Origin of the sequence: Stenotrophomonas sp. NPDC077420 (genome assembly GCF_044543385.1) — a bacterium.
GTDB lineage: Bacteria > Pseudomonadota > Gammaproteobacteria > Xanthomonadales > Xanthomonadaceae > Stenotrophomonas.
Genome location: NZ_JBITVZ010000019.1, coordinates 18,665 through 76,335, shown reverse-complemented (window position 1 = coordinate 76,335; position 57,671 = coordinate 18,665). Strand labels below are relative to the sequence as shown.

The 57,671-nt window shown below is 67.9% G+C and carries 47 protein-coding genes and 1 tRNA gene (1 of these 48 cut by a window edge); 19 read left to right on the top strand and 29 right to left on the bottom strand.

Annotation, left to right across the window (positions count from 1 at the left end; translation table 11 throughout):
- Positions 1-4,065: the 5' portion of an ATP-dependent RNA helicase HrpA gene (gene hrpA, locus ACIGII_RS16665; protein ID WP_399640076.1), read on the bottom strand. The gene continues 36 nt to the left of window position 1, outside the view; the window shows 4,065 of its 4,101 coding nt (coding positions 1-4,065); its start codon is at positions 4,063-4,065; its stop codon lies off the left edge, out of view.
- A gap of 89 nt (positions 4,066-4,154) precedes the next feature.
- Here hrpA and ACIGII_RS16660 point away from each other — a divergent pair, with 89 nt between their 5' ends.
- The 5 genes from ACIGII_RS16660 (at position 4,155) to ACIGII_RS16640 (ending at position 9,989) form a co-directional block, all read left to right on the top strand.
- Positions 4,155-4,721 carry a Dps family protein gene (locus ACIGII_RS16660; protein WP_399640075.1) on the top strand — a complete coding sequence of 189 codons (567 nt, stop codon included), beginning with the start codon at positions 4,155-4,157 and terminating at the stop codon, positions 4,719-4,721.
- A gap of 133 nt (positions 4,722-4,854) precedes the next feature.
- On the top strand, positions 4,855-6,657 hold the full coding sequence (recQ, locus tag ACIGII_RS16655; RefSeq protein ID WP_399640072.1) for a DNA helicase RecQ: 1,803 nt from the start codon (positions 4,855-4,857) through the stop codon (positions 6,655-6,657).
- 92 nt (positions 6,658-6,749) lie between these two features.
- The gene (locus ACIGII_RS16650; RefSeq protein WP_399640069.1) at positions 6,750-7,133 is read left to right on the top strand and encodes a CopL family metal-binding regulatory protein; all 384 of its coding nucleotides are present in this window, start codon (positions 6,750-6,752) and stop codon (positions 7,131-7,133) included.
- Between the two features lie 115 nt (positions 7,134-7,248).
- Positions 7,249-9,024, top strand: a complete 1,776-nt coding sequence (locus ACIGII_RS16645; RefSeq protein ID WP_399640067.1) for a copper resistance system multicopper oxidase — start codon at positions 7,249-7,251, stop codon at positions 9,022-9,024.
- Positions 9,021-9,989 carry a copper resistance protein B gene (locus tag ACIGII_RS16640; RefSeq protein WP_399640064.1) on the top strand — a complete coding sequence of 323 codons (969 nt, stop codon included), beginning with the start codon at positions 9,021-9,023 and terminating at the stop codon, positions 9,987-9,989. Before ACIGII_RS16645 ends, ACIGII_RS16640 begins: the two co-directional genes overlap by 4 nt.
- A 44-nt stretch (positions 9,990-10,033) precedes the next feature.
- On the opposite strand, the gene ACIGII_RS16635 is transcribed toward ACIGII_RS16640, so the two are convergent.
- A complete protein-coding gene (locus tag ACIGII_RS16635) occupies positions 10,034-10,348 on the bottom strand; it encodes a zf-TFIIB domain-containing protein (protein WP_399640061.1) in 315 nt (104 codons plus the stop codon).
- Between the two features lie 158 nt (positions 10,349-10,506).
- Here ACIGII_RS16635 and ACIGII_RS16630 point away from each other — a divergent pair, with 158 nt between their 5' ends.
- Together ACIGII_RS16630 and ACIGII_RS16625 are read left to right on the top strand one after the other, a co-directional pair.
- Positions 10,507-10,908, top strand: a complete 402-nt coding sequence (locus ACIGII_RS16630) for a response regulator (protein WP_399640059.1) — start codon at positions 10,507-10,509, stop codon at positions 10,906-10,908.
- A 469-nt stretch (positions 10,909-11,377) separates the two neighbouring features.
- A complete protein-coding gene (locus ACIGII_RS16625; RefSeq protein WP_399640058.1) occupies positions 11,378-12,040 on the top strand; it encodes a DUF3011 domain-containing protein in 663 nt (220 codons plus the stop codon).
- Positions 12,041-12,077: 37 nt separating this feature from the next.
- On the opposite strand, the gene ACIGII_RS16620 is transcribed toward ACIGII_RS16625, so the two are convergent.
- Positions 12,078-12,746, bottom strand: coding sequence for an MliC family protein (locus ACIGII_RS16620; protein WP_399640055.1), 669 nt, complete (start codon positions 12,744-12,746; stop codon positions 12,078-12,080).
- Positions 12,747-12,820: 74 nt separating this feature from the next.
- On the bottom strand, positions 12,821-13,723 hold the full coding sequence (locus tag ACIGII_RS16615; protein ID WP_399640053.1) for an NAD-dependent epimerase/dehydratase family protein: 903 nt from the start codon (positions 13,721-13,723) through the stop codon (positions 12,821-12,823).
- A 458-nt stretch (positions 13,724-14,181) separates the two neighbouring features.
- Here ACIGII_RS16615 and ACIGII_RS16610 point away from each other — a divergent pair, with 458 nt between their 5' ends.
- Complete coding sequence (locus ACIGII_RS16610) at positions 14,182-15,006, top strand: 2OG-Fe(II) oxygenase (RefSeq protein WP_399640051.1); 825 nt, start codon at positions 14,182-14,184, stop codon at positions 15,004-15,006.
- Between the two features lie 61 nt (positions 15,007-15,067).
- On the opposite strand, the gene ACIGII_RS16605 is transcribed toward ACIGII_RS16610, so the two are convergent.
- The 19 genes from ACIGII_RS16605 to aspS form a co-directional block, all read right to left on the bottom strand.
- Positions 15,068-15,143, bottom strand: a tRNA-Lys gene (locus ACIGII_RS16605).
- A gap of 73 nt (positions 15,144-15,216) precedes the next feature.
- Positions 15,217-15,882: a 7-cyano-7-deazaguanine synthase QueC gene (gene queC / locus ACIGII_RS16600; RefSeq protein WP_102945263.1), complete on the bottom strand. Its 666-nt coding sequence runs from the start codon at positions 15,880-15,882 to the stop codon at positions 15,217-15,219.
- Between the two features lie 75 nt (positions 15,883-15,957).
- On the bottom strand, positions 15,958-16,659 hold the full coding sequence (queE, locus tag ACIGII_RS16595; RefSeq protein WP_399640049.1) for a 7-carboxy-7-deazaguanine synthase QueE: 702 nt from the start codon (positions 16,657-16,659) through the stop codon (positions 15,958-15,960).
- A gap of 114 nt (positions 16,660-16,773) precedes the next feature.
- Positions 16,774-17,586 (bottom strand): tol-pal system protein YbgF, encoded by an 813-nt coding sequence (ybgF, locus tag ACIGII_RS16590; protein WP_399640097.1) that lies wholly within the window; start codon positions 17,584-17,586, stop codon positions 16,774-16,776.
- Between the two features lie 9 nt (positions 17,587-17,595).
- Entirely contained in the window at positions 17,596-18,111 is a 516-nt protein-coding gene (gene pal, locus ACIGII_RS16585) for a peptidoglycan-associated lipoprotein Pal (protein ID WP_399640046.1), read from the bottom strand.
- A 64-nt stretch (positions 18,112-18,175) separates the two neighbouring features.
- Positions 18,176-19,498, bottom strand: coding sequence for a Tol-Pal system beta propeller repeat protein TolB (gene tolB / locus ACIGII_RS16580; protein WP_399640045.1), 1,323 nt, complete (start codon positions 19,496-19,498; stop codon positions 18,176-18,178).
- Between the two features lie 151 nt (positions 19,499-19,649).
- Positions 19,650-20,711, bottom strand: coding sequence for a cell envelope integrity protein TolA (gene tolA, locus ACIGII_RS16575; protein WP_399640042.1), 1,062 nt, complete (start codon positions 20,709-20,711; stop codon positions 19,650-19,652).
- A complete protein-coding gene (gene tolR / locus ACIGII_RS16570; protein ID WP_399640040.1) occupies positions 20,701-21,129 on the bottom strand; it encodes a protein TolR in 429 nt (142 codons plus the stop codon). The genes tolA and tolR overlap by 11 nt, the downstream gene beginning before the upstream one ends.
- A 23-nt stretch (positions 21,130-21,152) precedes the next feature.
- A complete protein-coding gene (tolQ, locus tag ACIGII_RS16565; RefSeq protein ID WP_399640038.1) occupies positions 21,153-21,929 on the bottom strand; it encodes a protein TolQ in 777 nt (258 codons plus the stop codon).
- A 10-nt stretch (positions 21,930-21,939) separates the two neighbouring features.
- On the bottom strand, positions 21,940-22,371 hold the full coding sequence (gene ybgC, locus ACIGII_RS16560) for a tol-pal system-associated acyl-CoA thioesterase (RefSeq protein ID WP_399640035.1): 432 nt from the start codon (positions 22,369-22,371) through the stop codon (positions 21,940-21,942).
- Entirely contained in the window at positions 22,361-23,401 is a 1,041-nt protein-coding gene (gene ruvB, locus ACIGII_RS16555; RefSeq protein WP_399640033.1) for a Holliday junction branch migration DNA helicase RuvB, read from the bottom strand. Before ruvB ends, ybgC begins: the two co-directional genes overlap by 11 nt.
- Before the next feature lie 99 nt (positions 23,402-23,500).
- Positions 23,501-25,423 (bottom strand): potassium transporter Kup, encoded by a 1,923-nt coding sequence (locus ACIGII_RS16550; RefSeq protein WP_399640030.1) that lies wholly within the window; start codon positions 25,421-25,423, stop codon positions 23,501-23,503.
- 47 nt (positions 25,424-25,470) lie between these two features.
- A complete protein-coding gene (gene ruvA, locus ACIGII_RS16545) occupies positions 25,471-26,061 on the bottom strand; it encodes a Holliday junction branch migration protein RuvA (protein WP_399640027.1) in 591 nt (196 codons plus the stop codon).
- A gap of 10 nt (positions 26,062-26,071) precedes the next feature.
- The gene (gene ruvC, locus ACIGII_RS16540; protein WP_399640025.1) at positions 26,072-26,593 is read right to left on the bottom strand and encodes a crossover junction endodeoxyribonuclease RuvC; all 522 of its coding nucleotides are present in this window, start codon (positions 26,591-26,593) and stop codon (positions 26,072-26,074) included.
- A gap of 14 nt (positions 26,594-26,607) precedes the next feature.
- Positions 26,608-27,339, bottom strand: coding sequence for a YebC/PmpR family DNA-binding transcriptional regulator (locus ACIGII_RS16535; RefSeq protein WP_399640022.1), 732 nt, complete (start codon positions 27,337-27,339; stop codon positions 26,608-26,610).
- 77 nt (positions 27,340-27,416) lie between these two features.
- Positions 27,417-28,049, bottom strand: a complete 633-nt coding sequence (locus ACIGII_RS16530; protein WP_399640020.1) for an esterase/lipase family protein — start codon at positions 28,047-28,049, stop codon at positions 27,417-27,419.
- 119 nt (positions 28,050-28,168) lie between these two features.
- A complete protein-coding gene (locus tag ACIGII_RS16525) occupies positions 28,169-28,690 on the bottom strand; it encodes a GNAT family N-acetyltransferase (RefSeq protein WP_399640017.1) in 522 nt (173 codons plus the stop codon).
- A 14-nt stretch (positions 28,691-28,704) separates the two neighbouring features.
- Entirely contained in the window at positions 28,705-29,031 is a 327-nt protein-coding gene (locus tag ACIGII_RS16520) for a DNA primase (RefSeq protein WP_399640014.1), read from the bottom strand.
- Between the two features lie 85 nt (positions 29,032-29,116).
- Positions 29,117-30,883 carry an aspartate--tRNA ligase gene (aspS, locus tag ACIGII_RS16515; protein ID WP_399640011.1) on the bottom strand — a complete coding sequence of 589 codons (1,767 nt, stop codon included), beginning with the start codon at positions 30,881-30,883 and terminating at the stop codon, positions 29,117-29,119.
- Positions 30,884-31,041: 158 nt separating this feature from the next.
- On the opposite strand from aspS, the gene ACIGII_RS16510 reads away from it, so the two are divergent.
- Positions 31,042-31,773 (top strand): DUF3011 domain-containing protein, encoded by a 732-nt coding sequence (locus ACIGII_RS16510; RefSeq protein ID WP_399640008.1) that lies wholly within the window; start codon positions 31,042-31,044, stop codon positions 31,771-31,773.
- Positions 31,774-31,801: 28 nt separating this feature from the next.
- Here the strand turns inward: ACIGII_RS16510 and ACIGII_RS16505 are convergent, their stop codons facing one another.
- Entirely contained in the window at positions 31,802-32,422 is a 621-nt protein-coding gene (locus ACIGII_RS16505; RefSeq protein ID WP_399640005.1) for a hypothetical protein, read from the bottom strand.
- A gap of 128 nt (positions 32,423-32,550) precedes the next feature.
- Between ACIGII_RS16505 and ACIGII_RS16500 the strand changes: the two genes are divergently transcribed.
- Positions 32,551-33,858: an MFS transporter gene (locus tag ACIGII_RS16500; RefSeq protein ID WP_399640003.1), complete on the top strand. Its 1,308-nt coding sequence runs from the start codon at positions 32,551-32,553 to the stop codon at positions 33,856-33,858.
- 62 nt (positions 33,859-33,920) lie between these two features.
- A complete protein-coding gene (gene ggpS / locus ACIGII_RS16495) occupies positions 33,921-36,164 on the top strand; it encodes a glucosylglycerol-phosphate synthase (protein ID WP_399640095.1) in 2,244 nt (747 codons plus the stop codon).
- A gap of 31 nt (positions 36,165-36,195) precedes the next feature.
- Here ggpS and blaL2 read toward each other — a convergent pair whose 3' ends face one another.
- Positions 36,196-37,095 (bottom strand): L2 family extended-spectrum class A beta-lactamase, encoded by a 900-nt coding sequence (gene blaL2 / locus ACIGII_RS16490; RefSeq protein ID WP_399640000.1) that lies wholly within the window; start codon positions 37,093-37,095, stop codon positions 36,196-36,198.
- Between the two features lie 329 nt (positions 37,096-37,424).
- On the opposite strand from blaL2, the gene ACIGII_RS16485 reads away from it, so the two are divergent.
- Positions 37,425-38,288 (top strand): LysR family transcriptional regulator, encoded by an 864-nt coding sequence (locus ACIGII_RS16485; protein ID WP_399639998.1) that lies wholly within the window; start codon positions 37,425-37,427, stop codon positions 38,286-38,288.
- A gap of 499 nt (positions 38,289-38,787) precedes the next feature.
- On the opposite strand, the gene ACIGII_RS16480 is transcribed toward ACIGII_RS16485, so the two are convergent.
- Positions 38,788-40,641 carry an ABC-F family ATP-binding cassette domain-containing protein gene (locus ACIGII_RS16480; RefSeq protein WP_399639995.1) on the bottom strand — a complete coding sequence of 618 codons (1,854 nt, stop codon included), beginning with the start codon at positions 40,639-40,641 and terminating at the stop codon, positions 38,788-38,790.
- Positions 40,642-40,974: 333 nt separating this feature from the next.
- Between ACIGII_RS16480 and ACIGII_RS16475 the strand changes: the two genes are divergently transcribed.
- Both ACIGII_RS16475 and ybaL read left to right on the top strand, forming a co-directional pair.
- Positions 40,975-43,368, top strand: a complete 2,394-nt coding sequence (locus tag ACIGII_RS16475) for a TonB-dependent receptor plug domain-containing protein (protein ID WP_399639992.1) — start codon at positions 40,975-40,977, stop codon at positions 43,366-43,368.
- A 146-nt stretch (positions 43,369-43,514) separates the two neighbouring features.
- The gene (ybaL, locus tag ACIGII_RS16470) at positions 43,515-45,215 is read left to right on the top strand and encodes a YbaL family putative K(+) efflux transporter (protein WP_399639989.1); all 1,701 of its coding nucleotides are present in this window, start codon (positions 43,515-43,517) and stop codon (positions 45,213-45,215) included.
- On the opposite strand, the gene ACIGII_RS16465 is transcribed toward ybaL, so the two are convergent.
- Positions 45,212-46,096 (bottom strand): GyrI-like domain-containing protein, encoded by an 885-nt coding sequence (locus tag ACIGII_RS16465; RefSeq protein WP_399639986.1) that lies wholly within the window; start codon positions 46,094-46,096, stop codon positions 45,212-45,214. The genes ybaL and ACIGII_RS16465 overlap by 4 nt on opposite strands.
- A 279-nt stretch (positions 46,097-46,375) precedes the next feature.
- Here ACIGII_RS16465 and ACIGII_RS16460 point away from each other — a divergent pair, with 279 nt between their 5' ends.
- From ACIGII_RS16460 to ACIGII_RS16445, 4 genes are all read left to right on the top strand, one after another.
- On the top strand, positions 46,376-48,262 hold the full coding sequence (locus tag ACIGII_RS16460) for a M28 family peptidase (RefSeq protein WP_399639983.1): 1,887 nt from the start codon (positions 46,376-46,378) through the stop codon (positions 48,260-48,262).
- Positions 48,263-48,371: 109 nt separating this feature from the next.
- On the top strand, positions 48,372-50,852 hold the full coding sequence (locus tag ACIGII_RS16455; RefSeq protein ID WP_399639981.1) for a M13 family metallopeptidase: 2,481 nt from the start codon (positions 48,372-48,374) through the stop codon (positions 50,850-50,852).
- Positions 50,853-50,991: 139 nt separating this feature from the next.
- On the top strand, positions 50,992-51,606 hold the full coding sequence (locus tag ACIGII_RS16450; protein ID WP_399639978.1) for a hypothetical protein: 615 nt from the start codon (positions 50,992-50,994) through the stop codon (positions 51,604-51,606).
- Between the two features lie 13 nt (positions 51,607-51,619).
- A complete protein-coding gene (locus ACIGII_RS16445) occupies positions 51,620-52,243 on the top strand; it encodes a hypothetical protein (RefSeq protein ID WP_399639975.1) in 624 nt (207 codons plus the stop codon).
- 56 nt (positions 52,244-52,299) lie between these two features.
- Here ACIGII_RS16445 and clpB read toward each other — a convergent pair whose 3' ends face one another.
- Complete coding sequence (gene clpB, locus ACIGII_RS16440) at positions 52,300-54,885, bottom strand: ATP-dependent chaperone ClpB (RefSeq protein ID WP_399639973.1); 2,586 nt, start codon at positions 54,883-54,885, stop codon at positions 52,300-52,302.
- A gap of 186 nt (positions 54,886-55,071) precedes the next feature.
- Between clpB and ACIGII_RS16435 the strand changes: the two genes are divergently transcribed.
- Positions 55,072-55,782 (top strand): glutathione S-transferase, encoded by a 711-nt coding sequence (locus ACIGII_RS16435; RefSeq protein ID WP_399639971.1) that lies wholly within the window; start codon positions 55,072-55,074, stop codon positions 55,780-55,782.
- A gap of 93 nt (positions 55,783-55,875) precedes the next feature.
- Here the strand turns inward: ACIGII_RS16435 and ACIGII_RS16430 are convergent, their stop codons facing one another.
- Positions 55,876-57,480, bottom strand: a complete 1,605-nt coding sequence (locus tag ACIGII_RS16430; RefSeq protein WP_399639970.1) for a hypothetical protein — start codon at positions 57,478-57,480, stop codon at positions 55,876-55,878.
- Positions 57,481-57,671: the final 191 nt, after the last annotated feature.

The following is a 57,671-nucleotide window of genomic DNA, read 5'->3' as shown; positions in this document are numbered from 1 at the left end:
CTTCTTGGCCGAAATCCCGGTCCTGGCGCCCAGCTCCTGGGCGAACAGCGACACCCGCAGCTCCTCCAGGTCCCACCGCAGCGCCTGCCACTGCGGGCGCCCCTGCAACCCGCGCGCCTGCGCCTGCTCCAGTGCATCCACGAAGGGGCGCAGTTCCAGCATGCGCGCCTGGTCGCGCGGCGGATCGCGCTTGGCGCGCTCGCTGCGCAGGATCATCGCGCGCAGGTAGCGCGGATACTGGGCCAGTGCATCGGCCGGCGTGTCGCGCAGGAAACCGGGGTGGATCAGCGCGGCCAGCTGCTGTTCCAGGTCGTCCAGGTTGCCGCGTGCCCAGCCCATCAGCGGCGCTTCCAGCAACGGTTTCAGTTCGGCCACATGGCCCAGGATGGTCTCGGCCAGCTTCAACCGCGCCATCGCTTCGCCGAACAGGTCGCGCCCGGCCGCGTCGCGCCGCCGGGCGAACGCGGCGGGGTCGCGGATCTCGCCAAGGCCCTCGGCCAGCACCGCGTTCATCGCCGCATCGACCAGGTCGCCGCGCAGCCGCTCCTGCGATTCGATCGCCGCATACAGCAATCCGGTCTTGGGCGGTACGGGCAGCTGTTTGCGCGCCTGCTTGGCCTTGTCGGCCAGCGCGATCTCCAGCAGGCGGCGCACACCGCGCGGGTGCTGCTCCAACGCTTCATTGCGGTCGGCAAAGATCCGCAGCGACGCGGTGTCGCCCGCATCCACCAAGGCCGGGTATGCGGGCACGCCGGCCTCACCGGGCACCTGCAGCGGAATGGCGCTGGCGGGGAACTCGCGCAGGCCGTCGGCCGCCAGCGCGCGACCGGCGCGCTGCGCGAACGCATCGCCGGCCTGTTCGCCGAAGCGTGCACGCAGCGCATCCAGGTCGCGCGAGGCGGCCAGCAGCGTCCCCTTCGCATCGTGCAGGCGCAGGTTCATGCGCAGGTGCGGGTCCAACGCGGATTCGTCGAAATCGGTCGCCGCCACCGCTGCACCGGTAGCACGCGAGAGGAAACGCGCCAGCTCACCGCGCAGATCGTCTGCACTGGGCGCGGGGAACGCTTCGGCGAACGCGCGACCGAAGTCCGGCGCCGGTACATAGTTGCGGCGCATGGCCTTGGGCAGGCTGCGGATCAATGCCGAGGCCTTGTCGGCGACGAAGCCGGGGGCGAGCCACGACAAACGCGCCGGATCCAGCGCGTTGAGCAGGTGCAGCGGGACATCCAGGCTGACGCCATCGTCGTCGCTGCCCGGCTCGAAGCGATAATGCAGCGCAAGCCGCGCATCGCCCAGCGCCAGATACCGGGGATAACGCTCGGCATCGCTGCCCTCGCCCGGCAGCAGGTCGGCCAGCGACCACGCCAGCGCGCGGCGTTTTTCAGGCGGCACCCCCTTCCACCAGGTGTCCAGTCCGGTCGCCGAATGGATCTCCGACGGAATCCGGTCCAGGTACCAGCGCGCCTGCCAGTCTTCGTCGGCGACGATGCCGGCACGGCGAAGCTTGGCTTCTTCTTCGCGGGCCTGTTCGAGCACCTTCAGGTTGTCGGCAATGACGCTGGCACGGGTATTGATCTCTCCGGTGACCAGCGCCTGGCGGACGAAGATATCGTGGGCCTCGCCGGGCGCGATGCGGCCGTAATGCACCGGCTTCTTCGGCGCCAGTACCAGTCCGAACAGGCTGATCTGCTCCGAGGCCAGCACCTGGCCCTGCGCGCGCGACCAGTGCGGGTCGAAGTGCTTGCGCAGCAACAGGTGCGGCAGTTCGGCAATCACCCAGTCCGGCTCGATCGCCGCATTGGTCAGCCCCCACACCTTCTGCGTGTCCAGCAGCGTGGCCGCCAGCAGCCACGGCGGCGGCCGCTTGGCCAGCACCGAACCGGGGAAGGGCAGGAAGCGGCGCTGGCGCGGGGCGAGGAAATCGCCCTTGTCGCTGCGATGTCCGATCTGGGTCGGCAGGCCGGCGATGAGCGCGCGGTGCAGGGTCTGGTAGGCGTGCGCGCGCGCCCGTTCGCTGAACCCGGCGCGCGCGTCGTCAGCGGACGCAGGCGCGCGGTCCGCCGGGGCCGCAGCCGGCGCTTCGGTCTTGCCTTCGCGGGCCAGGCGCGCGGCACGATGCTGCTGGCCACGGGTGGCCTTGGCCTTGGTCGCATCGTCGCGAACCGGCGCCGGCGCCGAGGAACCCGCCAGCAGCGGCGCCATCGCGCTGTCCACCGGCTCTTCGTTCCAGCCCAGTTCCTCGCACAGCACGCGCAGCTGGCGGTGCAGCTCGCGCCACTCGCGCATGCGCAGGAAGCCCAGGAAATGGCGCTCGCACCAGCCGCGCAGCTTCGATTGGGTGAGGTCTTCGTGGGCCTGGCGGTAGCCTTCCCACAACCGCAGCACGCCGACGAATTCGGAGCGGCCATCGGCAAACAGCGCATGCGCGTTGTCGGCGGCCGCCCGCGCTTCGGGCGGGCGCTCGCGCGGGTCCTGGATGCCCAGGAACGCGGCGATCACCAGCATCGGCCGCAGGCAGCCCTGGGCCTGGGCGGCCACCAGCATGCGCGCGAGCTTGACGTCCACCGGCAGGCGCGCCATCTGCCGCCCGATCGGGGTCAGCCGGCGCTCGGCGTCCACCGCGCCCAGTTCGCCCAGCTGCTGCCAGCCATCGGCGATGGCGCGCTCGTCGGGCGCCTCCAGGAACGGGAAATCCTCGATCCGGCCCAGGCCCAGCTGCAGCATGCGCAGGATCACCCCGGACAAGCTGGACCGGCGGATTTCCGGATCGGTGAATTCGGCGCGCGACTGGAAATCGCCTTCCGAATACAGGCGGTAGCAGATGCCTTCGGACACACGGCCGCAGCGGCCCTTGCGCTGGTTGGCGCTGGCCTGGGAAATGGCCTCGATGTGCAGCCGGTCCAGCTTCTGCCGCGGGCTGTAGCGCTTGACCCGGGCCAGGCCGGGGTCGATCACGTAGCGGATGCGCGGCACCGTGAGCGAGGTTTCGGCCACGTTGGTGGCCAGCACGATGCGGCGCTTGCTGCCGGGGTTGAACACCAGGTCCTGGTCTTTCACCGACAGCCGCGCGTACAGCGGCAGCACGTCGGTCTCACGATACTTGCGCCGTTCCAGCGCCTGGTGCGCATCGCGGATCTCGCGTTCGCCCGGGAAGAACAGCAGGATGTCGCCGCGCGGGTCGGTGCGGGTGATTTCATCCACCGCCGCCACCACCGCGTCGTTGACGGTGCGCTCGCCATCGCGGCCGCCGTCGGCCTCGCCGCCGCCTTCGCCTTCCAGCGGGCGATAGCGCACTTCCACCGGGAAGGTACGGCCTTCCACGCTGATCACCGGCGCATCGTCGAAGTGCTGGGCGAAGCGTGAGGTGTCGATGGTCGCCGAGGTGACGATCAACTTCAGGTCAGGCCGCTTGCGCAGCAGCTGTTTGAGGTAGCCGAGCAGGAAATCGATGTTGAGGCTGCGTTCGTGCGCCTCGTCGACGATGATCGTGTCGTACTGCGACAGCCATCGGTCGCTGCTGATCTCGGCCAGCAGGATGCCGTCGGTCATGAACTTGATGCGGGTGTCATCGCCGACCCGGTCGGTGAAGCGCACCTGGTAACCCACCGTGGTGCCCAGCTCCGACTGCAGCTCCTGCGCGACGCGGGTGGCCACCGCGCGTGCGGCAATCCGTCGCGGCTGGGTGCAGCCGATCATGCCGGCCACGCCGCGTCCGGCGGCCAGGCACAGCTTGGGCAGCTGGGTGGTCTTGCCCGACCCGGTTTCGCCGGCGATCACCACCACCTGGTGCTCGCGGATCAGCGCGGTGATGCGCTCGGCTTCACGCGCAATCGGCAGGCTGTCGTCCAGAGTGATCGATGGCAGGTTGCCCGCCCGCGCTTGACGCCGCTGGACCGACGCCTGCAGTGCCTGCTCGAAGGCCGCGGCCAGGGCTGCATCGGCCGGCTTGGCCCGGCAGCGCGACAGCATGCCGAGCAGACGCCCACGGTCCCGGCTCATGGCCCCATCGATGGCGGCCAGCTGCGAAGACAGGGACGAAGCGGCAGGTTGTTTGATAGCGGTCATCAATCGAATCGTTTGGTACGTATGAGTACAACTGAAGGTTAGTCTGATCTATTGTGAAGGCCATCCACTCCACGAAGAGGAACTCCCCCATGGCGAAGACCAAATCCCCCGCGAAACCGAAAGCCACCCGGCAGAAGCTGGCAGCCAGCAGCCCGGCGGCACCAGCAGCAGCCTCGGCCCCGAACATCGATATCGGGATCAAGGTGGGCGATCGCAAGAAGATTGCCGACGGCTTGGCGGCCTACCAGGCTGACGCGTTCACGCTCTACCTGAAGACCCACAACTTCCATTGGAACGTCACCGGCTCGATGTTCAACTCGCTGCACCTGATGTTCGAAACCCAGTACACCGAGCAGTGGGCCGCCCTGGACGAGGTTGCAGAACGCATCCGCGCCTTGGGTTTCAATGCCCCGGGCTCCTACCGCGAGTTTGCCGCCCTGACCTCGATCCCCGAGGAACCGGGCCTGACCGACAGCGCGGACTGGCGTGAAATGGTACGCCAGTTGGTGGTCGCCAACGAAGCGGTCTGCCGGACTGCCCGCAAGGTGCTGGACGTGGCGGACGACGCCGACGACGCCCCGACCGAGGATCTGATGACCCAGCGCCTGCAGACCCACGAAAAGTACGCCTGGATGCTGCGCAGCCTGCTCCAGTAGCGCCGGGCCCTGCCCGGCTGACCTGGCCGTTGCCGTTTCCTGGAGCCGGGCAGCGCCCGGCTCCCCCCCGCCTGACGGCCTGATGCGGGAATTCCGGACGGGGGAACGCCCCCGGAACCGGTAAACTACGGCGATGTCTTCCCGCCCCGCGCACGAACTGCTGCACCGCATTTTTGGCTACGACGATTTCCGCGGTCCGCAGCAGGCGATCGTCGAGCATGTCGCGGCCGGTAATGACGCGCTTGTCCTGATGCCCACCGGCGGCGGCAAGTCGCTCTGCTACCAGGTACCCTCCCTGCTGCGCGACGGCACCGGCATCGTCATTTCGCCGCTGATCGCGCTGATGCAGGACCAGGTGGACGCCCTGCGCCAGCTCGGCGTGCGCGCCGAATACCTGAATTCGACCTTGGACGGCGAAACTGCCGCCCGCGTCGAGCGCGAACTGGCCGCCGGCGAACTGGAACTGCTGTATGTCGCGCCCGAGCGGCTGCTGACCGGTCGCTTCCTGTCGCTGCTGGCACGCAGCCGGATTGCCCTGTTCGCCATCGACGAAGCCCATTGCGTCTCGCAGTGGGGCCACGATTTCCGGCCTGAATACCGCCAGCTCACCGTGCTGCACGAGCGCTGGCCGGACGTGCCGCGCATCGCGCTGACCGCCACCGCCGATCCGCCGACCCAGCGCGAGATCGCCGAGCGCCTGGACCTGACCAACGCCCAGCACTTCGTCAGCTCGTTCGACCGCCCCAACATCCGCTACACCGTGGTCCAGAAGGACAATGCCAAGCGCCAGCTGCTGGATTTCCTGCGCGGCCACCGCGACGAAGCCGGCATCGTCTACTGCATGTCGCGGCGCAAGGTCGAGGAAACCGCCGAGTTCCTGTGCAGGGAGGGCATGAACGCCCTGCCCTACCACGCCGGCCTGCCGGCCGAGGTGCGCGCCGCCAACCAGCGCCGCTTCCTGCGCGAGGACGGCATCGTGATGTGCGCCACCATCGCCTTCGGCATGGGCATCGACAAGCCCGACGTGCGCTTCGTGGCGCATACCGACCTGCCCAAGTCGATGGAAGGGTATTACCAGGAAACCGGCCGTGCCGGCCGCGACAGCGAACCGGCCGAGGCCTGGCTCTGCTACGGCCTGGGCGACGTGGTGCTGCTCAAGCAGATGATCGAGCAGTCCGAGGCGGGCGAAGAGCGCAAGGCGCTGGAACGCTCCAAGCTCGACCACCTGCTGGGCTACTGCGAATCCATGCAGTGCCGGCGCCAGGTGCTGCTGGCCGGGTTCGGCGAAACCTATCCGCAGCCGTGCGGCAACTGCGACAACTGCCTGCAGCCGCCCGATGCCTGGGATGCCAGCGTGGCTGCGCAGAAGGCGCTGAGCTGCGTGTACCGCAGTGGCCAGCGGTTCGGCGTTGGCCACCTGATCGACATCCTGCGCGGCGGCGAGAACGACAAGATCCGCCAGTTCGGCCATACCGAACTGAGCACCTACGGCATCGGCAAGGACCTGGATGCCCGCACCTGGCGCAGCGTGTTCCGCCAGCTGGTCGCGGCCGGGCTGTTGGAAGTGGACAGCGACGCCTACGGCGGCCTGCGCCTGACCGACGGCAGCCGGCAGGTGCTCAAGGGCGAGCGCAAGGTGATGATGCGTCGCGAGAGCCCGAAGAGCCGCGAACGCGACCGTGGCGGCCAACGCACCGGCCTGTCCGTGCTGCCGCAGGATCTGGCCCTGTTCAATGCGCTGCGCGGCTTGCGCGCCGAGCTGGCGCGCGAACAGAACGTGCCGGCCTTCGTGATCTTCCACGACAGCACCCTGCGCAACATCGCCGAACAGCGCCCCACCAGCATCGATGCGCTGGGGCGGGTTGGCGGTATCGGCGGCACCAAGCTGTCCCGCTACGGCGAGCGCCTGGTCGAGATCGTCCGCGAGGAAGGCTGAGCCGCATGCGCCCCGCCGGAGCCACGTCCAGAGTTGAACCTGCCGTTCAGCGAGCGGTGCGCCTGGCGGGTTTTGGCGCTAAGGTGGCGCCCATGTCCGCCGGTAGCCTGCTCCTGCGAGTGGTGTTGATGCTCAGCCTGTTCCTCAACGGGCTGAACGCGGCCATGGCCGGTCCGATGGTGCTGGCCATGGCGATGCCGGCTGCCCCCATCGGGGACGCCCCGGCACCGCCTTGCCATGGCGAAGGGCACGCCGCCATGCACGGCGATCAGGCTGACGCGCCGACGCCTGCCCAGGCACCCGACGACAGCGAGCACTGCCGGATCAAGGACTGCTGCGCCCAACAACCGGGCCTGACCGCCCAGATCGCCTGGATACCGACACCGCCGCCGCTGTCGCCGGCGCCGCTGCCAGCTACGCAGGACGTCCTGCGCAGCCTGCCGCTGGACCGCATCACCCGCCCTCCCATCGCCTGACCGGAGCTGACCGGGTCGGCGCTCGCCACGAACGCCCGCTCGACGCGACGCCGTGCTGCCGCACGCGCGTCCTGCCGGCACCTGCGCGTGCCCTCGGATTGAATTCGGAGTTGCAATGTCACACCCCTCTTCCCCCGGCGCGGGCGCTCCGCCTGTGCCGTCGCGGCGCCTGTTCGTGCAGGGTCTGGCCGCCGGCGGCGTTGTTGCCGGCCTGGTTGGCGCCGTGCCCGCCCGCGCCCTGGCCAACCCTGGCCGCAGCGTAGCCACCGCCCCGCAGGTCCTCAGCGGCCAGCGGTTCCAGTTGAGCATCGGCGAGTCCCTGGCCAACTTCACCGGCCGTACCCGACCGGCCATCACGGTCAACGGCAGCCTGCCCGCGCCGATCCTGCGCTGGCGCGAAGGCGACACCGTCAGCGTACGCGTGTCCAATGCGCTGCAGGGCCACCCCACGTCGATCCACTGGCACGGCATCCTGCTGCCGGCCAACATGGACGGCGTGCCCGGCCTGAGCTTCAACGGCATCGCCCCGGGTGACGCCTACGACTACCGCTTCACCCTCAAACAGTCCGGCACCTACTGGTACCACAGCCATTCGATGTTCCAGGAACAGGCCGGGTTGTATGGCGCACTGATCATCGACCCGCTGCAACCGGCCCCGTACCGCTTCGACCGCGAGCACGTGATCCTGCTCTCGGACTGGACCGACATGGACCCCGGCGCGCTGTTCCGGCGCATGAAGAAGCTCGCCGAGCACGACAACTACTACAAGCGCACCCTGCCCGACTTCGTGCGCGACGTGCGCCGGGAGGGCTGGAGCGCGGCCTCCGCCGACCGTGGCATGTGGGGTCGGATGCGGATGACCCCGACAGACATCTCCGACATCAATGCCCACACCTACACCTACCTGCTCAACGGCACCGCGCCGGCGGGCAACTGGACCGGACTGTTCCGCAGTGGCGAAAAGGTGCTGCTGCGCTTCATCAACGGCGGTTCGATGACCTACTTCGACGTGCGCATTCCCGGCCTGAAGATGACCGTGGTGGCCGCCGACGGGCAGTACATCCACCCGGTGAGCATCGACGAGTTCCGCATTGCCCCGGCCGAAACCTTCGACGTGATCGTCGAACCCAGTGGCCAGGACGCATACACGATCTTCTGCCAGGACATGGGCCGTACCGGTTACACCGCCGGCACCCTTGCCGTACGCCACGGCCTGCAGGCGCCGGTTCCCGCGCGTGACCCGCGCCCGCTGCTGACCATGAGCGACATGGGCCATGACATGGGTGCCATGGGCCACGACATGAAAGGCATGGAAGGCGGCTGCGGCGCCACCCTGGGCCACGCAGGCCATGGCAGCGCCAGCAAGGCACCACGCCACGCACCGAGCGAGACCGGCAACCCGCTGGTCGACATGCAGAGCATGGCCACCGAGCCCAAGCTGGACGACCCCGGCATCGGGTTGCGTGACAACGGCCGCCAGGTGCTCACCTACGGTGCGATGCGCAGCCTGTTCGAGGATCCCGACGGCCGCGAGCCGTCGCGCGAGGTCGAACTGCACCTCACCGGCCACATGGAGAAGTTCAGCTGGTCGTTCGATGGCGTTCCTTTCGCCAGCGCCGAACCGCTGCGCCTGAACTACGGCGAGCGCATGCGCATCGTGCTGGTCAACGACACCATGATGCAGCACCCGATCCACCTGCACGGCGTGTGGAGCGACCTGGAAAACGCCGGTGGCGAGTTCCAGCTGCGCAAGCACACCATCGACATGCCACCCGGGACCCGACGCAGCTACCGCGTGCGCGCCGACGCGCTGGGCCGCTGGGCCTACCACTGCCACCTGCTGTACCACATGGAAGCGGGGATGATGCGCGAAGTGAGGATCGAAGAATGAAGATGCTTACTGTTGCGCTGCTCACCGCCATCGCGGGCCCGGCGTGGGCGCAATCGCATGCGCACACACACGTCGATGCAGCACCCGCGGCTGCACCGGCCGCAGTGGACCATTCGAAGATGGACCACTCGAATATGGACCATTCAACGATGGACCATTCGACCATGGATCACGGCGGCGTCGACCACGCGCAGATGGATCACTCGACGATGGATCACGCCCCCATTGGCCATGGCACCGCGCAGATTGCACCGCGCGAACCCATTCCGGAGGTCACCGACGCCGACCGTGCGGCCGCCTTCCCGCCCATCAACCATGATGCGATGGAGCACGCACCCAACGTGCACAGCCTCTTGCTGATCAACCGACTGGAACATTGGGATGGCCAGCACGGCGCCGGCCAGGCCTGGGAAGCCAGCGGCTGGGTCGGCGGCAACATCAACCGCCTGTGGGTACGCAGCGAGGGCGAGCGCAGCGGCGGGCACACGGAGTCGTCCGATCTCGAAGTGCTGTACGGGCGCAGCGTGTCGCCTTGGTGGGACGTGCTGGTGGGCGTGAAGCAGGACTTCCGCCCGGCGGACTCACGCACCTGGGCCGCGTTCGGCATCCAGGGGCTGGCCCCGTACAAATTCGAAACCTCGGCGACGGCGTATGCCGGCGAAGGCGGGCAACTGGCGGCTACGCTGGAGGTCGAGTACGAACTCCTGCTCACCAACCGCCTGATCCTGCAGCCGCTGGTGGAAGCCACGCTGGCTGCCAGGGATGAGCCCGAGCGCGGCATGGGTACCGGCCTGAACAAGGTCGAGGCGGGGCTGCGCCTGCGCTATGAGTTCAGCCGTCGCTTCGCGCCGTACATCGGCATCAGCCACGAGCGCCTGTTCGGTGACACCGCTGACTACCACCAGGCGGCCGGCGAACCCACCCGGGACACCCGATGGGTGGCCGGCGTGCGCGTCTGGTTCTGACCGACCCTTCCGGGCGCCACGCGCCCGGGACGTCCGCGCTCAGATCAGAAATCGAACAGGTCGGACAGGAAGCTTTCCTTCTTCTTCTTCCGGTAACCCTGCTGGTCCCCATAGTGCTGCTGGCCCAGATGGCGGGTGTCGCGATGCTGGACCTGCTGGTACACCTGCTGCTGCGGCGGCGGCGGCGGTGCAGCGGCAGGTACCGGGGCGGGCGCAGCGGCACCGGCCGAGCGCTCGATGATCTTGTCCAGCTCGCCACGGTCCAGCCACACGCCCCGGCATTGCGGGCAGTAATCGATCTCGATCCCCTGGCGCTCGGACATCACCAGGGCCTGGGTCGTGCATACGGGGCATTGCATGGAACTGTCTCCCAGTGGACAAACCCCGACTCTACCGTGACCTACCTGACCGTTTGGCAACAAACCCGGCGTTCAGGGCGCTGCTTGCACGATCTCCTCACCCGGCGCTGCCCCATACTCCGCGCCGCCCCGCTCCAATTTCCAGGGAAACCCGCGTCATGCTGTTGTCCAAGCGCCACGTCGAACCGCGCGTACTGTTGATCGAAGATACCGAAGACACCCGTGAACTGAGCCGCATCACCCTGGAAAGCCAGGCCTGTGAAGTGGCCGCCGTCAGCTCGGCCGAAGCCGCGCTGGGGCTGCTGCAGGCCGGCGAGCGCTTCGACCTGGTCTTCACCGACGTCTGCCTGGGCGGCCTGAGCGGGATCGACGCCGCCCAGCGCATCCGCCAGCAGTTCCCCAGCCTGCCCGTGCTGGTCACCTCCGGCCTGCAGCCGGACCGGGTCACCCCGCAGCTGGCCCCGGGCATCCACTTCCTGCCCAAGCCCTATTCGATGAGCGAGCTGCTGGATGCCATCCGCGCCTGCTTCGGCGACAACGACGTCGACCGCGCGGCCTGACACCCACCGTCAGTCGCGCGGCTTGTAACTCTTGTTGCCTGCGGGTGTAAGGCAATAGCGACCGCCGCGCGGCCCGGTGCACAGGTTGCCGCTGCTGCAAGGGCAACTTCCGGAGCTCACCGGTACCGCTCTTGCGGGCGCCAGCCGTGCGCCACCGCCCGCCGTGCATACCTTCTTCGACGCACTGATCGAGCCGTCGTTGCAGACGAACGATCCACCGGCACAGTGGGAGATGCCTCCCTTCTTTCCCGAGCACGGTGTATTCCCGGCTTCCGCCCGGCCTGCGCATACGCTCGCCAGCAGCAACAGCCCCAGTAGTCCCTGCCGTATACGCATGAAGCCCATTCCGCATGTGCGCCCGCCCGGCGCAGGGAAAGCCTACCCTTTCATGCGGATTTCATCCAAGTCTGCGCATCTTTCGCCGGACGGGGTCGCGCCGTGGCCCCATTCCCTGACTGGAAGCCGAAACATGCAGACCCGAATACTGCTGGGCACCCCGTTGCTGCTGCTGGCCTCGCTGGCCGACGCCCGTGCCGATGACGTCGTCACGTGCGAGAGCCGCGATAACCGTTACCAGTCCTGTGCACTGCCCTACGCCGGCTACGTCACCCTGGACCGCCAGCTGTCCGGCGCCGATTGCCGCCAGGGCCGCAGCTGGGACTACGACCGCCGCAATGTGTGGGTCGATGACGGCTGCCGCGCCTCGTTCCGCGTGCGCGGCGACGACCGGCACCATGACCACGATGACGACAACCACGACGCCAAGGTGGCGGCTGGCGTACTGGTGGGCGCTGCGATCCTCGGCGCGCTGGTACACAACGCCAACAAGAACGACGACCGTTATCAGGACGACAACTACCAGGGCGCGCGGCACACTTCGTACGTGCCCGGCTGGATGATCGGCGAGTTCGAAGGCTACAACCCCATGTACAACGCCGACATCCGCATGCGCATCGACGCCGATGGCCGCATGTCGGCGCAGGCGCGCGGACAGAACCTGTCAGGCTGGGTCAACGGCGGCCAGCTCAACGTGGGCAACAGCGTGTTCGACATCAACCAGAGTCGCGATGGCTTCGTCACCACCGAAGTGGGCGACCGCCAGAACGAAGTGCGCTACCGCCGCGTACGCTGACGGCAGCAGGCGCCGGCCCGCAGGCCGGCGCCATTGCTCATCCGCCGACCTTGCAGCTCAGGCGTGTGCCATAGAACGCCAGCGTGGCTTCGCCCTGGTGTTCCCAGAACTCGACCCCTTCGCGCGTGTACCGGCTGCCGCTGGCGGACGGCGCGGCAAAGGCGATGGCCTGGTCGCGCCCCAGGCGGATGACCGCCACCTGCGGATCCATCTGGTTGTAGAACACGACCGAGAGCGGTTTGCCGGCATCGTCGCAGGCGTACTGCACCGCCTTCGCGGCCGGTGCCGACGGCGAAGCGAGGCGCAGCTCGACGATGCGGGTCTGGTAGGACTCCAGCAGGCAACGATTGGCGTCCACCGCCTGCCAGCAGGCATCACGACCCTTGATCCAACCGCGTTGCTCGGCGGCGACGTCCAGCTCACCGGGCCCGGTCTGCGCCGCGCGGTACAGGCCCGCAAGCTCACGGTCCAGCGCGGACAGCCGGGTATCGCCGCAGACCATCTTCTCGGCATCCGAGGCGGCCTTGGCGCAATCGAACGAGGGGCCCTCCTTCGCGCCGGCGGCAGGCGCCGCAGGTGACGCCACCGGCGCCGGCGATTCATTGGCCGGCGTGGCGGGAGCGGCACGCGTCGCCGGATCGGTCGGGGCGGGCTTACAGGCGGCCAGCGCAAGTACGCCCAGGCCGATCAGCACAAAACGGTTCATGGCACCTCCACTGCGGTCAAAGCCAACGCGGCCAGTCTGCGCCATGTGGCGCCCATTCCGCGTGTAGGCGCGGCTTATTCAACAGCGCAGCCGTCCGTGCGCGCCGACGCCGGCAACACTTCGATGCTGCCCGCCTCCAGCTGCGCCAGGATCGATTCCGGCCCACGCCAACTGCGCCACTGCAGCCCCACGCTGGCCGCGCGCGGATCATGGATCCGATCCACCACCGGCAGCGACCAGCCGCGCCGGTCGTACTCGGCCAGCCACTGCGGGCAGCGCAGCGCCAGCACGTCCCGCGGCCGGCTGACCAGCGCGTCGCAGTCTTCGCGCTGGAACGGCGTCCAGCCACTGACCAGGTAGCGCTGGAACGCAGGGCCGCCATTGCCCAGCGCCGCCACGTGCGCATCGGCGACATCGCGCACGTCGATGCCCCGGTGCAGGCGGTACAGCAGCATGCGATCAGGCGTTTCCGGGAAGCAGCGCGACATCCGGATCACACGCACCTGCAGGTCCGGTCCCGCGGCCTCCTCCAGCCACTGTTCGGCGGCGAGCTTGGAGCGGTGGTACACGGTCTTCGGCAGCGGCGGCGTGGTCTCGTCCACCCAGGTACACCGCCCGGGCACGATGGCGTGCCCGTACAACGCGGTGGTACTGGTAAAGACCAGCCGCCCCACCCCCGCCTCACGTGCCAGCATCGCCAGCGTGCGGGTACCCTCCACATTGATGCGCTGGAACTCGCTGTCGCTGAACAGTCCCACATGGGGCGCATGCAACGCGGCGCAATGAATGACGGCATCGACCCCTTGCAGCAGTCGTCCCAGCAATCGGCTGTCAGTAACGTCCGCTACATGGCGCGTGGTGGCGAACGGACTACGGTCGAGACCCACCACCTCGTGGCGGGCGGCCAGGGCGCCAAAGATGGCGCGACCGACCCGGCCTGAACTTCCTGTCAGGAGAATCTTCACTGGAATGCACATGTCAGCGCCCGGGAGCTACCGGGATGCGCCGATTGTAGCGAGCCGGACATGCCTGCGGATGACCGCCCTGGATGACACCGGTTGTTGCGCACTACGCGCTTCGCAGGGCACTGCATTCTTCAACGCAGGCGCATGCCGTCCACCGTGGTGGGAACAGCCGAGTACGACATTCAACACGGATTGCATGTACATCGCAGGTTGCACCACGAAGCCTGCCACAACGGACGATTTCCCCGCTCGTTGCGACCAAGGGAGAAGTCACACGCCGCCGCATGGAGATGATCACATCGGTCCATCCGTACGATACGGGCAACACCACACGTGGAGAAAGGTGCGCACTGCCGTACCGATGACCTATGCAGACTCCCGGCCTTGATTCCGTTCTGAATCCAGATCTTCTTCGTGATGCAGGTGCGCTGTCCGCACGCTTCAGAGCCGGCAGGCCATTCCCCAACCTGGTGCTTGACCAGATCCTGTCGCCGGTGTTCATCGCGCGCCTGCAGGCGGAGTTTCCTGATTTCGAACAGGGCAACTGCATCGGCGACAACGGACTGCCCGGCGGCAAATCCACGACCGAAAGCGTCAGGGGATTGGGGCCCGCGTTCGAGCAGCTGGATGCTGCGATCAAGTCCCGCGAATTCCTGCAATGGCTGTCGACTGTCACCGGCATCAGCGATCTGCTGTATGACCCGTGGTACCTGGGCGGTGGCACGCACGAAAGCCACAACGGCGTGAGCCTGGATCCGCATGTCGACTTCAACTACCACCCCAGCGAGCGCTGGCACCGCCGACTGAACCTGTTGATCTATCTCAACCCGACCTGGGAGTCACACTGGGGCGGGTGCTTTGAACTGTTCAGGGATCCGCATGCGTCAGCCCGACCGGACCTGTCCATTACCCCCACATTCAATCGGGGCGTTCTGTTTGAAACCTCGGAACGCTCCTGGCATGGGTTCAACATGATCCAGCTGCCACCTGACAAGTCCCGGCTGACGCGGCGCTCCCTTGCGCTGTACTTCTACAGCCGGCATCGGCCGCGATCGGAAGTGGCCGACCGCCACACCACGCTGTACGTGAAGCGCCAGCTGCCGGACCGGATAATGGATGGGCACCGGCTGGACTGCGCCGACGTCGCCGAGATCCGCGATCTGCTGCTGCAGCGCGATATGCACATCACGTCGTTGTACGCGGAAAATACCGCGCTGCGCAAAGCGCAGGACGGTGGCCTGGTGGGTAACGTGCTGTACCTGGCCAGGCGCGCCTTCGTTCGCTTCCGCAGGTGACGGACTCAAGCACGGACACACAAAAAAGGCGCCCATCGGGCGCCTAAGTCGTTGATGCAATTGGTGGGCCGTGATGGATTCGAACCATCGACCAAAAGATTAAAAGTCTTCTGCTCTACCGACTGAGCTAACGGCCCATTGCATGCTCCGACTTCGCGCCGGGGGTGCGCATTCTAACCCATCTTGCGGCGCAGGCGTACCCCGTCGCGATCAGGCGTAGCGGGTCGGGTCGGGCACACCGGCGTCGGCGAAGCCTTGGGCACGCAGGCGACAGGCGTCGCAGTGGCCGCAGGCGGCGCCGGTGTCGTCGGCGTTGTAGCAGGACACGGTCAGGCCGAAGTCCACGCCCAGGCGCACGCCTTCACGCACGATGTCGGCCTTGCTCAGGAACTGCAGCGGCGCGTGCACCTGGATGCCTGCCCCTTCCACGCCGGCCTTGGTCGCCAGGTTGGCGAGGGTCTGGAAGGCGCTGATGAACTCGGGGCGGCAGTCGGGGTAGCCGGAATAGTCGACCGCGTTGACGCCGCAGAAGATGTCGTTGGCGCCCAGCACTTCGGCCCAGCCCAACGCGACCGACAGCATGATGGTGTTGCGCGCGGGCACGTAGGTGACCGGGATGCCCTCGCCACCCGCCTCGGGCACGTCGATGTCGTCGGTGAGGGCCGAACCGCCGATGCTGCGCAGGTCGACGTTGACGGTCTTGTGCGCGGCCACGCCCAGCGCCTTGGCCACGGCCGCGGCGGCGTCCAGTTCGGAGGTGTGGCGCTGGCCATAGCGGACGCTCAGCGCGTGCACGGCAAAGCCCTGCTCGCGGGCCATGGCGACGACGGCGGCGGAATCCATGCCGCCGGACAGGAGGACAACTGCATTCTTCATTGGGGTGTTTCCGGTGGGTTGCGGGAAAGCCAGCACGCTGTCCCGCGCCGGTACATCAAGGGAGGTCGAACAGGCTCATCGCCCGGGCTCGTCGTCCCATAGGATCTTGTGGAGCTGCATCTGGAAGCGGACCGGCAGCCGGTCTTCGACGATCCAGTCGGCCAGCTCACGCGGGCTCACCTGCCCCTTGCTGGGCGAGAACAGCACCATGGAGCGCGCGTTGAGTCGATGCTCGCGGACCATGGCGCGGGCCCACTCGTAATCCTCGCGGCTGCACAGCACGAACTTGATCTGGTCGCGGCGGGTCAGCAGCGGCAGGTTCTCCAGCCGGTTGCGCGGCATTTCGCCGGAGCCCGGCGTCTTCAGGTCGACCACGCGCGATACGCGTGGGTCCACGCCGCTCACATCCAGCGCGCCAGAGGTCTCCAGCGACACGTCCAGGCCGGCCTCGCACAGCTTCTCCAGCAGCACCAGGCAGCGCTTCTGCGCCAGCGGCTCACCGCCGGTCACGCAGACATGGTGCACGCCCTGGGCCAGTACCTGGGCCACGATGGCATCGATATCCCACCAGGTGCCGCCGTGGAAGGCGTAGGCGGTGTCGCAGTAGGTGCAGCGCAGCGGGCAGCCCGTCAGGCGCACGAACACGGTCGGCCAGCCGGCGGTATCGGCTTCGCCCTGCAGGGAGGTGAAGATCTCGGTGATCTTCAACCGTGGCAGGGGCGATTGCACGATCTCGCTGGGGGTAGCGACGGCGGCGGCGGTGGCGGCGGTGGTCATGGTGGTGGGTCAGGCGGTGCGGCGGCGGAAACGAGAGCAGCCAGGCAGGGCCTGGCTGTACGTAAATCTTGCGGTTCGATCCACCGATTATACCGGCCTTGGCCGGCGGCGGCCTCAGCGGATCTGCTGGCCGAGGCGGATGGCCTGCAGGCGGTCCTGCGCGGTGCGCGCGGCGTCCGAGCCGGGATAGGTGCTGACGACCTGCTCCAGGGTGGCCTGGGCTTCGTCGATTTTTCCTTCGCCATACTGCGAAAGGCCGACCTTGAGCAGGCCACCGGAGGCCTTGTCGTGGGTCGGGTAGCGCGCCAGGAGGTCGCGGAACTGCGCCTCGGCGAGCGGGAAATTGCGTGTGGCGTAGTAGCTCTCACCCAGCCAGTACAGGGCATTGGGGGTGTAGACGCCGTTCGGGTACAGCTCGAGGAAGCTCAGGAAGAGCTGCGCCGAGTCTTCATACTTGCCCGCCTTGAGCGAATCGAAGGCGACGTTGTAGGCGGTGCGCTCGTCGCCACTGGCGGCGAGGCTGCCCGGATCGCCGTGCACGGAAGGCGGCCGCTCGGTGGCGGCCGCTGCCGGTGCGATGGGCTTGGGTGCGGCAGCGGGCGCATTCGCGGCCGGAGCGGCCGGAAGGATCGGGGCGCTCCCCCCCTCGATACGGTTGAGGCGTCCGTCCAGGTCCAGGTACTGGTCCTGCGCGGTCTGCTTCAGCTGGGCGTTTTCGTGCTGGAGCTGCTCGAGCGTGCTCTGCAGCTGCTGCATCTGCTGGCGCAGCTGGTTGACCTGGTTCAACAGATCCTGGTTGGAGCTGTTGTTGTAGGCCTGCTGCTCGAGTGCGCCAACGCGGTCGGCCAGGCTCTGCCGCTGGGCCTGCGCCGGTGCGGCAGCCACGAGGGCTGCCGCAACGACCAGCATCAGGGTTTTGATGCCGATGCGCATGGATTACTGCGCGGTGTAGACGATTTCGGCGCGACGGTTCTGCGACCAGCAGGCTTCGCCCGACTCGGTGCAGACCGGACGCTCTTCGCCGTAGGACACGACGGTCAGCTGCGACGCCGAACCACCGTTGGCCTGCAGGGCCGAGCTCACGGCAATGCCACGACGCTCGCCCAGGGCCTGGTTGTATGCACGCGAACCGCGCTCGTCGGTGTGACCCTGCAGGGTGATGCGGGCCGACGGACGGTCACGCAGGTACTTGGCGTGGCACGCCATGATCGCCTGGAATTCGGACTTGATGTCTTCCTTGTCCAGGTCGAAGTACACAACGCGCTGACGCAGGCAGGCATCGGTGTCCAGGTCGCCCGGGCCGTACAGGCCGGAGGTCGACGGGCCGGTCGGCTGGGTGGTGCTGCCGGTGTCAACCGGAGCTTCCGGAACTTCCTTGACCTTCTTGGAGCAGCCGGCCAGGACGGCCACGGACAACAGGGAGACAAGCAAAACGCGGGAGGTCTTGTTCATGAAATACCTTTGAGGCTCCTAAAGCCGGATGTGGGATGAATACGGTGGGGATCTTAACACTCTGTTAGCGCTTTGTACGGTATGGCGACCACGAAGGTTCGCGAACATCACCGTCGGCCAGCACCAGGCGCTGGCGCACGCGCGCATCGGCCGATACCGCATACAGCACACCACGGCCACCCTCGCGGGCTGCGTACAGCACCATGCTGGCGTTGGGGGCGAAGGTCGGCGACTCATCCAGCGAGCCCGGCGACAGCGTGCTCCAGCGCGGCGAGCCCAGGCTGCTGTCCATCATCGCGATCTTGTAGGTGTTGCCGCTGCCCTGCGCCACGATCAGCTTCTTGCCGTCGTAGGAGATGCTCGGGGTGGCGTTGTAGTTGCCCTGGAAGGTCACGCGGGTAGCGCTGCCACCGCTGGACGGGACCTGGTAGATCTGCGGGCGGCCGCCACGGTCGGAGGTGAAGTAGACGCTGGAACCGTCGGCACTCCAGGTCGGCTCGGTGTCGATGGCGAAGTGGTTGGTCAGCTGGGTGAGCTGCTTGCTGCCCAGGTCCATCACGTAGATTTCCGGGTTGCCGCTGCGCGACAGCGACAGGGCCAGGCGGCGGCCGTCCGGCGAGAACGACGGGGCGCTGTTGATGCCACGGAAGCTGGTGACCAGCTCACGCGCGCCGGTGGCGATGTTCTGGATGTAGATCGCCGAATTGCCGCGCTCGAAGCTCACATAGGCCAGGCGGTTGCCGTCCGGGCTCCACGAGGGCGACAGCAACGGTTCGGCCGAGCGCACGATGGTCTGCGGGTTGTAGCCGTCCGAGTCGGCGACCATCAGCGCATAGCGCATGGCATCGCCCTTGCCGCTGGCGGTGACATAGGCAATGCGGGTCCAGAACGCGCCGCGCACCCCGGTGATCTTCTCGTAGATGGCATCGGCCATCTGGTGGGCGACGTCGCGCATGGCATTGCCACGGGCGGTCATCGCCAGGCCCAGCAGGCGCTCACCCTTGGGCACGTCATACAGCTCGTACTCGACCCGGTAAGCACCGGCGCCGGCGTCCATGACCCGGCCCACCACGATGTAGTTCTGCTTCAGCGCGCGCCAGGTGGCGAACTGGATCTCGCCGCCCCGGGTCGGCTTTTCGACGATCTGGGCTTCGGGAAGGGTGCGGAACTGGCCAGAACGTTCCAGGTCGGCGCGCACCACCTGCGCCACGTCGGTCTGCGGGGCAGCGGCCGAACCCTGGTAGGGCATGGGCACCACGGTGATCGGCAGTGCGGAGGCGTTGCCGCCGATGATGTCGATATCCAGGCCCCTTTGCTGCGCGGCGGCGGCAAATGGCAGGAACAGCAAAGCCGCGAACACGGCAAACCAGCGAGGCATCTTCTTCATGGGCGCTCTAATGGGGGGAAAACCAGATCGAGGGATAGCAGCACTGCGGTGAACAGTTTCGCAATGATGAACCAACCGGGTGTGAAATCCGAGTGGTCACCCACCCGGGGATCACGCGGCATTGGCGCGGCGGCCCCCTGCCCGCCCGGATTCAGCGATCCTGGGCGGTGAAATTGAAGTTGATCGTGCGCGCGAACACGCTCTCGAAGCCGCGATACGGCAGCGGCTGGGCATTCAGCACGGCCGCCTCGATCGAGCGCTTGCCGGCCTCGTCGTAGGGGCAGCTCGGGCTGACCTTGGCCTGCAGCACCTGCCCGCCCGGGATCTGGGTGATCACGATCTGGCATTTCTGCCCCAGCGGCACCGAATCCGGCCGCTGCCACTGGGCGAGCACCTTCTGCTGGATGGCCGCAGCGTACTTCGCTGACAGGTCGTCGCTGGTGCCGCCACCGCCGGCAGCCGGCTGCGCGGCACCGCTGGACCCGGCGCTGGTCTGGCCCGCCGCCGCCCGCGCCGCCGTCACCTGACGCAGCTTCTGCTCGGCAAGCTTCGCTTCCTTTTCGGCTGCCTCACGGCGGCTGCGGATTTCGGCGATCTTCTTCTGGCGCTCGGCTTCGGCCTTTACGTCGTTGGCCTTCTGCTCCTGCTCGGCCAGCTTCTTCTTCTGCTCGGCCGCTTCCTGCTGCTTGGCCAGGCGCAGCTTCTGCTCCGCTTCTTCCACGCGCTTGCGCTCGGTCAGGTCGATCTGCTCCTGGCGGCGCTTGGCTTCCTGTTCCTGCTTGGCCTTCTCGGCCGAGATCGACAGGGCGTTGACCGCTTCCTGGTCGACCGTGTCGGGCTGGGCGATGCGTTCCTGGGCGTTCTGCTGCTGCGGGGTTGGCGCGTCCTGCGGGCGCGGCTCGGGCAGCGGCTGCGGTGGCGGCACGGTGTCTTCCTCGACCGGAACCGGCTCGGCAACCGGCTCGGGCAGGTTGGGCAGCTTTTCCGAGGCGCGCAGCGCCTGGCGCGCGGCGGCGGCCTCGGACGCGCTTAGCTGCAGGCTGGCCTCGATGGCCGGGTCGCCGGCGGCGGCCTCGGTGCTGCGCTGGGGCGACCACAGCCAGGCGGCGATGAACACCAGCGCGAGCAGCACGTGGACCAGGATCGCCAGGGCGATCGGCAGGCCCCACTCGCCGTCCGGCTGGCGCTGCGGTGGCAGGGCTTCAGCGTGCATCGGTCGCCAGACCCACCTTTTCCACGTTGGCGCGCTTGATCACGTCCATGGCCGCGACCACCTTCTCGTAGGCCACGGCCTTGTCGGCGGCCACGATCACGCGCAGGTTCTTGTCCTGCGCGACGAGCGCACCGAGCTGGGCCTGCAGCTGGGCCGGATCCATCGGCGCCGGCTCCTTGGCTTCGGGCAGTTTCAGGCTGAGCTGGCCGTCCAGGCGTACCGAGACGATCACCGGGTCCTGCTTGCTTTCCAGCGCCTTGGCCTGCGAACTGGGCAGGTCCACTTCAAAGCTCAGGGTGAGCAGCGGCGCGGTGACCATGAAGATGATCAACAGCACCAGCATGACGTCGATGTACGGCACGACGTTGATTTCGGATTTGAGCTTGCGGCGCTTGCGGCGGCCGATGGCAGCGGTCATGGCAGAGTCCTTGTGCTGGGCGCTTACTCGTCGCCTGCGGACTGGCGCTGCAGGATCGAGCTGAACTCTTCGGCGAAGGTTTCATAGCGGACCGACAGACGCTCGACGCGGGTGGTGAAGCGGTTGTAGGCCCACACCGCCGGGATCGCCACGAACAGGCCGATGGCGGTGGCGAACAGTGCTTCGGAGATGCCCGGCGCCACCGAGGCGATGCCGGCCTGCTCCCCGCTGTTGATCATGTCGTGCATGGTCACCATGATGCCGAACACGGTGCCGACCAGGCCCACGTAGGGAGCGGTGGAACCGATGTTGGCCAGCAGCTCCAGGCTGCGCTCCATCTGGTCCACCTCACGGGTGAAGGTGGTGCGCATGGCGCGCTGGGCGCCTTCGAGCTGGGCGCGCCCATCCAGGCGGCGCTTGTCGCGCAGGCGGGTGAATTCGCGGAAACCGGCTTCGAAGATCGCTTCCAGGCCGCCCACCTTGCGGTTGCGGTCGGTGGCGGCGCTGTACAGCTTGCCCAGGTCGGCACCGGACCAGAAGCGGCTTTCGAACTCATCGGCCTCGCGGTTGGCGGCGTTGAACACGCGCGCCTTGCGGAAGATGATCACCCAGCTGATGAACGAGCCGGCCAGCAGCAGCAGCACGATGATCTTCACCGGCAGGCTGGCCTTGATCATCAGGTCCAGGTAATTGATGCCGCCATGCGCGGCTTGGGCGACGGTCTGCGACGCGGCGCTGGTGACTTCCTGCGGCAGCGCTTCGACCACCGTGGCCTGCAGGGCCAGGAGCATTGCGATCATCCGTTGTTCCTCAATATGCGGCTGTTTGAATTACGTAGGGTTTCAACGCGGCATGGAGGACATCGTCCATGCCGCGCGGCTTGAATGTGGCAGCGTCCAATGCCGCGATCTTGACCTGCGCGGTCAGCAGCGTTTCATCGCCGCGACGCACCGCCTGGTCGAACACCATGCTGGCGCGCTTGCACTGCACCAGCGTGGCGGTCACGTCCAGCGCGTCGTCCAGCCGCGCCGGCTTGAGGAAGTCCAGAGTCATCGACCGGACCGCGAACATCAGGCCATGCTCGGTGCGGGTGCGTTCCTGGCCGTAACCCAACGCCCGCATCCATTCGGTGCGGGCCCGTTCCATGAAGGCCACGTAGCGGGCGTGGTAGACCACCCCGCCCGCGTCGGTATCTTCCCAATATATGCGTGTCGGCCAACTGAACCGCGCGTCAACCGACATCCGGCACCTCCGCGAACAGGTCGGCGGGCGGGTTCTTGGGTTTCAGCCCCAGGTGGCGGTACGCCTTGTGCGTGGCCATGCGGCCGCGGGCGGTACGCACCAGGAAGCCCTGCTGGATCAGATAGGGTTCGACCACGTCTTCCAGCGTGCCGCGCTCTTCGGACAGCGCCGCGGCCATCGATTCCACGCCCACCGGGCCGCCGTCGAAATAGTCGATCAGGGTGCGCAGCATGCGCCGGTCAAGATCGTCGAACCCTTCCGGGTCGACCTTCAGCATCTGCATGGCGGCCTGGGCCACGTCCTGGTCGATATGCCCGGCGGCCTTGACCTGGGCGTAGTCGCGCACCCGGCGCAGCAGCCGGTTGGCGATACGCGGGGTGCCGCGCGAGCGCCGCGCGATCTCCGCCGCGCCTTCGGCCGTGCAGTCGATGCCGAGGATGGCAGCCGAGCGCCGGACGATCCTGGTCAACTCTTCCGGGGTGTAGAACTCCAGCCGATGCACGATGCCGAAGCGGTCGCGCAGCGGTGCCGTCAGCAGGCCGGCCCGGGTGGTGGCGCCGATCAGGGTGAACGGCGGCAGGTCGATCTTGATCGAGCGGGCGGCAGGGCCCTCGCCGATCATGATGTCGATCTGGAAGTCCTCCATCGCCGGGTACAGCACTTCCTCCACCACCGGCGAGAGGCGGTGGATTTCGTCCACGAACAGCACGTCGTGCGGCTGCAGGTTGGTGAGCAGCGCGGCCAGGTCGCCGGCTTTTTCGATCACCGGCCCGGAGGTCACCCGCAGCGCCACGCCCAGCTCGTTGGCGATGACGTGGCTCAGGGTGGTCTTGCCCAGGCCGGGCGGCCCGAAGATCAACACGTGGTCCAGCGCATCGCCGCGCGCCTTGGCCGCTTCGATGTAGATCGACAGCTGCTCGCGCACGGGCGCTTGGCCAAGGTAATCGGCCATGCGCTTGGGGCGGATGCTGGCGTCGGTGGTGTCATCCTCGCGGGTGGCACCGGCACCAATGATGCGGTCGTCGGTCATCCCGCGATTATGCGGCAAAAAGCGTGACGACCAACGGTCGTCACCTACCCGGGATCGAGAAAATGGCGGGTAGCGGCCGACCGTTGGTCGGCCGTCCGGTCAGATCTCGACCTGGGCGCCCAGCTCTACGAGCCGGTTGCCCGGGATCCGGAAGAACCCGGTCGCCGGGGCGGCGTTCCGGTGCATCAGCGCGAACAGCTTGTCGCGCCAGATCGGCATGCCGCGGTTGGCGGTGGCCACGATGGTTTCGCGGCTGGCGAAGAAGGTGGTGTCCATCGGGTCGAAGTAGATCCCGCCGTGGTCGCACGAGCGCATCAGCGCCAGCGGCACGTCCGGGGTCTCCATGAAGCCGAAGCGCACGAATACCCGGTAGAACTCATCGCCCACCGACTCGATCTTCAGCCGCTGCCCTTCCATTGCGTAGGGAATGGGCAGGGTCTCCACGTGCAGGAACACGTTGCGCTCGTGCAGCACCTTGTTGTGCTTGAGGTTGTGCATCAGCGCGTGCGGCGCCACCGAGGGGTCGGCAGTGAGGAACACCGCAGTACCCGGCACGCGTACCGGCGGGGCCAGCATCAGGCCCGGCAGGAAGGTATCCAGGCGGATGCCGTCCTTGCGGATCTCGTCGCGCAGCAGCTCGCGGCCGCGTCGCCAGGTGCGCATCATGGTGAACAGCACGATGCCCAGCACCACCGGGAACCACGCGCCCTGCAGCAGCTTGGCGCCGTTGGCGATCACGAAGCCCAGGTCGATGATGAAGAACACCACGCACAGCGGGATGATCCAGTAGCGCGAGGTGGGCCACAGCGCGCGCGCCACCAGTGCCAGCAGCAGGGTATCGATCAGCATGGTCGCCGACACCGAGATGCCGTAGGCCACCGCCAGGTTGGAGGAGCTGCGGAAGGCCAGCACCAGCCCGATCACCATCACCGCGATGCCCCAGTTGATGCCGGGAATGTAGATCTGGCCGATGGTGTCGTGCGAGGTATGGGTAATGCGCATGCGCGGGATGTAACCCAGCTGCATGGCCTGGCGGGACACCGAGAACGCGCCGGTGATGACCGACTGCGAGGCGATCACCGCCGCCATGGTGGCGAGGATGATCATCGGATACAGCGCCCAGTCCGGCACCGCCTCGAAGAACGGATTCTTCACCGCGCCAGGGTCGTTGAGCACCAGCGCACCCTGCCCCAGGTAGTTCAGCACCAGGCACGGCAGCACGAAGAAGTACCAGGCGTGGCGGATCGGCTTGGCCCCGAAATGGCCCATGTCCGCGTACAGCGCCTCGCCACCGGTGACCGCCAGCACCACCGCGCCCAGGATGAAGATACCGTGCCAGCCGTGCTCCATGAAGAAGCGTACCGCCCAGATCGGGTTGAATGCCTTCAGCACTTCCGGGGCGTCGACGATGTTCCAGATGCCGATCGCGGCCAGCGACACGAACCACACCGAGGTGATCGGTCCGAACGCCTTGCCGATCTTCTCGGTGCCGAAGCGCTGCGCGGCAAACACCAGCAGCAGCACCACCACGGTGATCGGCACGATGAACGCGTGCAGCCCGGGCGCGGCCACTTCCAGGCCCTCCACCGCGCCCAGCACGGAGATGGCCGGGGTGATCACGCCGTCGCCGAAGAACAGCGAGGCGCCGAAGATGCCCAGGATGCCCACCACGTAGGCCGAGCGCGACCCGTTGCGCATGGTGCGCTGGGTCAGCGCCATCAACGCCATGATGCCGCCCTCGCCGTCGTTGTCGGCGCGCATGATGATGGTGACGTACTTCAGCGTCACCACCAGCATCAGCGCCCAGAACGCCAGCGACAGCACGCCCAGGACGGTGTCATGGTTGCCGACCAGTCCGTAGTGTTCGGAGAAGGCTTCCTTCAGGGTATACAGCGGGCTGGTGCCGATATCGCCGAACACCACGCCGATCGCACCGACCATCAAGGCCAGGCCGCTGGCGCCGGGCGCCGCATGGCCGTGCCCGGCGTGTCCGTTCTCGTGCTGGGTGGAAGAGCTGGACATGGGACTCCGGAAGGGATGTCGGTCGGTGGAAGATCAGGCCGGCGCGCTCAGCGCAGCGCGGCCTGCAGGGCCTTGCGGATCACGGTGGCGACGTCGTCGCCGTCGCTGTTGGCGTCGCGCGCCATGCGCGCCGCTTCGGCCGGCTTGTACCCCAGCTGCTGCAACGCCACGGTGGCTTCGGACACCGGGTCGGTGGCCGGCGCCGCGCCGGCCATCGGCGCACCGCCGCCGCCAAAGGTGGCCGCGCGGTCGCGCAGCTCCAGCACCATGCGCTCGGCGGTCTTCTTGCCGATGCCCGGAATGCGGGTCAGCGCGGTGATGTCGCCGGCCTGCACCATCCGTGCGAACTCGTCCACGCTCACCCCGGACAGCACCGCCAGCGCGATCTTGGCGCCGATCCCGCTGACCTTCTGCACGTCGCGGAAGAGACGGCGTTCGCCCTCGCGCAGGAAGCCGTACAGCGACACGCTGTCTTCCTTCTGCGCGTAATGGGTGAACAGGGTGACCTCGCGGCCCAGCTCGGGCAGGTCGTAGAAGGTGCTCATCGGCGCCTCCAGCTCGTAGCCGACGCCGTTGACGTCGATCAGCAGCCACGGCGGCGCCTTGTACGCCACGATCCCACGCAGACGACCAATCATGCAGATGTCCTCATTTCCGTCCCCAGGCCTGGCGGGTGTTGACCCCCAGGCGCTGCGCGGTTGCCCTTACGTGGGCGTGGGTGATGGCCACGGCCAACGCGTCGGCGGCGTCGGCCTGCAGCTTGGTTCTCAGGTTGAGCATAAGCCCGACCATGTGTTGGACCTGTTGCTTTTCCGCCCCGCCGCGCCCGACCACCGCCAGCTTGATCTCGCTGGCCGCGTATTCGTGCACCGGCAGGTCGCGCATCACCACCGCCGAGATCGCCGCGCCGCGCGCCTGGCCCAGCTTCAGCGCTGAATCGGGATTGCGCGCCATGAACACCTTTTCGATGGCCACTTCGTGCGGGCGGTACTCCTCCACCAGCGCGGTGAGCCCCAGCACCAGCAGCTTCATGCGCTGCGGGAAGTCATCCGCGCCCAGCAGCACCAGCGGCAGGTGGTGCACGTGCAGCACCTTGCCGGTGGGGTCCACGTCGATGATGCCCACCCCGGTGCGCTGGGAACCCGGGTCGATGCCGAGGATGCGGATCATGCCGGGCTACGCCGTCAGGCGTAGGCGTCCGCGCCGAGGTCGGCGTTGGAGAACACGTCCTGTACGTCGTCCAGGTCTTCAAGCATGTCCAGCAGCTTCTTGACCTGCAGGGCGGTGTCGCCCTCCACCTTGATGTCGTTGTCGGCCCGGAAGGTAAGCTCGGCATGGTCCGGCTTCAGGCCACCGGCTTCCAGCGCATCCTTGACCGCGTGGTACATGTCGGCCGCGGTCAGCACGTCGATGGCGCCGTCTTCGGGGTACACCACGATGTCATCGGCGCCGGCCTCGATGGCCGCTTCGGTCACCGCGTCCTCGTTGGCGCCACCGGCGAAGTGCAGCACGCCCATGCGCTTGAACATGAAGGACACCGAGCCTTCGGTGCCCATGTTGCCGCCGCACTTGCTGAACGCATGGCGGACATCGGCCACGGTGCGTACGCGGTTGTCGGTCAGGCAGTCCACGATCACGGCGACGCCACCGGGGGCATAGCCCTCGTAGCGCACCTCTTCGTACTCCACCCCTTCCAGTTCGCCGGTGGCCTTCTTGATGGCCCGTTCGATCACGTCCTTGGACATGTTCGAGGCCAGGCCCTTGTCCATGGCCACGCGCAGGCGCGGGTTGTTGTTGGGGTCGCCTCCACCGCCGCGCGCGGCTACGCCGATCTCACGGATGATCTTGGTGAAAATCTTGCCGCGCTTCGCGTCGGACGCGTTTTTGCGGTTTTCGATGGAAGGGCCTCTACCCATGGGTGTTTCCGTGCTTGCATGAGGAACAGGGCGCGGATTCTACCTGATCGGCCGCCTGCCCCGTGTTAGCGGCGGCATCAAGCCGCCCGCGCGGTGCGATCGCGGCGGAAGCAGCCGTCGCGCAGGAAGGCGGCGGTCTGCCGCGCGGCGTCCGGGGAAAACACCAGCCCGCTGTGGCTCGCCGCCACCACGCAATGGTCGGCCAGGCCCGGCAGGCGGGTTTCGTCCAGCGCCACGGTGCCGTCGGAGGCATCCCCGCAGGCACCCAGCAGGCTGCCCAATCCATGTGGCACCGAGCCGGCGATCAGCCCCACCTGGGCGCTGCCCTCCCACGCCGGCAGGCCATCCAGGAGCAGTTCGCTGCTGCGGCCCAGCGCCAGCGACCAGCCGTGCTCGGCCAGCGACCGGGCGGTGCCGCTGCCGCGCAGGGGCGAGCCCAGGCAGACCACCCGCGAGACCGGGAGGTCCGGCTGGCGGCGCAGGGCCTCCAGCGCTACCAGGCCGCCCAGGCTGTGCCCGACCAGGGCCACCGGGCCGCTGTCCTGCAGGCGTTTCATCAGCTGCGGGACGGCCACGTCCGGGCCGCCGAACACGCTGGAGTAGCCGAAGGTGTCCACGCTGAAGCCACGCGCGCGCAGGCGCCAGGCCAACGGGCCGACCCAGGCGCGGGCATTCCAGATGCCATGCAGCAGTAAAACGGGGGGAGTCATGGGCGAAGCGTAGCCGGTGCGGAACCGTTTCGACGGGGAAACACGGTTCTATTAGACAAATGGACCGGGGAACGGCGGGTGAAGCCGGGCCCCGCCCGAAAACCGACCGCGCAGGCCGTTCAGCTTGCCGGCGGCGCGCGCCGCAGGATGTGTTCCAGATCGCGCACCCGCCCCACGGGGAATTCGTAGGTGCCCACTTTTTCGAAGCCGTAGCGGGCGTAGAAGCGCTGCGCGCCGAAGTTCTCCGACCACACCCCCAGCCACAGCGTGCGCGGGCCGTCGCGTTCCAGCCAGGCCAGCGCGGTTTCGAGCAGGCGGCTGCCCCAGCCACAGCTCTGCTGGTCCTTGATGAGGTACAGGCGCTTGAGCTCACCGTCGCCGGGCTGCACCTCCGGGTGCGGCAGGCCGCAGGGGCCCGCTGCGGCATGGCCGACAGCCACCCCGTCCAGTTCCAGCAGCCACACCGCATAATCGGGGTGGGACAGGATCACGCGCTGGCGGTCTTCGGCGTAGGCCTCGTCCAGGAAGTCCTGCAGGTCCTGGGCCGGGTACAGGTGGCCAAAGGTTTCCACGAAGGTGCGGGTCGCCAGCACCGACAGGGTCGGTGCGTCTTCGGGGCCAGCGCGGCGGATGGTGTACATGGACAGGGCAGGCCTCAGGCCTGCGTTCCCCTGGCGGCGTCTTCCTCTTCGCCGTCCTCGTCTTCCTCGTCCTCGTACTCCTCTTCCTCTTCGTCCTCTTCCTCGCCCTCTTCGTACTCTTCGTCGTCTTCTTCGTCGTCCTCGTAATCCTCGACGCCGAAGTCCTCACCGTCCCAGCGGCCTTCACCATCGGCGACGAAGGTCAGCGCCATCGCGGCGGGGTTGGTGCCCACGCGCACCAGCCAGCCGCCGAACACGCGCGCGCGTTCGGTCACCAGGTTGGCGTCGGTGCCTTCATTGCCCAGCTTTTCCCATTCCAATACGAACGCGAACTCGGTCATTACCTGGATCTCCTGAGCGATGTGACGGTGAGGGGTCCGGCCAACGGCCGGCGCTACCGGGAGGGTGCGATCGGACGATCGCGAATCAGTTTTTCCGCGGGCGGACCTGGATGTGCACTTCGGCCAGCTGCTCGTCCGGGATCGGCGACGGGGCGCCGGTCATCAGGCACTGCGCGCCGGTGGTCTTCGGGAACGGGATCACGTCGCGGATCGATTCGGTGCCGGCCATCAGCGCCGCAATGCGGTCGATGCCGAAGGCGATGCCACCGTGCGGCGGCGCGCCGAAGCGCAGTGCATCCAGCAGGAAACCGAACTTGGCTTCGGCCTCTTCGGCGCCGATGCCCAGCAGCTCGAACACCGCGCTCTGCATGTCCGAACGGTGGATACGGATCGAACCGCCGCCGATCTCGTTGCCGTTGAGCACCATGTCGTAGCCGCGCGACACGGCGGTCTTCGCATTGGCGCGCAGGTCGGCGATGTCATCCACCGCCGGGGCGGTGAAGGGGTGATGCAGGGCGACGTAGCGCTGGGCTTCGTCGTCGTACTCGAACATCGGGAAGTCGGTGACCCACAGCGGCGCCCAGCCGTCGGCGACCAGGTTGAAGTCCTTGCCGGCCTTCAGGCGCAGCGCGCCCATGAAGTCGGACACCTTGTTGTAGCCGCCGGCGCCGAAGAAGACGATGTCGCCGTTGCCGGCGCCCACGTGGGCCACCAGCGCGGCGAACGCGTCTTCGCTGAAGAACTTGGCGATCGGCGAGCTGACCTCGCCGTTCTCGGCGATCTTGATGTAGGCCAGGCCCTTGGCGCCGTACTTGGCGGCGTGCGCGGCGTACTCATCGATCTGCTTGCGCGACAGGCTGGCACCGCCCGGGATGCGCAGCGCGGCCACGCGGCCGTCGGCATCGTTGGCGGCGGCGGTGAACACCGGGAATTCACTGGCCTTCACCAGGTCGGCCACGTCCACCAGCTCCAGCGCGATGCGCAGGTCGGGCTTGTCCGAACCATAACGACGCATGGCTTCGGCCCAGGTCATGCGCGGGAAGCTGGCGGCCAGCTCCACGTCGACCACTTCCTTGAAGATGGCGCGGATCATGCCTTCCACGTAGTCCTGCACGTCGCGCTCGCGCACGAAGGCGAATTCCATGTCCAGCTGGGTGAATTCCAGCTGGCGGTCGGCGCGCAGGGCCTCGTCGCGGAAGCAGCGCGCGATCTGGTAGTAGCGGTCGAAGCCGGCCACCATCAGGATCTGCTTGAACAGCTGCGGCGACTGCGGCAGCGCGTAGAACTCGCCCGGGTGCATGCGCGCCGGCACCAGGAAGTCGCGTGCGCCTTCCGGGGTGGCCTTGGTCAGGATCGGGGTTTCGATGTCCTGGAAGCCGTCGCCATCGAGGTGGCGGCGCAGCGCCTGCACCAGCTTGATGCGAGTGCGCTGCATGCGCTGCATGTCCGGGCGGCGCAGGTCCAGGTAGCGGTACTTCAGGCGGGTTTCCTCGCCCGGGTTCTCGTGGGCGTGGAACGGCAGCGGCTCGGCCTTGTTGAGCACGGTGATGCGGGTGGCGACGATCTCGACCTGGCCGGTGCGGATCTTGTCGTTCACCGCATGGCGCCGACGCACCACGCCTTCCACCTGCAACACGTCCTCGTAGCCCAGGCTGGCGGCCACCTTGAACACTTCCGCGGAATTCTCGTCGCCCGCCGTCGGCTCCACCGTCACCTGCACGATGCCCTCATGATCGCGAAGATCGATGAAGCACACGCCGCCCAGGTTGCGGGCAACGTCGGTCCAGCCGGCGAGGGTGACAGTCTGGCCAATCAGGGTCTCGTCGACCAGGCCGCAGAAGTGGGTACGCATGGGGGTAAAGCTCCGCAGGAGATTGCCGGCGCCAGGCGGCACCGGTCAGCCCGTTATTCTGCGGCCGCTGACCCGTTGGGGCAAATCCGGGATGGTCACATGGGCTTGATCCGGCCGGGCAGATAGTGCCCGGACCACCATGCGCAAGGGGATTTGCCATGAACCGCCTCGCTATTGCCTGCCTCACGGCCGTCCTGGCCTGCAGCGCGCCGACCCTGCACGCCCAGGTCAATGCCCGGGCCTATGCCCCCGAAAACCTCCGCACCCTGTCCGTTTCGGACCAGCAGCGGGTCATCTCCATGGAATACGCCGAGCAGTCCGGGGGCCGCCGCATCCCCGACGACCAGATGCGCTTCTACCTTGACCAGGTAAACCGCTCGTCGTGGGGGTTCTCGCGGATCAAGCAGGACATCGCCACCTCGCTCAGCGGGTCCGGTGGGGGCTGGAACCCGGGCGGCGGCGGCTGGAACCCCGGCGGCGGCGGAAATGGGGTGGTCCGCTGCGAAAGCCGCGACAGCCGTCAACGGGTCTGCACCACCGGCTGGCGCAGCGCGCGCCTGTCCCGGCAGATTTCCGATACCCGCTGCGTGGAGGGCCGCAACTGGGGCTCGCGCAACGGGCAGGTCTGGGTCAGCGGCGGCTGCCGCGCCGACTTCGTCGAAGGTCGCGGGGGCGGCTGGAATCCGGGGGGCCCGGGCAACACCTACAGCGTGACCTGCAGCAGCAACGACAACCGCCAGCAGACCTGCGCCTGGGATTCACGCCAGGGGCGGCCGGCGCTGGTCCAGCAGCTGTCCGGCAGTGCCTGCGTGGAAGGCCGCACCTGGGGCTACCGTGGGAACTCGCTGTGGGTCAGCAACGGCTGCCGGGCGAGGTTCGGTACGCGCTGAAGGCCGTAGCGCCACGCAGGGCGTGGCGCTACCCACCCCACGGTGCGGGCGGCAATGGCACCGGGTGGGCCAGATCGAACACCACCCGGAAGGTCCGGCCACCGGGGCGGGTGAGTTCGTAGACGAACTGCTCGTCCGGATCCACCTCCATGGCCCACGTGTTGGTGACCGACGCCTCCATGCCCGCCTTGCGGAACATGGCCACCGACTCGGCGTCGACCGGGAACGATTGCCGCTGCGCGGTACCCGGGGGCGCACTGTCGCCGCCGTACATCGTGACCGCGTCGGGACTGCCATCGGCATGGCGGTGGTCGTGCTTCAGGCGCAGGCCGGTGTCGGTGCGGCTGAGCACCCAGGTGCGCGAATGATCGTCACCGACATGGAAAGGAATGCGCAACTCGTGCGCGCTGTCATCGCACCCCCGCACATGCATCACCAGGCGCTTGCCGTCGAAGGGATCGGGCGTGGCGCTGCGCGGTTCGTTCACCACCACGCGGCCCTCGAACGCCTTGCCGCAGTGCGCTGCCACCGCAGCGAGGAAGGCGTCGGCCGGGGCCATCGCAACGTCATGGGCCACCTGGTCGCGCTGGCTCGTGCAGGCAGACAGCAGTACAGCGGCAGCGAGCGGAAGAAATCGATGCAGACTCATGCAGCCACCCTAGCCCGCATGCGCGCACAGCGCAAATTCGCCGACGATGTGCGTCGACAAAGGGTTGATTGCGACTGTGTTAGGGTAATAAACGTGACCGGTTCGCCTTCCCCACGAAGGTCGCACGCGTGTTGCGGCTGACCGCCCTGCTCACAGGCGTAGCGCTGCTGTTGACCGGCAGCGGGCTTCTGGGCACCTTGCTGGCGGTAAGCGGCGGTGAAGCCGGCTTCGGTGCCGGTACGTTGGGCCTGGTGATGTCCGGTTATTTTGCCGGCTTCTTCATGGGCACCTTCTTCGCCCCGTCGCTGATCCGCCGCATTGGCCATATCCGCGCGTTCGCCTTCTTTTCCGCCCTCGCCGCCATCGCCGTGCTGCTGCATCCGCTGTGGCTGAACGCATGGGCATGGGGCCTGCTGCGCATCGTGACCGGCGTGGCGCTGGTCGGGCTGTACACGGTCATCGAAAGCTGGCTCAACGCCGAACCCGACCCGCGCCAGCGCAGCCGTGCGTTCTCGCTGTACATGGTGGTGAACCTGTCGGCACTGGCGTTGGGGCAGATCCTGCTGATGGTGAGCCATGCACCGGCCATGTCGATGTTCATGCTGATCGCCATGCTGGTGTGCGCAGCGGTGCTGCCGATCACCGCGACGCGGCTGACCCCGCCGGAGGTGCCGTCGGTCCCGCGCCTGAAGCTGACCCGGCTGTATGCCATGGCGCCGGTGGCCACGATGGCCGCCGGCCTGTCGGGGCTTGCGATGGGCGCGTTCTGGGGCCTGCTGCCGGTGTATGCCGGCGCGATCGGCCTGGACAGCGACGGCGTGGCCCGCTTCATGCTGACCGCCATCGCCGGCGGCGCGTTGCTGCAGTGGCCGCTCGGCCACATCAGCGACGGCCACGACCGCCGCGTCGGGCTGGTCGCGCTGTGCCTGGCCGCCGGCGGCCTGGCGGTGATCGCTGCCATGCCGATGGTGCAGATGCAGACCTGGCTGCTGTTCGGGCTGTTCTTCGTCTATGGCGGCCTGGCGTTCTCGCTGTATCCGTTCGCGGTGGCGCACATGCTCGATTACCTGCCCCGCCAGGACCTGCTCTCCGGCTGCTCCAGCCTGCTGCTGGTGCACGGGGTCGGCGCAGCGATCGGTCCGGCGCTGGCGGGCGCGGCCATGCAGCAGTTCGGTCCGGCCGCACTGCCGTTGTATTTCGCCGCCGTGCTGGGCGTGCTGGCGCTGTTCACCACCGCACGACTGCTCAGCTTCTCGCGCCTGCGCACCCACCCGGTGCTGTTCCGGCTGATGCTGCGTACCACGCCGGCGGCGCTGGAGCTGATGCCGGAAACCGATGCTGTTGCGCCGGCTGATGGCCACCCAACCAACGGTCGGGTGCTACCTGAGCCCCCACCCCACCCCTTACCCATCGACTCCGATAAGGAAGTGCATTGACTGTTTCGACACCCACCCCGTCCACCTCATCCCGCACGCCGGCGGCTTCTCCGGCCCAGCAACTGATTCTCGCCACCGACCTGGATGGCACCTTTCTCGCCGGCGATCCCGCCGCGCGCCACCGGCTGTACCGGCTGGTCGACCAGCACCCCGACATCCGCCTGATCTTCATCACCGGCCGTGGACTCGAAGCGGTGATGCCACTGCTGTCCGATCCGGCCATCCCGCGCCCGGATTACGTGGTCTGCGACGTCGGCGCCACGGTGGTCGATGGCCACACCCTGCAGCCGCTGCAACCCCTGCAATCGATGATCGACGCGCAGTGGCCCGGCGAACACGTGGTGGCCGCTGCGATGCGCCCGTTCACCGCGCTGCAGCGCCAGGACGTGCCACAGGAACGCCGCTGCTCCTATTTCTGCGACCCGGAAACGCTGGCGCCGCTGCGCGGCCAGATCCAGGCCGCTGCGCAGGCGCTGGGCTGCGACGTGCTGTACTCGGCCGACCGCTACCTGGACATCCTGCCGCCGGACACCGACAAGGGCCGCACCCTGGCCGCGCTGGCGCGGCTGCTGGCACTGCCGCGCGACCGCATCCTGGTCGCCGGCGATACCCTCAACGACCTGTCGATGTACACCGCCGGCTTCCGCGGCGTGTGCGTGGGCGATTCCGAACCGGCATTGACCGACGCCACCGCCGCCCTGGAGCACACCTTCCATGCGCAGGCACCCGGCTGCGGCGGCATCCTCGAAGCGATCGAACACTTCGGCCTGCTCGGCGAGGATGACGCGTGGCTGCAGGCGCCGGCACAGGCGCGCGCCGACGGTGCCGACCTGGTCATGGTCTACCACCGGCTGCCCTTCGACGAGGTAATGGAAGACGGCGTGCTGGTGCAGCGCCCGCCGCGTTCGCCCAACGGCATCATTCCATCGTTGCTGAGCTTCTTCGAAGGCGGCCAGAAGGGGTCGTGGGTGGCGTGGGGCATCGACGAGCCCAAGCGCGGCCCGTTCCAGACCCACCTGGCCGTCGACGCCGGGCGCTACCCCACCCTCACCGCCGCGCGCGTGCCATTGAGCCGGCAGGAAGTGGACATCTTCTACAAGCGTTTCTCCAAGGAAGCGTTCTGGCCGATGCTGCACGTGTTCTGGGAACGCGCGCGGTTCCGCGAAGACGACTGGCAGGTGTTCCTGAAGGTCAACCGCAAATTCGCCGCCGCCGTTGCCGCCGAGGCCGCGCATGGCGCCACGGTGTGGATCCACGACTACAACCTGTGGATGGTGCCCGGTACGCTGCGCGAGCTGCGCCCGGACCTGAAGATCGCTTTCTTCCACCACACCTACTTCCCGTCGGCGGATGTGTTCAACGTGGTGCCGTGGCGCCGCGAGATCATCGGCAGCCTGCTCAGCTGCGACTACATCGGCTTCCACATTCCGCGCCAGGTGGAAAACTTCGTGGACGTGGTGCGTGGGGCGATGCCGGCCGAGCGCCTGGCCTGGGAAAGCTGCGCACCGCGCTTCCTCACCTACGGCTGCGCGGTGGGGCTGGACACCATGACCACCCGTCTGCGCGTGGGCGACCGCGACGTGGCATTGGGGGCGCACCCGGTCGGTACCGACCTGCGCCGCATCCACGCGGTACTGGCGCGCGCGGATGTGCGCAATGACATCTTCAAGCTGCGCCGCGAAATCGGGGCGCGCAAGCTGGTGCTGTCGGTCGAACGGCTGGACTACACCAAGGGCACGCTGGCCAAGCTGGAGGCATTCGAACGCCTGCTGGAGCGGCACCCGGACCGCCAGGGCAAGGTCACGCTGCTGATGGTGTGCGTGCCGGCCGCGCGCGAGATGACCGTGTACCGCACGCTGCAGAACCAGATCGAGCAGGCGGTGGGCCGCATCAACGGCCGGTTCTCGCGGCTGGACTGGACCCCGGTGCGCTTCTTCGCGCAGGCGCTGCCGTTCGAGGAAGTGGTGGCGCACTACGCGGCGGCGCAGGTGATGTGGATCACGCCGCTGCGCGATGGGCTGAATCTGGTGGCCAAGGAGTTCGTGGCCACCCATGGCATCGAAGGCAGCAATGGCGTGCTGGTGCTGAGCGAGTTCGCCGGTGCGGCCGCCGAGTTGAAGGGCGCGGTGCTGACCAATCCGCATGATCCGGCCGATCTGACCGCCGGCTTGCTGCAGGCGCTGTCGATGCCCGAGGAGGAAGCGGGCGGGCGCATGCGCCAGTTGTTCGGCAGCGTGGAGTATTACGACGTGGACCGCTGGGGGCGCGAGTTCCTGGAGGCGGTGCGGGGGGCTGAGGCGGGCTGACCCGCCCGCGGGGATCGGGCCGCCCCCCGCGTCACGTGGCGATCAACGTCTCCGCGATCACCGCCACCTGCCGCAGCACGTCGTTGCGGCCGGCGTCGTCCACCGTGGCGCCCTGCAGGTAGCTGGTCAGCACCCAGGGCGCCCCGCCGGACAGCGGCCAGAGCATGGCGATGTCGTTGGTGGTGTCCTCGCCATTGCTGCCGGTCTTGTCGCCCACCCGCCATGCCGGGGACAGCCCGGCACGCAGCCGCGTGTCCCCGGTTTCGTTGTCGATCAGCCAGTCGGCCAGCTGCAGCCGCGAGGCTGGCGTGAGCACCTCCCCCAGCACGAACCGCTGCAGGCTGGCGGCCATCGCGGCAGGGCTGGTGGTATCGCGCGGATCGTCGGGCGCGAACCGGTTCATGTCCGGCTCCAGGCGATCATTGCGGGTCACTGCGTCGCCGTGCGCGCGCAGGAAAGCGGTGACGCCCGCGGGTCCGCCGACCGCGCCCAGCAGCAGGTTGGCGGCGGGGTTGTCGCTGGTGACCATGGTCGCGCGGCACAGGTCGCGCACGGCCAGGTCCTTGCCCACGTGGCGCTTGGTCACCGGCGCGTGCGAAAGCATGTCCTGCTGCCGCACCGGCAGCCGCCGGTCCAGCGACAGCGTGCCCTGGTCTGCCAGATGGAGCACGGTGGCCGACAGCACGAGCTTGAAGGTGCTGCACATCGGGAAGCGTTCGTCCTGGCGGTGGCCGATGCGGGTACCGGTGGCGGTGTTGAGCAGGGTCACGCCCAATCGGCCGCCACTGGCTTTTTCCAGTGCGGCGAAATCGGCTGCCTGCGGCTTGCCACCCGCCTGCGCGGTCGGCGGGGTCTTGGCCAGCACGGTAGCGGCCAAGGCGGACGCGGCGGCGGCACCGGTCATCTGGAGGAACTGGCGGCGGGCGAGCATCGGGCATCTCCGGGCTGGGAAGTGGCCATGGAAGCATGTCGGGCCATATGCCACCAGCGAGCATTCTCAGCAGGAGGCATGAGCGGGATTCATGGCAAGACGGCAGGCAGGGTTATCTCGCATCGCGTCCGCCCGTGGTAGCGCCGACCGTTGGTCGGCCCAAGGGGTGCTGCATCAACCACGCAGGGTCACAGCCCGGGATGCTTCCAGCACCGCCTGGGTCGACCAACGGTCGACGCTACCCTTGCATGGCGGGTCGCCCTTGGTGGCGCCGACCGCTGGCCCTGCCGGCGTTACCATTACCCATCAAGATTCCTCACGACTCGCCCATGCTCCGTCCCCAGCTCCCGCTCAACGCGTTGCGTGCCTTCGAGGCGGCCGCCCGCCATCAGAATTTCACCCGCGCCGCGCTGGAGCTGTGCGTGAGCCAGGCCGCGCTGAGTCACCAGATCCGGGGGCTGGAAGAGCGGCTGGGCGCGGTGCTGTTCCACCGGCTGCCGCGCGGGGTGGCGCTGACCGACGAAGGGGCGCGCCTGTATCCGGTGCTGAACGAGGCCTTCGACCGCATCGCGGTGAGCCTGGACCGGTTCGTGGGCGGGCATTTCCGCGAGGTGCTCGGGGTCGGCGTAGTGGGCACGTTCGCCACCGGTTGGCTGCTGCCGCGGCTGGCCGATTTCAACGCGCGGCACCCGGATATCGAACTGCGCCTGCAGACCCACAACAACCGCATCGACCTGGCCGGCGAAGGGCTGGACCTGGCGATCCGCTTCGGCGATGGCGATTGGCAGGGCCAGGTGAGCACGCCGGTGCTGGCGGCGCCCTTCGCACCGGTGTGCGCGCCGGCACTGGCACGGACGCTGCGGCAGCCGCGCGACCTGGCCAGCGTGTCACTGCTGCGCTCCTACCGCAGCGATGAGTGGCCGCAGTGGCTGCAGGCTGCTGGCGTGGGTGAGCTGGAGGCGCGCGGGCCGGTGTTTGATTCGTCGCTGACCCTGGCCAGCGCGGCGGCGGCCGGTGCCGGCGTGGCGCTGCTGCCGCTGCGGATGTTCGAGCAGGATCTGGCGCAGGGGCGACTGGTGCAGCCGTTCGCGCAGACGCTGGAACTGGGGAGTTATTGGCTGACGCGGTTGCGTTCGCGGGCGGAAAGCGAGGCGGGGAAGCGTTTCAGGACCTGGCTGGAAGCGCAGGCGTAGGGACACGCCATGCGTGTCCGGGTTTCGTTCGGGCATGCCGGGGACACGCATGGCGTGTCGCTACGCGGGCGTGCCCGTGCCGACCAACGGTCGGCACCTACCCGGTGCGTCGACCGACCGCATTCGTCGAATCACCACCGGGTTCGTCGATCGACGGGGTCGTCGACCGACCGGGTTCATTGACCGACCGGGTTCATTGACCGACCGGGTTCGTTGACCGGCCGGGCTATTGACCGACCGGGTTCGTTGACCGGCCGGGCTATTGACCGACCGGGTTCGTCGACCGACCGGGCTATTGACCGCCCGGGTTCGTCGACCGACCGGGCTATTGACCGACCGGGTTCGTCGACCGACCGGGCTATTGACCGACCGGGTTCGTCGACTCACCGGGTTCGTTGACCGACCGGGTCGTTGTTCGACCGGGTCGGTGACGCGAGGGCGGTTGGCCGACCGGGGGTTCGCCTTCCGGTAGGTGCCGACCGTTGGTCGGCACGGGCCTTCAGGCCATCAATTCCATCCACGCGGCTTCGGCTTTTTCCAACTGCTGCGCGGTGGTTTCGCGGTCGCGGCCGAGCACCGCCATGCGGGTGGCGTCGGCGTAATTGACCGGGTCCGCCAACTGGCGGTCCAGCTCGGCCAGGCGGGCTTCCAGCTCGTTGACCTTGGCTTCGGCACTGGCCAGCTTCACCGGGTTGACCACTTTCTTCGCCGGCATCGGCGGGGTCGGCGGCAGCGGTTCGGGTGCGGCGGCCGCCATCTTCTGCTTGGTGCCCTGCGCCGCAGGGCGCGAACGCAGCCACGCCGCATACTCGTCCAGGTCGCCGTCGAACGGCTCCACCACCCCGTCGGCCACGCGCCAGAAGGTGTCGCAGACCAGACCGATCAGGTGGCGGTCATGCGACACCATCACGATCGCGCCTTCGAAGGTGGACAGCGCTTCGGCCAGGGCTTCGCGCATTTCCAGGTCAAGGTGGTTGGTCGGTTCGTCGAGCAGCAGCACGTTGGGCTGCTGCCACGCGATCATCGCCAAGGCCAGGCGCGCACGCTCACCGCCGGAGAACCCGTCCACCGGCTCGAACGCACGGTCGCCGGCGAAGTTCCACTTGCCGAGGAAATCGCGGAACGCCTGGTTGCTGCCATCCGGCGAGATGTCGCGGAAATGGTCCATCGGCGACTGGCCTTCGTGCAGCGACTCCACCGTGTGCTGGGCGAAGTAGCCAATGCGCAGGTCCGGGTGCGCCGAACGCTCGCCGGCCACCGGGTCCAGCTCCCCTACCAGGGTCCGGACCAGGGTGGTCTTACCGGCGCCGTTGGGACCGAGCAGGCCGATGCGCTGGCCCGCTTCCAGGCCGAAGCCCACGTTGTGCAGGATCACCGCGTCCGGGCTGTAGCCGGCCTCCACGTCGTTGAGGCGGATCAGCGAGAACGGCAGCTTGGTCGGCGGTGCGAATTCAATCCGGAACTCGCGCTCGGCGCGCACCGCTTCGGTGCCGGTCAGCTTGGCCAGCCGCTTCATGCGGCTCTGCGCCTGGGTAGCCTTGCTGGCCAGCGCCTTGAAGCGATCAATGAAGCTCTGCAGGTGGGCGCGCTCGGCCTGTTCCTTCTCGTGCGCGATCTGCTGCTGGCGCAGCTGTTCGGCGCGCTGGCGCTCGAAGTCGGTGTAGCCACCCGGGTACAGCTTGGCGCCGCCGCCATGCAGGTGCAGGGTGTGGGTGGCCACGTTGTCCAGGAACTCGCGGTCATGCGAGATCAGCAGCAGCGTGCCCGGATACTTGAGCAGCCACTGTTCCAGCCAGAAGACCGCGTCCAGGTCGAGGTGGTTGGTGGGTTCGTCGAGCAGCAGCAGGTCGCTGGGCATCATCAGCGCGCGCGCCAGGTTCAACCGTGCCCGCCAGCCACCGGAGAACGTCGACACCGGCCGCGAATGGGTATCGGACGGGAAGCCCAGGCCATGCAGCAGTTTGCCGGCGCGCGATTCGGCATCGTACGCGCCGATCTCGGCCATCTTCTGGTGGGCATTGGCCACCGCTTCCCAATCCTCGCGCGCGGTCGCCTCGGCCTCCTCGCGCAGCACGGCCGCCACTTCGGTGTCGCCTTCCAGCACGAACTGCAGCGCCGGGTCGGGCAGCGCCGGGGTTTCCTGGGCCACGCTGGCGATGCGGATCTTGCCGGGCAGGTCCACATCGCCCTTGTCCGCTTCCAGCTCACCCTGCACGGCCGCGAACAGGCTGGACTTGCCGGCCCCATTGCGGCCCACCACGCCCACGCGGTAGCCCGCATGCAGGGTCAGGTCGACGTTGGACAACAGCAGCCGCTCGCCGCGGCGCAAGGCGAAGTTACGAAGGGAGATCATCTGGGGGGTCCATATAACGGAATGGAATGTGCTGGTAAGCACCTTTCCTGCGACGCAATTCTAGCGTTAACGAATACTTGACGCGCCCCGGGCTGCGCGGCAGGCCTCGTCTCTCTCCCACGACCCTGCCTGCGCTTTCCCCGGGACCCTCTCCCGCCAGATCGTTCAAATCTTCGTAAATCGTTGCTTTTGCAACGTTTTTTCAATTTGACAGTCAGTAAAAATACCGTTAATCCGTAACTTGCGCACCGCAACACCCGCCCTCGCTGACCCGCTTTGCCGCAGTCGTGATGTCGCCCGGTGCCGCCTTGTCCCAACCGGAGCCCCATCCTGATGAACCGCAAGACCCGTACGCTTGCCGCCGCTGTCGCCGTCTCCCTCGCGGCCTCCGCCTTCAGTGCCGCCGCCCAGGACGCCCCTGCCCGCGCCGCCGCCAACACCCTGGACACGGTCATCGTGACCGGCACCCGCGTGGCCGACCGCACCGTCGCCGAATCGCAGTCGCCGATCGACATCATCACCCCCGAAGCGCTGCAGTCCACCGGCACCACCGAGCTGGCCACGGCGCTGTCGCGCGCCCTGCCCTCGCTGAACTTCCCGCGCCCGGCGCTGACCGATGGCACCAGCGGCATCCGCCCGGCGCAGCTGCGCGGCCTGTCCCCGGACCAGGTACTGGTGCTGGTCAACGGCAAGCGCCGCCACACGTCGGCCCAGATCAACGTCAACGGCAGCATTGGCCGCGGTTCGTCGGCGGTGGACATCAACGCCATTCCGATCGCCTCGATCGAGCGCGTGGAAGTGCTGCGCGACGGCGCCTCGGCGCAGTACGGTTCAGACGCCATCGCCGGGGTGATCAACATCGTGCTCAAGGGCTCCAGCGCCGGCGGCAGCCTGGCCCTGGATGCCGGCCAGTACTCGGCCGGCGACGGCAACAAGTACCAGCTCTCCGGCGACACCGGCATCGGCTTCGCCGACGGCCGTGGCAGCCTGCATGTGGCCGGCCAGATCACCCAGCAGGACGAAAGCAACCGCGCCGGCCCCTACCAGGGCACCACGCCGAACACCGGCAACTTCCCCAGCGTGGGCCAGACCACCTTCGTGGTCGGCGACCCGCAGGTGGATGCCACCGCCGCCTCGGCCAATGCCAGCTTCCAGTTCAGCGACCACGTCTCGGCGTATGCCACGGCGCTGGCCAGCAACCGCGACATCACCTCGTTCGCGTTCTACCGATCGCGCAACAACAGCGGCCAGGGCGCACTGCTTGCCCAGACCTATCCGGACGGCTTCGTGCCGGAAATCAACCAGTACTCCAAGGACCGCTCGCTGGTCGCCGGGGTGAAGGGCGACACCGAAAGCGGCTGGACCTGGGACGTGAGCTACAACCACGGCACCAACAAGATCGACTTCCACACCCGCAACACCATCAACTACGCGCTGGGCGTGGACAGCCCGCGGTCGTTCTACGCCGGCGCGCTGGAATACACCCAGGACATCGGCAACGTGGACATCACCAAGCAGCTGGACTGGGGCCTGGCCTACCCGGTGACGCTGTCGTTCGGTGGTGAATACCGCCGCGAGAAGTGGGAACAGGGCGCAGGCGAGCCCAATTCCTACGTCGGCACCGGTGCGCAGGGCTTTGGCGGCTTCACTCCGCTCAACGCCGTCAACGCCGACCGCGACAACTACGCGGTGTATGCCGGCCTGGAAGCGGACCTGACCGACAAGTTCTCGGCCGGCGTCACCGGCCGCTACGAGGATTACTCGGACTTCGGCGACAAGTTCTCCGGCAAGCTGTCGGCCCGCTACGCGTTCACCGACAAGGTCGCGCTGCGTGCCACCGCCTCGTCCGGCTTCCGCGCCCCGTCGCTGGCCCAGCAGAGCTACCAGGCGGTGACCAGCACCATCGTCAACGGCGTGTTCGTCGAACGCGGCACCTTCCCCACCACCAGCACCGCCGCGCAGGCGCTGGGTGCCAGCCCGCTGAAGGCCGAAAGCTCCACCTCCTACAGCGTCGGCCTGGTGGTGCAGCCCATCGACCGCCTCTACCTGACCGTGGATGCGTACCAGATCGACATCGACGACCGCATCATCCTGTCCACCAACATCACCACCAACGCCGCCGCCAATGCGCTGCTGGCCGACCTGGGCCTGCCGCAGGTCACCGCGTTCTCCTACTTCACCAACGGCGTGGACACCCGCACCCGCGGCGTGGACGCGGTATCCAGCTACACCATCCCGTTCAGCGCCAGCGCGCTGGAATTAACCGCGGCCTACAGCTACAACGACACCGAGGTGAAGAAATTCATCGCCTCGCCGGCGGTGTTCGGCTCGCTGGGCCTGACCCAGTCGCTGATCGGCCGCGATGAAGTGGGCCGCATCGAAGACAGCTACCCGCGTGACAAGACCATCCTCAGCGGCACCTGGCGGTCGGATCGCTGGGACCTGAGCCTGGCGGCCACCCGCTACGGCTCGTTCACGGTACGCAATTCAGCCACTCCGACCCGCGACCAGACCTACGACGCCTCGTGGGTGCTGGATGCCTCGGTGGCGTTCAAGCCGAGCGAGAACTGGACCCTCACGCTGGGCGCGGACAACCTCCTGGATGAGTACCCCGACCGCACCGTGGACCTGCAGAACTCCACCTGGGGCATGCTGCCGTACAGCAACTACTCGCCGTACGGCTTCAACGGCGCCTACGTATACGGCCGCGTCGCCTACAAGTGGTGACCGCCGGTAGCGCCGGCTGTCAGCCGGCCCCGCGAACGTTCCGCGTTCATGGGGGCCGGCCCAGCAACATCGACTCCCGGCGTTGCGGTTTGCCGGAACTGGTCGCATCGGTGAAAATCGGGGCATCCCCCAAGCTGCGAGCCCCGATGCACCATGACACCGACCTGATCAACATCGTCGCCGTTGGCCTTGGGCTCGCCTTCATCCTGGGTGCGCTGGCCAACAAGCTGCGGTTGTCTCCGCTGGTCGGTTATCTGGTTGCAGGCATCTGCGTAGGACCGTTCACACCCGGCTTCGTCGCCGACCAGGCGCTGGCCAACCAGCTGGCCGAAATCGGCGTGATGCTGCTGATGTTCGGCGTGGGCCTGCACTTCTCGCTGAAAGACCTGATGGCGGTCAAGGCGATCGCCATCCCCGGTGCCATCGGGCAGATCCTGGTGGCCACCCTGCTTGGCTGGGGGCTGGCCTGGCTGATGGGCTGGCCGGTGATCCAGGGCGTGGTGTTCGGCTTCTCATTGGCCACCGCCAGCACCGTGGTGCTGCTGCGGGCCATGGAGGAACGTCGGCTGCTGGAGACCCAGCGCGGCAAGATCGCGGTGGGCTGGCTGATCGTCGAAGACCTGGCCTGCGTGCTGGCGCTGGTGATGATGCCGGTGCTGGCAGGCGTGTTCGGCCCAGACGCGGCCAATGAAACGCATACCTTGGGCAGCGTGCTGGCCAGCATCGGCTGGACCTTCGTGCAGCTGGGCCTGTTCGTGGCGGTGATGCTGGTGGTCGGGCGGCGGGTGATCCCGTGGATCCTCGAACGCATTGCCGCCACCGGTTCGCGCGAACTGTTCACGCTGTCGGTACTGGCCATCGCGCTGGGCGTGGCCTTCGGCTCGGCCATGTTGTTCGGCGTGTCGTTCGCGCTGGGCGCGTTCTTCGCCGGCATGCTGCTCAACGAATCCGAGCTCAGCCACAAGGCCGCCAACGATTCCCTGCCGCTGCGCGATGCGTTCGCGGTGCTGTTCTTCGTGTCCGTAGGCATGCTGTTCAACCCGGCCATCCTGATCGAGCACCCCTGGCAGGTACTCGCCACCGCGGCCATCATCATGTTCGGCAAGTCTGCGGCCGCCTTTTTCATCGTGCGTGCGTTCGGCCATCCCAACGGTACCGCGCTGACCATTTCGGCCAGCCTGGCGCAGATCGGCGAGTTCGCCTTCATCATCGCCGGCCTGGGTGTCAGCCTGAAGATCCTGCCGCCTACCGGCCAGGCGCTGGTGCTTGCAGGGGCGCTGATCTCGATCATGCTCAACCCGCTGGTGTTCGGGCTGCTGGACCGCTGGCTGCTGAAGCACCAGGAAACTCCCGCCGCTGCCGTGGAAACCGAGCTGCCGCCCGGGCCGTCGCTGGACCTGCACGACCACGCCATCGTGATCGGGTACGGGCGCGTGGGCAGCGCACTGGCCCAGGTGCTGCGCGACCGCGGCGTGCCGGTGCTGGTGATCGATGACAACAAGGAGCACGTGGCCGAGGCACACGCCGCCGGCCTGCCGGCCATCCGTGGCAGCGCCGCCTCCGACCGCGTGCTGGGCGAAGCCCATCCCGAACGCGCCAAGATCGCGGTGCTGGCGATTCCACAGCCGCTGGAAGCAGGCGAAACGCTGGCCAAGCTGCGCGCGCTCAACCCGGGCCTGACCCTGCTGGCCCGCGCGCACAGCGATGCCGAGGTCAAGCACCTGCTGGAACACGGCGCCGACGGCACGGTGATGGCCGAACGCGAACTGGCCTATTCGCTGGCGGAAATGGTGATGGCCACGCCGCCGTACCGCACGCTGGGAAAGAACGCCATTCCCGTGGTCTAGGCCCCCAGCGGCACGCAGATGTCCGCACGCAGGATGGCCTCGGGCACCTCTTCCGGGTCGTCGAGGTAGTGGTAGTAGAGCGGCGCATCGCGCAGCGCGCGGCCACTGTCGGGCCACCACTGCCGCAGCAGCGCGTCGGTGGCCGCTTCCAGCCCGGCGTAGCTGCCCACGTGGCGCAGCACGGCATGGTCACCGCCGCCCAGCCGCAGCATCCGCAGCGGTGGCGGCGGGGCCGCCACACCCGTAGCAAAGCCCATCGCGCAGTCGAATTCGCAGGCCTGCGCCGGCACGTCGCGATGATCGTTGAGGGCGATTCCGATCAACTGCTGCAGCTGGTCGGCCAGCCCTTCGCCCGCTGCCCAGGCAAACAGACGGCCGAATGCCTGGTCCAGATCGTCGAACGCACCGCGGGTGCGCAGCGCCACCACGTCGAACGGTTCCAGGGTGAGTACCCGTACCTGCAGGGCGGGCTCTGCTGGCGCACTGTCGGCGGCCGGCCGCGCCAGGCGCTGCTGGCACTGCGCACGCAGCGATGGGTCGTCGCGCAGCGCGCTGGGCGTCGCATCCAGCATCTGCCTGCAGATCCGTGCCAGCGCCTGCGGGCTCTCGTAGCCGGACTGCAGGGCCACATCGGTCACCCGGCTGCCCGGCTTGCCCAGCAGGTGCAGGGCCTGCGCCAGGCGCAGGCGCAGCACGGTGCGCCCGGGGGTCTCGCCGGTCAGCGCGCGGTACAGGCGATGGAAGTGGTACGGCGACTGGTGCGCTATCGCCGCCAGCGCATCCAGTTCGGGCAGCGGATCGCCGGCACGCAGGCAGGCCTGCAGGTGGGCGATGACGCGGTCGATACCGTGGCGCTGACGGATCTGGACGAGACGGCTCATGGCGGGCTCCTTGCGGGACAGGATTGCAGCGTGACCCTCCGCGCGCCGCAGCGCGTGTCGGATCTTGCGCACCTGAGCGCGGATCGTAGCGGTTCGGCGCCCTCCGGTGTGATGGCGATCCGGTCCTTACTGAGCACCGCGTTGCGGAAGCGGGCCCGGGGGTGACAAACGCAACTACTCCCATGGGCAAGTCCGGCACGCGCGTGCACTGTGCATCGCACCGGCGCCCCGCCACCTGTACCGCAGCGGCCACGGCGCTCCCTCAACGAGGAGGTTGTCATGCCGCTCGATATTTCGTTGGTCCGTCGCGCCCAGGGCGAGTTCAACAACAGGATCGCGCAGCCGCGCGGCGTGCAGGCGCTGCCAGGCCGGCCGGGCCCGCTGACGGTACGCAACGGCCAGCAATGGCTGGTTGCCGCACTGGCCCTGTCCTCGGCAATGGCCATCGGTCGCATGCCGCCGCGCGGCGTGAGGGCGCCGGCGGGCGACCCGGCACCGTTGCCGGGCGCCAGGGCGCAGGGCGGGATCGACCACCAGGCCGTGCCGATGCTCGGCGATGCGCCAACGGCGCCGGTGGTCGCACTCGAACATATCGCCAATGGCGCCACGCTCGGCTGCATCGCGTCCCCGCGGCACTGTCCGCAGACGCTGGCCGCCAGCCTGCTGACCTTCGGCGCGCTGACCGCCAGCACGCTCGGCGGCGGCGCGCTCGGTTACGCATTTGGGCGTTCCAATGCGCCAGCGGCCCGCTCGGACGCGTCGCGCGCGTCGTCCCCGTCCCTGCCGCAATCGCTGTATGCGCTGTTGCCGGACGAACAGCGCATGCAGTTGCTGCAGATCGTGCGCGACTGCGGCACCGACACCGCCGCCTGCACCGCGCCGGCCATCCACGACCTGCTGGAGGCACTGCCGGCCGATGTCCGCCACCGCATCATGGCCACGCTGGGGGTGGCCCAGCACCGGGGCACCCACCGCCACGGGGGCTGGCCCAGTGGCGCCGATGCCGCCGCCCTCGCGCCGGCCCTGGACTGGATGGAATGGGCTGCCGCCCTGCTGGGCAGCGCGGTGACGCCAGCGCAGGCCGCGTTCCAGCTGGATCTGGAACAGATCGCGCAGGCCACCCTGACCGGTCAGGCCGGGCTGACCACCGGCGCCGAGCGCGAGGCGGCCGCCAACCGCGCCCGGTTCGCGACCCTGCGTGAGCTGCTGCAACGTGATGGCCACGCCCTGCAGCAACTGCCTTTCAACGGCACCACGCATGACAGCTTCGGCTTCGGTACCGACTACACAGGCTGCAACCTGATGCTGGAGTTCAACGGTGCCGGCGCACCGGCGCATACCTTGATGGTGCTTGCGCATGGCGACATGACCGGGGCCCGTGAAGGCTCCAGCGGCGCCAGCGACAACGGCACCGGGCTGGCCGCGCTGCTCGCGCTGGCGCGCAGGCTGGATGCACTGACCCTGCCGCCCGGGGTGCGCGTGCAGCTGCTGGTGACCGACCTCGAGGAGCGCGGCATGCTGGGCGCCAAGTCATATGCGGCCGACTGCGTGCAGCACGCCAACTGTCCCGATGTGGCGCTCAACCTGGACATGATCGGCCGTGGCGACGGCATGACCCTGTCCGGCAGCGATCGCCATCACCTGTACATGGACGGCGATTCGCGCGCACTGCAACCGGCCACGGCCACGGTTGCCCCTGCAGAAGCCCATCTGCGCCAGCTGCTCGAACGTGCGGCCGCCAATGTCGGGCTGCGCGTCCATGCCAGTCCGGACTGGGTGATGCAATCGGACCACATCGCCTTCCAGCGCAAAGGAATTCCAGCGCTCGGCATGAACCTGGCCGATGCATCCGACCTGCCACTCGAGCGCGACATGCAACAGGCGCGCGCACAGCTGTTGCTGGCCAGCGACGGCGTTGATTGGTCGCGTTTCGAGGAGTATCTGGACGGTACGCTGGAAGCCGCGCAGGTGCCAGCGATGGATCGCGCGCTTGACGAAGTCGAGCAGGCCAGGCGCACGTATTTCGCACTTCCGCTGTCGCCCGGCATGACGCGCATCCACAACGGGCAGGACCAGCTGCACCAGGTCCACCCGGAACGCGCGATGGCCGCGCTGGCCGTGCTGGAAGCCGCCATCGACGCATGGCTGCAGCAGCCCACGGCGTAATACCCCTGCCCGGCCCGTGCCGGTCGGCTGGCGCTGCCTTCCTGCATTGCCGACCCCCTGCCGCACGCGCTGGGCACGTTCCCGCACCCTTGCCAATGGACACCCCCCCATGCCTGTCGACTCCGCCGCCGTCCACCACCGCCGAACCCAAGGCGAATTCGCGCGACGACTGGGGGGCCGCCAGCCGATGCAGGACCACCGCCGGCACGCGCGTTTCGGTGTTCCTCCACCGCCACTGCTGAACGTTCGCAACGGCGCTGGCCTGTTTACGGTCGCGCTGCTGCTGGCCACGCTGCCCGACGCGTCCGGCACCGGCCAGCGCGACGCGCCCCGGCAGGCCTCGGGATGGCTGCCCGGCGCCAGCGCTGCCGCGCCAGAGCCGAGCTATCTGGCCGTGCCGGTCAATGAACCGCTTGAGCACATTGGCAATGCCGCCGCCGGCTGCCTGGTGCTGCCGCGCCGGTGCCCGCAACTGCTTGCAGGCGCGGCGCTGACGACGCTGGGCAGCGCGGCGGTGGGTGGCTGGCTGGGCTGGCGCGCCGGTCTTGCGGCGGGACGTGACCGGTGCGAACAGAACCGCGACAGCGCGCCGACGGCGGGTGCCCTCACGCAGCAGACCGACACGGCCGACGGCCTGCCCGCACCGATGCGGTTCACCCCCGCCGACCTCGATCCTGCCCACTCGCCCTGCGACTCGCTGTACGACCATGTCAACGCGCGGTGGCAGGCCACCGCAACACGGCCAGACGACCAGTCGCGCTGGGACGTGCCGGCCATGTTGCAGGACCGCTCCCTGGCCCTGCAGCGGCGCCTTGCCGAGCAGGCCGCCCGACTCGAGGTGCCCACGCCCGCGGAACGCATCGTCGCCGATCTCTGGACAACCGGGATGAACCAGCACCGGATCAACGCAGAAGGCATCACCCCGCTGCGCGATGAACTCGACGCGATCGACGCGCTGCACTCGCCGGCCCAGATCGAGTCCCATCTGCATGCCCTCACCGCCGCCGGGATCAACCCGGTCTTCGGCTTCGGCGTGGACCGCGACATGGACGCGCGCGACACGCAGATCGCCTATGCATTCCAGGGCGGGCTGGGACTGCCGGATCGCAGCTATTACCTGACCGACGACCACGTCGAAGCCGCGCTGGGCTACCGCGCCCATGTCGCCCATGTGCTGCGCCTGGCCGGCGATGCGCCGGCCGACGCCGAGCGCCAGGCCGATGCGGTACTGGCACTGGAACGCCGGTTCGCCAATGCGTCGGCGCCGTGGGAGGAGTTGAACGCCAACCTCACCCATTACTACCACCCGGTCACCCTGGCAGAGGCCGACGCGCTGACCCCCGGGTTCCGCTGGAGCGCGTTGTTCCAGGCGCTGGGCGTGGATGCGCCCGCCCGGTTCTCGTTGGCCACGCCCGGATTCCACCAGGAGGTCGCTGCGGCGTTGATGGAGGAGGATGCGGCCAGCTGGTGCGCCTACCTGCGCTTCCACACGCTGGATTCGGCCAGCCCGTTCCTGGGCGACGACTTCGTCCGGGCCCACCACGCGTTCCACGCGCGCACGTTGCAGGGCCAGGACGCCATGCCACCGCGCTGGAAGCAGGTGCTGGCCGCCATCGAGCGGGTGGCGGGCGAAGCGATCAGCGAGCTGTATGTGCCGGTGGCGTTTCCCGCTGAAACGCGCGGGGCCGTCACTGCGCTGGTCGAGCAGATCACCGCCGCACTCAAACGTCGCCTGCAGGTCGTGCCGTGGATGGATGCGGAGACGCGCGCCGCCGCCCTGCGCAAAGCCGAGCGGTTCCGGACGCGCATCGGCCACCCCGAACGATGGCCCGACTGGTCCGGACTGCACACCGAAGCCTGCGGCTACCTGCGCAACCTGCGCCGCGCAACCGCGTTCGTACAGCGCCGGGAACTGGCGCGGCTGGGAGCACCCGTGGACCCGTCGACCTGGCGGATGACCGCGCAGACCGCCGACGCGTATTACGACATGCTGGAGGATGAACCCTCCATCGCCTTCTCGGCCGCGCTGCTGCAGCCGCCCTACTTCGACATCGACGCCGGTCCCGTCAACTACGGCGCGATCGGGGTGGTGATCGGGCATGAGCTGTCGCATGCGTTCTCTGCCGAATCCAGCCAGTTCGGCACCGACGGGCGGCTGCAGGGTTGGTGGAGCGACGCCGACCACCAACGCTACGCCGACCTGTCAGCGCGCCTGGCGGCACAGTTCGACCAGCAGCAGGTCGATGGCGTGGCGATCAACGGACAGCTGACCGCCAGCGAGAACATGGCCGATCTGGGTGGGCTGTCCGTCGCCCTGGATGCGCTGCTGCATGTCACCGACAACCAGACCGATCCGGTGCCCGACCGGCTGGCGGTCGTGCGGGACTTCTTCATCGGCAGCGCGGTGACCCACCGCCGTCTGCACTCCGCGCAGCGGCTGCGGCAGGACGCGGAAACCGACGTGCATGCCTTTGGCCCCGCGCGCGCCAACGTGGGCCCAGCCAACCTGCCGGCCTACGCGCAGGCGTTCAACTGCACGCCGGGAAGCCCGATGACCCGCACAGATGCCGAGCGGGTGGTGTACCTCTGAGCTTTCCGGCGCTCGGTTGCCGCACCTCACATTACAAACTGCCAGCTGAACGTGCATACTCCGCGACGGTCGCCGGGGACGCCTCCGGCGACATCGCAGCAGGGGCGGGGTCCCTGCGCTTGTCATCAAGGGACGGAAAATGCGCAACGCCTTACGCATTCTGCTGGCAGCGGGCCTGCTGTCGGGGAGCTTCGCCTGCCTGGCCGAAACGGCCACGGGCACGTTGGTCATGGAAGTCGAGAAGCTGCAATCGGACGTGCCGCTTGGCAAGGAGCTGCAGGAACTGATCCGCACAGGCGGGGTCGACTGGGGCATCAAGGGCAACGAACTGGTGCTCACCGTCGTCGATCCGCGTTACCTGGAGTTCGACTACGGGTTCACCACCCGCTATGGCTACCGCCATGCGCTGCAGTTGCCGGTGGGCACCTACCGGGTAACTGCAGTAAGCCGTGAACCGCGCCGCAGCTACAGCGAACAGCGGCTGCTGGAGCGCGCCACTTTCTTGAACCGCAACGTGGCCTCGTTCACGGTCGAAGCGGGCAAGACGATCACCGTGCAGGTCGCGCCGGTGATCCTGGATGAAGAAGCCCTCAACCCGGCGGTGTTCATCCCGACCCTGTTCGCCAGCGTCTCCGACGCGGGCGGTACCGTACCGGGCGGCGCAGCGCCCCGGCCGAAAGCGATCACCCTGCGCGACGAGAGTTCCACCGCCTGGCCGGATTACCACGGCCCCCTGAAGTTCATTCCACGCTGACCAAGGACGACACATGCGTTTCGCCATCCGTTTTGCATTGGCCACTGCACTGCTGCTGGGCAGCTTCATCTGCTCGGCTGAAACCGGCGCCGGCACCGGCACGCTGGTGCTGGACCTCAAGCCGTTCCGTTCCGAAGTGGCGCTCAAGCCCAAGATCGAATCGCAGCTCAAGACCGGCGGCATCGAGTGGGGGCTGCGCGATGGCCAGATGGTGGTCACCCTGCTCAACAAGCGCTTCGTCGATTTCGACGTCAACTACATGACCCGTTACGGCAGCACGCAGACGCTGCAGCTCCCTGCCGGCACCTACCGCCTGACCACGGTCGGGTTCGAACCGCACACCGGCTTCAGCGTGGAGAAAGTGCTGGCCAAGGGCGCCTACGTGAACCCGGACGTCCTGTCATTCACGGTGGAAGCCGGCAAGACCACCACGATGACCATGGAGCCGCTGATCGTCGACGAAGAGCGCACGCTGTTCGCCACCTTCTTCACCCCCACGCTGTTCACCACCGTGGCCGTGGAAGGCGCCCCCGACGACGCCGCCGGGCCTGCCGACCCGGTGGCACTGAATGTTCGGGACCAGCGCTCGATTGCATGGCCCGATTACAAGGGTCCGCTGAAGTTCGTCGCCAAGTAGGTACAACAAGGCCCCGGCATGACCGGGGCCTTCTCTTTCCGCATCGGGGGTGTGGCTCAGCCCTTGGCGAACGCCAGCTTGCCGTCGGCCGCGTCCACCTGGATCACATCGCCGCCAACGAAGTCCCCCGACAGGATCTTCTGCGCCAGCGGGTTTTCCAGCTGTGCCTGGATCGCGCGCTTGAGCGGGCGGGCGCCGTAGATCGGATCGAAGCCCACGTTGCCCAGCAGCGCGAACGCCGCATCGCTGACCTCGATGCGCAGGCCGCGTTCGGCCAGGCGCTTTTCCAGGCCCTGCATCTGGATGCGGGCGATCTGCTTGATCTGCGCCTTGTCCAGCGGGTGGAACACCACGATGTCGTCGAGCCGGTTGATGAACTCCGGGCGGAAGTGCGCCTGCACCACGCCCATCACCGCGGCCTTCATCTGCGTGTAGGCCTCCGGGCTGTCGTCGCTGGACATGTCCTGGATCTGGTGCGAGCCCAGGTTGGAGGTCATCACGATGACGGTGTTGCGGAAGTCCACGGTGCGGCCCTGCCCGTCGGTGAGGCGGCCATCGTCCAGCACCTGCAGCAGGATGTTGAACACATCGGTGTGCGCCTTCTCCACTTCATCGAGCAGGATCAGCGAATACGGACGACGACGGACCGCCTCGGTCAGGTAGCCGCCCTCTTCGTAGCCCACGTAGCCCGGAGGCGCACCGATCAGGCGCGCCACGCTGTGCTTCTCCATGAATTCACTCATGTCGATGCGGATCATGGCGTCGCTGCTGTCGAACAGAAACTCGGCCAGCGACTTGCACAGCTCGGTCTTGCCCACGCCGGTCGGCCCCAGGAACAGGAACGAGCCGCTGGGACGGTTCGGGTCGGACAGGCCGGCGCGCGAACGGCGCACCGCATCGGAGACGACCTTGATCGCCTCTTCCTGGCCGACGACGCGTTCGTGGAGCACGTCTTCCATGCGCAGCAGCTTGTCGCGCTCGCCTTCCAGCATGCGGTTGACCGGAATGCCGGTCCAGCGCGACACCACTTCGGCGATCTCCTCGGCGGTGACCCGGTCCTGCACCAGCTTGAACTCGGTGTTCTCCGCTTCCTGCGCCGCGTGCAGCTGCTTTTCCAGCTGCGGCAGCTGGCCGTACTGCAGCTCGCTCATGCGGCCGAAATCCTGGCGCCGCTGGGCGGCTTCCAGTTCCAGCTTGACCTGCTCGATCTGCTCCTTGATCTTCGTGGTGCCCTGCAGGGCGGCCTTCTCCGACTTCCAGATCTCGTCCAGGTCGGAGAACTCGCGCTCCAGCGCATCGATGTCGGTTTCCAGGTCGGCCAGGCGCTGCCGCGAGGCATCGTCCTTTTCCTTTCTGAGCATCTCGCGCTGAATCTTCAGCTGGATCAGGCGCCGTTCCAGGCGGTCCAGTTCCTCCGGCTTGGAGTCGATCTCCATGCGGATGCGCGAGGCCGCCTCGTCCATGAGGTCGATGGCCTTGTCCGGCAGCTGGCGGTCGGCGATGTAGCGGTGCGACAACGTGGCCGCGGCCACGATCGCCGGGTCGGTGATCTCCACGCCGTGGTGCACCGCGTACTTCTCCTTCAGTCCGCGCAGGATGGCGATGGTGTCTTCCACGCTGGGCTCACCCACGAACACCTTCTGGAAGCGGCGCTCCAGCGCGGCGTCCTTCTCGATGTACTTGCGGTATTCGTCCAGGGTGGTGGCGCCCACGCAGTGCAGTTCGCCGCGCGCCAGCGCCGGCTTGAGCATGTTGCCTGCATCCATCGCGCCGTCGGCCTTGCCCGCGCCGACCATGGTGTGCAGCTCGTCGATGAACAGGATGATCTGCCCTTCGCTCTTGGCCAGGTCGTTGAGCACCGCCTTCAGGCGTTCTTCGAATTCGCCGCGGAACTTGGCACCGGCGATCAGCGCGCCCATGTCCAGCGACAGCACGCGCTTGCCGCGCAGGCCTTCGGGCACTTCGTCGTTGATGATGCGCTGGGCCAGCCCTTCCACGATGGCGGTCTTGCCCACGCCGGGTTCGCCGATCAGCACCGGGTTGTTCTTGGTGCGGCGCTGCAGGACCTGGATGGTGCGGCGGATTTCCTCGTCGCGGCCGATCACCGGATCCAGCTTGCCGCTCTCGGCGCGCGCGGTCAGGTCGATGGTGTACTTTTCCAGCGCCTGGCGCTGTTCTTCGGCGTTTTCCGACTGCACGCTTTCGCCGCCGCGGATCTTGTCGATGGCCGCATCGATCCTGCTCTTGTCGGCACCGGCGGCGCGCAGCGCCATGCCCAGCGTGCCGCCATCGTCGAGCGCGGCCAGCACGAACCACTCGCTGGCGATGAACGCATCGCCGTGTTCCTGGGCCAGTTTGTCGGTCTTGTTGAGCAGCCGGTTCAGGTCGTTGCCGATCGACAGGTTGCCTTCCTGCCCGGAGACCTTCGGCAGGGCGTCCAGCGCCTCGGTCAGGCGCTCGCGCAGCACCGGCACGTTGACCCCGGCCTGGGCCAGCAGCGGGCGCGTGCTGCCGCCCTGCTGTTCCAGCAGCGCGGTCAGCACATGCACCGGTTCGATGATGTTGTGGTCGCGGCCCACGGCCAGCGACTGTGCGTCCGCCAGCGCCTGCTGGAAACGCGAGGTGAGCTTGTCCATCCGCATGGGGGTGTCCTCGATCAGAATTTCGCTGGCCTGGCCAGCACTATCAGACAGATGCGGTTACGCAGGTGTGTTTCAAGGGGGCATGAGAACCTATTCAGCCCATGGTCGACACCCCTGCCACGCCGCCGTCACGCCTGCTTGCCGTCCGGATGGAGAGGCTGGGGTTCCTTCGCGAGGAGCATGCACATGCATTACGAGTTGTACTACTGGACCGGCATCCAGGGCCGCGGTGAATTCATCCGGCTGGCACTGGAAGACGCCGGGGCGGCCTACACCGACATGGCGCGCGTGCACGGCGACGAGGTGATGCAGCCGTTCCTGGACGGAAAGAAGGACGGGCTGTCCCCCTTTGCCCCGCCGTTCCTGGTCAGCGGCCGACAGGTGATCGCGCAGGTGTCGGCGATCCTCGACCATCTCGGGCCAGAGCTGGGGCTGGTACCCGAAGCCGCCTCACGCCGGGTGCAGGCATTGCAGCTGCAGCTGACCATCGCCGACCTGGTCGCGGAGATCCACGACACCCACCATCCGATTGCGGCCTCGAAGTACTACGAAGACCAGAAAAAGGAAGCCAAGGCGCGCGCCGCGTCGATGCGGGGCGAGCGGTTGCCGAAGTTCCTCGGCTGGTTCGAAAGCGTGCTGGAGGCCAATGGCGGCCTGCATCCGCTGCGCGAGCACTCGTACGTGGACCTGTCGCTGTTCCAGCTGCTGAGCGGGCTGGACTACATGTTCCCGCGCCGCATGCAGGCACTGCGGCCGACGCTGCCGCTGCTGCATGCACTGAAGGACCGGGTGGAACGGCGACCGAACATCGCCGCCTACCTGGCCTCGGAACGCCGGTTGGCGTTCAACACCAACGGGATCTTTCGCCACTACCCGGAATTGGACGCGGACGCGTGACGCATCCCTTGGGCCGACCAACGGTCGGCGCTACCGAGCGGCTCAGACGGTGGCCTGTCCTGGTAGCGCCGACCGTTGGTCGGCCCAGGCGGTCTACGCCGCGTCCTTTTCCCTTGCGGGCACCGGAATAACCGACAACAGGGCCAACAGCACCGCCAACGCCACATACGCGCCCGCGAACTGCCACATGATCTGCTCCGGCAGGCCGTCCAGCGTCCACGGCAGGTAGATGCCACCGCGCGGGTCCACCGAATGGATCAGGCCGAACAGGGTGAGCGTGGCCGCGATCAGCAGGATCCCCGACGAGCGCAGCAGGCGCCCGTCGATCATCGCCACCACCGCCGCGATCCACAACATCGAGGTGATGATGAACCCGTTGCCCAGGGTGAAGATCACCGCCAGCTCCGGCAGCCCATGCCCGTCCAGCGTGGTGGTCATCGCCGCCAGCTGCGCCGGCGCGATCCAGCCCGGCGCCTTGATCGCCAGCAGATACGCCACCGACGGCAGGAAGCCCAGCACCATCGCGCCGGCATGCTCGCGCGGCGTGGCCTGGAAGGCCTGGGTGGTGATGTCGATCGCCACGTACACGATGATCGGGGCCAGTACCGCCAGCGGCAGCCACTGCACCAGCCCGGAGATCACCCCCAGCATGCCGCCGATGCCCACGAACAGGCCGGTCAGCAGGGTGTAGCCGCTGCGCGCGCCCATGTGCTTGTACGCCGGCTGGCCGATGTACGGCGTGGTCTGGGCCACGCCACCGCACAGCCCGGCCACCAGCGTGGCCACCGCCTCCACCAGCAGGATGTCGCGCGTGCGGTAGTCATCGCCGGCCGCGCGCGCGCTTTCGGAGACGTTGATGCCGCCCACCACCATCAGCAGCCCGAACGGCAGCAGCAGCGGAAGGTAGGTGATCGCGGTGGGCAGGCCGTCGATGAAGCCCAGTGTGGGCCACGGCAGCACCACCTGCAGCGGGGTCCACTCGGGCACCTTGAAGCCCGGTGCGCCCAGCCCGGCCAGGCCCAGCCCGTAGTACAGGACCGTGCCGAACACGAAGGCCACCAGCACGCCCGGCGCACGGATCGGCAGTCTGCCCTTGGCCACCAGCACGTACAGCAGCAGGCCCAGGGTGACGAACCCGACCACCGGCGAACGCAGCGTTTCCAGCAGCGGCAGGAAGCCCATCAGCACGATCGCGATGCCGGCAATCGACCCCAGCAGCGAGGCGCGGGGCAGCGCACGGGTTACCGCTTCGCCGAAGAAGGACAGCACGGTCTTGAGCAGGCCCATGATCACCAGCGAGGCCATGCCCAGCTGCCAGGTGGCAATGGCCGCATCGTGCGGCGCCAGTCCCTGCGCCTTGAAGGCGACGAACGCCGGGCCCAGCACCAGCAGGGCCATGCCGATGCTGGTCGGCGCGTCCAGGCCGAGCGGCATGGCGGTGACATCGTCGCGGCCGGTGCGAACCGCGAGCCGCCGTGCCATCCAGGTGTAGAGCACGTTGCCGACCAGCACGCCGAAGGCGGTGCCGGGGAACATGCGCCCGAACACCACATCCGCCGGGAACTGGAAGATGCCGACCAGCGCCATCGCGATGAAGCCCAGGATCGACAGGTTGTCGACCACCAGGCCGAAGAAGCCGTTGAGATCGCCGGCGACGAACCAGCGGGGGCGTGCGGAAGCGGGAGCGGAGGCAGGCATGCGGCGGGGGCACGGATGTGGGGGTACCCGATGGTAGGCGTTCATTGGCCCAGGCGACAGAGACATGGGTGGAACACCGGGGCACGCCCGCGCATCCGTACCGACCAACGGTCGGTACCTACCGGCGGGGCTGCCGCCGTGGGTCCGTACCGACCAACGGTCGGTACCTACCGGCGGGGCTGCCGCCGTGG

What these genes read in the sequence shown, in the direction of transcription:
- ACIGII_RS16435 (WP_399639971.1), top strand. Translation starts at nt 55,072, where the DNA reads ATGCATTACGAGTTGTACTACTGGACCGGCATCCAGGGCCGCGGTGAA.
- ybgC (WP_399640035.1), bottom strand. Translation starts at nt 22,371, where the DNA reads ATGTCGGTTGACGCGCGGTTCAGTTGGCCGACACGCATATATTGGGAA.
- ACIGII_RS16660 (WP_399640075.1), top strand. Translation starts at nt 4,155, where the DNA reads ATGGCGAAGACCAAATCCCCCGCGAAACCGAAAGCCACCCGGCAGAAG.
- ACIGII_RS16445 (WP_399639975.1), top strand. Translation starts at nt 51,620, where the DNA reads ATGCGTTTCGCCATCCGTTTTGCATTGGCCACTGCACTGCTGCTGGGC.
- ACIGII_RS16620 (WP_399640055.1), bottom strand. Translation starts at nt 12,746, where the DNA reads ATGAACCGTTTTGTGCTGATCGGCCTGGGCGTACTTGCGCTGGCCGCC.
- ruvA (WP_399640027.1), bottom strand. Translation starts at nt 26,061, where the DNA reads ATGATTGGTCGTCTGCGTGGGATCGTGGCGTACAAGGCGCCGCCGTGG.
- ruvB (WP_399640033.1), bottom strand. Translation starts at nt 23,401, where the DNA reads ATGACCGACGACCGCATCATTGGTGCCGGTGCCACCCGCGAGGATGAC.
- queE (WP_399640049.1), bottom strand. Translation starts at nt 16,659, where the DNA reads ATGACCACCGCCGCCACCGCCGCCGCCGTCGCTACCCCCAGCGAGATC.
- ACIGII_RS16520 (WP_399640014.1), bottom strand. Translation starts at nt 29,031, where the DNA reads ATGACCGAGTTCGCGTTCGTATTGGAATGGGAAAAGCTGGGCAATGAA.
- blaL2 (WP_399640000.1), bottom strand. Translation starts at nt 37,095, where the DNA reads ATGCTCGCCCGCCGCCAGTTCCTCCAGATGACCGGTGCCGCCGCCGCG.
- clpB (WP_399639973.1), bottom strand. Translation starts at nt 54,885, where the DNA reads ATGCGGATGGACAAGCTCACCTCGCGTTTCCAGCAGGCGCTGGCGGAC.
- ACIGII_RS16635 (WP_399640061.1), bottom strand. Translation starts at nt 10,348, where the DNA reads ATGCAATGCCCCGTATGCACGACCCAGGCCCTGGTGATGTCCGAGCGC.
- ACIGII_RS16525 (WP_399640017.1), bottom strand. Translation starts at nt 28,690, where the DNA reads ATGTACACCATCCGCCGCGCTGGCCCCGAAGACGCACCGACCCTGTCG.
- ACIGII_RS16465 (WP_399639986.1), bottom strand. Translation starts at nt 46,096, where the DNA reads ATGAGCCGTCTCGTCCAGATCCGTCAGCGCCACGGTATCGACCGCGTC.
- ACIGII_RS16535 (WP_399640022.1), bottom strand. Translation starts at nt 27,339, where the DNA reads ATGGGTAGAGGCCCTTCCATCGAAAACCGCAAAAACGCGTCCGACGCG.
- ACIGII_RS16615 (WP_399640053.1), bottom strand. Translation starts at nt 13,723, where the DNA reads ATGTGCATTCCAGTGAAGATTCTCCTGACAGGAAGTTCAGGCCGGGTC.
- ACIGII_RS16650 (WP_399640069.1), top strand. Translation starts at nt 6,750, where the DNA reads ATGTCCGCCGGTAGCCTGCTCCTGCGAGTGGTGTTGATGCTCAGCCTG.
- ACIGII_RS16505 (WP_399640005.1), bottom strand. Translation starts at nt 32,422, where the DNA reads ATGAGTCTGCATCGATTTCTTCCGCTCGCTGCCGCTGTACTGCTGTCT.
- ACIGII_RS16630 (WP_399640059.1), top strand. Translation starts at nt 10,507, where the DNA reads ATGCTGTTGTCCAAGCGCCACGTCGAACCGCGCGTACTGTTGATCGAA.
- ACIGII_RS16460 (WP_399639983.1), top strand. Translation starts at nt 46,376, where the DNA reads ATGCCGCTCGATATTTCGTTGGTCCGTCGCGCCCAGGGCGAGTTCAAC.
- ACIGII_RS16475 (WP_399639992.1), top strand. Translation starts at nt 40,975, where the DNA reads ATGAACCGCAAGACCCGTACGCTTGCCGCCGCTGTCGCCGTCTCCCTC.
- ACIGII_RS16625 (WP_399640058.1), top strand. Translation starts at nt 11,378, where the DNA reads ATGCAGACCCGAATACTGCTGGGCACCCCGTTGCTGCTGCTGGCCTCG.
- recQ (WP_399640072.1), top strand. Translation starts at nt 4,855, where the DNA reads ATGTCTTCCCGCCCCGCGCACGAACTGCTGCACCGCATTTTTGGCTAC.
- ruvC (WP_399640025.1), bottom strand. Translation starts at nt 26,593, where the DNA reads ATGATCCGCATCCTCGGCATCGACCCGGGTTCCCAGCGCACCGGGGTG.
- pal (WP_399640046.1), bottom strand. Translation starts at nt 18,111, where the DNA reads ATGAACAAGACCTCCCGCGTTTTGCTTGTCTCCCTGTTGTCCGTGGCC.
- ybaL (WP_399639989.1), top strand. Translation starts at nt 43,515, where the DNA reads ATGCACCATGACACCGACCTGATCAACATCGTCGCCGTTGGCCTTGGG.
- tolA (WP_399640042.1), bottom strand. Translation starts at nt 20,711, where the DNA reads ATGCACGCTGAAGCCCTGCCACCGCAGCGCCAGCCGGACGGCGAGTGG.
- aspS (WP_399640011.1), bottom strand. Translation starts at nt 30,883, where the DNA reads ATGCGTACCCACTTCTGCGGCCTGGTCGACGAGACCCTGATTGGCCAG.
- tolB (WP_399640045.1), bottom strand. Translation starts at nt 19,498, where the DNA reads ATGAAGAAGATGCCTCGCTGGTTTGCCGTGTTCGCGGCTTTGCTGTTC.
- ACIGII_RS16485 (WP_399639998.1), top strand. Translation starts at nt 37,425, where the DNA reads ATGCTCCGTCCCCAGCTCCCGCTCAACGCGTTGCGTGCCTTCGAGGCG.
- ACIGII_RS16430 (WP_399639970.1), bottom strand. Translation starts at nt 57,480, where the DNA reads ATGCCTGCCTCCGCTCCCGCTTCCGCACGCCCCCGCTGGTTCGTCGCC.
- ACIGII_RS16645 (WP_399640067.1), top strand. Translation starts at nt 7,249, where the DNA reads ATGTCACACCCCTCTTCCCCCGGCGCGGGCGCTCCGCCTGTGCCGTCG.
- ACIGII_RS16550 (WP_399640030.1), bottom strand. Translation starts at nt 25,423, where the DNA reads ATGTCCAGCTCTTCCACCCAGCACGAGAACGGACACGCCGGGCACGGC.
- tolR (WP_399640040.1), bottom strand. Translation starts at nt 21,129, where the DNA reads ATGACCGCTGCCATCGGCCGCCGCAAGCGCCGCAAGCTCAAATCCGAA.
- ACIGII_RS16455 (WP_399639981.1), top strand. Translation starts at nt 48,372, where the DNA reads ATGCCTGTCGACTCCGCCGCCGTCCACCACCGCCGAACCCAAGGCGAA.
- ACIGII_RS16510 (WP_399640008.1), top strand. Translation starts at nt 31,042, where the DNA reads ATGAACCGCCTCGCTATTGCCTGCCTCACGGCCGTCCTGGCCTGCAGC.
- ACIGII_RS16530 (WP_399640020.1), bottom strand. Translation starts at nt 28,049, where the DNA reads ATGACTCCCCCCGTTTTACTGCTGCATGGCATCTGGAATGCCCGCGCC.
- ACIGII_RS16640 (WP_399640064.1), top strand. Translation starts at nt 9,021, where the DNA reads ATGAAGATGCTTACTGTTGCGCTGCTCACCGCCATCGCGGGCCCGGCG.
- ACIGII_RS16480 (WP_399639995.1), bottom strand. Translation starts at nt 40,641, where the DNA reads ATGATCTCCCTTCGTAACTTCGCCTTGCGCCGCGGCGAGCGGCTGCTG.
- queC (WP_102945263.1), bottom strand. Translation starts at nt 15,882, where the DNA reads ATGAAGAATGCAGTTGTCCTCCTGTCCGGCGGCATGGATTCCGCCGCC.
- ACIGII_RS16450 (WP_399639978.1), top strand. Translation starts at nt 50,992, where the DNA reads ATGCGCAACGCCTTACGCATTCTGCTGGCAGCGGGCCTGCTGTCGGGG.
- tolQ (WP_399640038.1), bottom strand. Translation starts at nt 21,929, where the DNA reads ATGATCGCAATGCTCCTGGCCCTGCAGGCCACGGTGGTCGAAGCGCTG.